Annotated in this window: 54 protein-coding genes and 1 pseudogene (1 of these 55 running past the window's edge); 28 read left to right on the top strand and 27 right to left on the bottom strand. The window is 56.8% G+C overall.

What is annotated here, in order from left to right; translation table 11 throughout:
- The 7 genes from PMI30_RS06025 to PMI30_RS06055 all read left to right on the top strand — a co-directional run.
- Nucleotides 1-84: the 3' end of a glycosyltransferase gene (locus PMI30_RS06025; RefSeq protein ID WP_008013118.1), read on the top strand. It extends 1,053 nt beyond the left edge of the window; 84 of the gene's 1,137 nt are visible here — the last part of the coding sequence; its start codon lies off the left edge, out of view; the stop codon is at nt 82-84.
- Nucleotides 85-96: 12 nt separating this feature from the next.
- Nucleotides 97-1,098: a polysaccharide deacetylase family protein gene (locus PMI30_RS06030; protein WP_008013117.1), complete on the top strand. Its 1,002-nt coding sequence runs from the start codon at nt 97-99 to the stop codon at nt 1,096-1,098.
- Complete coding sequence (locus PMI30_RS06035) at nt 1,095-2,399, top strand: lipopolysaccharide biosynthesis protein (protein WP_008013115.1); 1,305 nt, start codon at nt 1,095-1,097, stop codon at nt 2,397-2,399. The genes PMI30_RS06030 and PMI30_RS06035 overlap by 4 nt, the downstream gene beginning before the upstream one ends.
- Nucleotides 2,396-4,315 (top strand): hypothetical protein, encoded by a 1,920-nt coding sequence (locus PMI30_RS06040; protein ID WP_008013113.1) that lies wholly within the window; start codon nt 2,396-2,398, stop codon nt 4,313-4,315. The genes PMI30_RS06035 and PMI30_RS06040 overlap by 4 nt, the downstream gene beginning before the upstream one ends.
- A gap of 132 nt (nt 4,316-4,447) precedes the next feature.
- On the top strand, nt 4,448-5,668 hold the full coding sequence (locus PMI30_RS06045) for a GNAT family N-acetyltransferase (RefSeq protein WP_032836004.1): 1,221 nt from the start codon (nt 4,448-4,450) through the stop codon (nt 5,666-5,668).
- Nucleotides 5,640-6,452 (top strand): ChbG/HpnK family deacetylase, encoded by an 813-nt coding sequence (locus tag PMI30_RS06050; RefSeq protein ID WP_008013107.1) that lies wholly within the window; start codon nt 5,640-5,642, stop codon nt 6,450-6,452. The genes PMI30_RS06045 and PMI30_RS06050 overlap by 29 nt, the downstream gene beginning before the upstream one ends.
- 56 nt (nt 6,453-6,508) lie before the next feature.
- Nucleotides 6,509-7,198 carry a hypothetical protein gene (locus PMI30_RS06055; protein ID WP_008013106.1) on the top strand — a complete coding sequence of 230 codons (690 nt, stop codon included), beginning with the start codon at nt 6,509-6,511 and terminating at the stop codon, nt 7,196-7,198.
- A gap of 194 nt (nt 7,199-7,392) precedes the next feature.
- On the opposite strand, the gene PMI30_RS06060 is transcribed toward PMI30_RS06055, so the two are convergent.
- The gene (locus tag PMI30_RS06060; protein ID WP_008013104.1) at nt 7,393-8,199 is read right to left on the bottom strand and encodes a class I SAM-dependent methyltransferase; all 807 of its coding nucleotides are present in this window, start codon (nt 8,197-8,199) and stop codon (nt 7,393-7,395) included.
- 250 nt (nt 8,200-8,449) lie between these two features.
- Nucleotides 8,450-10,261, bottom strand: coding sequence for an ABC transporter ATP-binding protein (locus PMI30_RS06065; protein WP_008013101.1), 1,812 nt, complete (start codon nt 10,259-10,261; stop codon nt 8,450-8,452).
- 242 nt (nt 10,262-10,503) lie between these two features.
- Here PMI30_RS06065 and PMI30_RS06070 point away from each other — a divergent pair, with 242 nt between their 5' ends.
- From PMI30_RS06070 to PMI30_RS06095, 6 genes are all read left to right on the top strand, one after another.
- Nucleotides 10,504-10,917 carry a VOC family protein gene (locus tag PMI30_RS06070; protein ID WP_008013100.1) on the top strand — a complete coding sequence of 138 codons (414 nt, stop codon included), beginning with the start codon at nt 10,504-10,506 and terminating at the stop codon, nt 10,915-10,917.
- A 596-nt stretch (nt 10,918-11,513) separates the two neighbouring features.
- Nucleotides 11,514-12,245 carry a winged helix-turn-helix domain-containing protein gene (locus tag PMI30_RS06075; RefSeq protein ID WP_008013099.1) on the top strand — a complete coding sequence of 244 codons (732 nt, stop codon included), beginning with the start codon at nt 11,514-11,516 and terminating at the stop codon, nt 12,243-12,245.
- Nucleotides 12,246-12,256: 11 nt separating this feature from the next.
- Nucleotides 12,257-13,009 carry an EAL domain-containing protein gene (locus PMI30_RS06080; protein ID WP_008013098.1) on the top strand — a complete coding sequence of 251 codons (753 nt, stop codon included), beginning with the start codon at nt 12,257-12,259 and terminating at the stop codon, nt 13,007-13,009.
- Between the two features lie 38 nt (nt 13,010-13,047).
- Nucleotides 13,048-13,716, top strand: coding sequence for a winged helix-turn-helix domain-containing protein (locus PMI30_RS06085; protein WP_007900813.1), 669 nt, complete (start codon nt 13,048-13,050; stop codon nt 13,714-13,716).
- 491 nt (nt 13,717-14,207) lie between these two features.
- Complete coding sequence (locus PMI30_RS06090) at nt 14,208-15,602, top strand: undecaprenyl-phosphate glucose phosphotransferase (protein ID WP_008013097.1); 1,395 nt, start codon at nt 14,208-14,210, stop codon at nt 15,600-15,602.
- A 146-nt stretch (nt 15,603-15,748) separates the two neighbouring features.
- Nucleotides 15,749-17,200: a hypothetical protein gene (locus tag PMI30_RS06095; protein ID WP_008013096.1), complete on the top strand. Its 1,452-nt coding sequence runs from the start codon at nt 15,749-15,751 to the stop codon at nt 17,198-17,200.
- Between the two features lie 25 nt (nt 17,201-17,225).
- Here PMI30_RS06095 and PMI30_RS06100 read toward each other — a convergent pair whose 3' ends face one another.
- From PMI30_RS06100 to PMI30_RS06180, 17 genes are all read right to left on the bottom strand, one after another.
- Nucleotides 17,226-17,585, bottom strand: a complete 360-nt coding sequence (locus PMI30_RS06100; protein WP_008013095.1) for a VanZ family protein — start codon at nt 17,583-17,585, stop codon at nt 17,226-17,228.
- Complete coding sequence (locus tag PMI30_RS06105; protein WP_032836001.1) at nt 17,582-19,672, bottom strand: YjbH domain-containing protein; 2,091 nt, start codon at nt 19,670-19,672, stop codon at nt 17,582-17,584. The genes PMI30_RS06100 and PMI30_RS06105 overlap by 4 nt, the downstream gene beginning before the upstream one ends.
- 8 nt (nt 19,673-19,680) lie before the next feature.
- The gene (locus PMI30_RS06110) at nt 19,681-20,448 is read right to left on the bottom strand and encodes a capsule biosynthesis GfcC family protein (protein ID WP_008013093.1); all 768 of its coding nucleotides are present in this window, start codon (nt 20,446-20,448) and stop codon (nt 19,681-19,683) included.
- A complete protein-coding gene (locus tag PMI30_RS06115) occupies nt 20,445-21,104 on the bottom strand; it encodes a YjbF family lipoprotein (RefSeq protein WP_008013092.1) in 660 nt (219 codons plus the stop codon). The genes PMI30_RS06110 and PMI30_RS06115 overlap by 4 nt, the downstream gene beginning before the upstream one ends.
- Before the next feature lie 14 nt (nt 21,105-21,118).
- The gene (locus tag PMI30_RS06120; RefSeq protein ID WP_157173040.1) at nt 21,119-22,231 is read right to left on the bottom strand and encodes a polysaccharide export protein; all 1,113 of its coding nucleotides are present in this window, start codon (nt 22,229-22,231) and stop codon (nt 21,119-21,121) included.
- An 87-nt stretch (nt 22,232-22,318) separates the two neighbouring features.
- A complete protein-coding gene (locus PMI30_RS06125) occupies nt 22,319-22,573 on the bottom strand; it encodes a hypothetical protein (protein WP_008013090.1) in 255 nt (84 codons plus the stop codon).
- Nucleotides 22,574-23,244: 671 nt separating this feature from the next.
- Nucleotides 23,245-23,784: a dTDP-4-dehydrorhamnose 3,5-epimerase gene (gene rfbC, locus PMI30_RS06130; RefSeq protein WP_008013088.1), complete on the bottom strand. Its 540-nt coding sequence runs from the start codon at nt 23,782-23,784 to the stop codon at nt 23,245-23,247.
- Nucleotides 23,781-24,659 carry a glucose-1-phosphate thymidylyltransferase RfbA gene (rfbA, locus tag PMI30_RS06135; protein WP_008013087.1) on the bottom strand — a complete coding sequence of 293 codons (879 nt, stop codon included), beginning with the start codon at nt 24,657-24,659 and terminating at the stop codon, nt 23,781-23,783. The genes rfbC and rfbA overlap by 4 nt, the downstream gene beginning before the upstream one ends.
- A 45-nt stretch (nt 24,660-24,704) precedes the next feature.
- Complete coding sequence (rfbB, locus tag PMI30_RS06140; protein WP_008013086.1) at nt 24,705-25,775, bottom strand: dTDP-glucose 4,6-dehydratase; 1,071 nt, start codon at nt 25,773-25,775, stop codon at nt 24,705-24,707.
- 2 nt (nt 25,776-25,777) lie between these two features.
- Nucleotides 25,778-26,902 carry a DUF1972 domain-containing protein gene (locus PMI30_RS06145; protein WP_008013085.1) on the bottom strand — a complete coding sequence of 375 codons (1,125 nt, stop codon included), beginning with the start codon at nt 26,900-26,902 and terminating at the stop codon, nt 25,778-25,780.
- Entirely contained in the window at nt 26,892-27,986 is a 1,095-nt protein-coding gene (locus PMI30_RS06150) for a glycosyltransferase family 4 protein (protein WP_008013083.1), read from the bottom strand. Before PMI30_RS06150 ends, PMI30_RS06145 begins: the two co-directional genes overlap by 11 nt.
- 2 nt (nt 27,987-27,988) lie before the next feature.
- A complete protein-coding gene (locus PMI30_RS06155) occupies nt 27,989-29,275 on the bottom strand; it encodes an O-antigen ligase family protein (RefSeq protein WP_008013081.1) in 1,287 nt (428 codons plus the stop codon).
- Nucleotides 29,272-30,405, bottom strand: coding sequence for a polysaccharide pyruvyl transferase family protein (locus PMI30_RS06160; RefSeq protein ID WP_008013080.1), 1,134 nt, complete (start codon nt 30,403-30,405; stop codon nt 29,272-29,274). Before PMI30_RS06160 ends, PMI30_RS06155 begins: the two co-directional genes overlap by 4 nt.
- A 32-nt stretch (nt 30,406-30,437) precedes the next feature.
- Nucleotides 30,438-31,421 (bottom strand): nitroreductase family protein, encoded by a 984-nt coding sequence (locus PMI30_RS06165; protein ID WP_008013079.1) that lies wholly within the window; start codon nt 31,419-31,421, stop codon nt 30,438-30,440.
- 38 nt (nt 31,422-31,459) lie between these two features.
- Nucleotides 31,460-32,773, bottom strand: a complete 1,314-nt coding sequence (locus PMI30_RS06170; protein ID WP_008013078.1) for a flippase — start codon at nt 32,771-32,773, stop codon at nt 31,460-31,462.
- 197 nt (nt 32,774-32,970) lie between these two features.
- The gene (locus PMI30_RS06175) at nt 32,971-35,199 is read right to left on the bottom strand and encodes a polysaccharide biosynthesis tyrosine autokinase (protein ID WP_008013077.1); all 2,229 of its coding nucleotides are present in this window, start codon (nt 35,197-35,199) and stop codon (nt 32,971-32,973) included.
- 45 nt (nt 35,200-35,244) lie between these two features.
- Nucleotides 35,245-35,739, bottom strand: a complete 495-nt coding sequence (locus tag PMI30_RS06180; RefSeq protein ID WP_008013076.1) for a low molecular weight protein-tyrosine-phosphatase — start codon at nt 35,737-35,739, stop codon at nt 35,245-35,247.
- 603 nt (nt 35,740-36,342) lie between these two features.
- On the opposite strand from PMI30_RS06180, the gene galU reads away from it, so the two are divergent.
- From galU to rfaH, 3 genes are all read left to right on the top strand, one after another.
- Nucleotides 36,343-37,176 carry a UTP--glucose-1-phosphate uridylyltransferase GalU gene (galU, locus tag PMI30_RS06185; protein WP_007900875.1) on the top strand — a complete coding sequence of 278 codons (834 nt, stop codon included), beginning with the start codon at nt 36,343-36,345 and terminating at the stop codon, nt 37,174-37,176.
- Between the two features lie 76 nt (nt 37,177-37,252).
- The gene (locus PMI30_RS06190; RefSeq protein ID WP_008013074.1) at nt 37,253-37,684 is read left to right on the top strand and encodes a hypothetical protein; all 432 of its coding nucleotides are present in this window, start codon (nt 37,253-37,255) and stop codon (nt 37,682-37,684) included.
- Nucleotides 37,681-38,187 carry a transcription/translation regulatory transformer protein RfaH gene (gene rfaH, locus PMI30_RS06195; protein WP_008013073.1) on the top strand — a complete coding sequence of 169 codons (507 nt, stop codon included), beginning with the start codon at nt 37,681-37,683 and terminating at the stop codon, nt 38,185-38,187. Before PMI30_RS06190 ends, rfaH begins: the two co-directional genes overlap by 4 nt.
- 69 nt (nt 38,188-38,256) lie before the next feature.
- Here the strand turns inward: rfaH and PMI30_RS06200 are convergent, their stop codons facing one another.
- Nucleotides 38,257-39,093: an undecaprenyl-diphosphate phosphatase gene (locus tag PMI30_RS06200; RefSeq protein WP_008013072.1), complete on the bottom strand. Its 837-nt coding sequence runs from the start codon at nt 39,091-39,093 to the stop codon at nt 38,257-38,259.
- Nucleotides 39,094-39,405: 312 nt separating this feature from the next.
- On the opposite strand from PMI30_RS06200, the gene PMI30_RS06205 reads away from it, so the two are divergent.
- Nucleotides 39,406-39,822: a hypothetical protein gene (locus PMI30_RS06205; protein ID WP_008013071.1), complete on the top strand. Its 417-nt coding sequence runs from the start codon at nt 39,406-39,408 to the stop codon at nt 39,820-39,822.
- Here PMI30_RS06205 and PMI30_RS06210 read toward each other — a convergent pair.
- From PMI30_RS06210 to PMI30_RS06230, 5 genes are all read right to left on the bottom strand, one after another.
- A complete protein-coding gene (locus PMI30_RS06210; protein ID WP_008013070.1) occupies nt 39,816-40,718 on the bottom strand; it encodes a universal stress protein in 903 nt (300 codons plus the stop codon). The genes PMI30_RS06205 and PMI30_RS06210 overlap by 7 nt on opposite strands.
- Before the next feature lie 201 nt (nt 40,719-40,919).
- Nucleotides 40,920-41,519, bottom strand: a complete 600-nt coding sequence (locus PMI30_RS06215) for a serine protease (protein WP_008013069.1) — start codon at nt 41,517-41,519, stop codon at nt 40,920-40,922.
- A 339-nt stretch (nt 41,520-41,858) separates the two neighbouring features.
- Nucleotides 41,859-43,079 (bottom strand): organoarsenical effux MFS transporter ArsJ, encoded by a 1,221-nt coding sequence (gene arsJ, locus PMI30_RS06220; RefSeq protein WP_008013068.1) that lies wholly within the window; start codon nt 43,077-43,079, stop codon nt 41,859-41,861.
- Between the two features lie 9 nt (nt 43,080-43,088).
- Nucleotides 43,089-44,093, bottom strand: coding sequence for an ArsJ-associated glyceraldehyde-3-phosphate dehydrogenase (locus tag PMI30_RS06225; protein ID WP_032835998.1), 1,005 nt, complete (start codon nt 44,091-44,093; stop codon nt 43,089-43,091).
- A gap of 47 nt (nt 44,094-44,140) precedes the next feature.
- Nucleotides 44,141-44,503 (bottom strand): metalloregulator ArsR/SmtB family transcription factor, encoded by a 363-nt coding sequence (locus tag PMI30_RS06230; RefSeq protein ID WP_008013064.1) that lies wholly within the window; start codon nt 44,501-44,503, stop codon nt 44,141-44,143.
- A gap of 183 nt (nt 44,504-44,686) precedes the next feature.
- Between PMI30_RS06230 and PMI30_RS06235 the strand changes: the two genes are divergently transcribed.
- The 3 genes from PMI30_RS06235 to PMI30_RS06245 all read left to right on the top strand — a co-directional run bounded on the left by PMI30_RS06235 (nt 44,687) and on the right by PMI30_RS06245 (nt 47,796).
- On the top strand, nt 44,687-46,810 hold the full coding sequence (locus PMI30_RS06235) for a TonB-dependent receptor (RefSeq protein WP_032835995.1): 2,124 nt from the start codon (nt 44,687-44,689) through the stop codon (nt 46,808-46,810).
- Between the two features lie 187 nt (nt 46,811-46,997).
- Entirely contained in the window at nt 46,998-47,261 is a 264-nt protein-coding gene (locus PMI30_RS06240; protein WP_007900892.1) for a PepSY domain-containing protein, read from the top strand.
- 7 nt (nt 47,262-47,268) lie between these two features.
- The gene (locus PMI30_RS06245) at nt 47,269-47,796 is read left to right on the top strand and encodes a cytochrome b/b6 domain-containing protein (RefSeq protein ID WP_008013059.1); all 528 of its coding nucleotides are present in this window, start codon (nt 47,269-47,271) and stop codon (nt 47,794-47,796) included.
- Nucleotides 47,797-47,799: 3 nt separating this feature from the next.
- Here PMI30_RS06245 and PMI30_RS06250 read toward each other — a convergent pair whose 3' ends face one another.
- A complete protein-coding gene (locus PMI30_RS06250) occupies nt 47,800-48,555 on the bottom strand; it encodes an EAL domain-containing protein (protein ID WP_008013057.1) in 756 nt (251 codons plus the stop codon).
- A 250-nt stretch (nt 48,556-48,805) separates the two neighbouring features.
- On the opposite strand from PMI30_RS06250, the gene PMI30_RS06255 reads away from it, so the two are divergent.
- Entirely contained in the window at nt 48,806-49,807 is a 1,002-nt protein-coding gene (locus PMI30_RS06255; protein WP_008013055.1) for an AraC family transcriptional regulator, read from the top strand.
- Between the two features lie 45 nt (nt 49,808-49,852).
- On the opposite strand, the gene PMI30_RS06260 is transcribed toward PMI30_RS06255, so the two are convergent.
- Entirely contained in the window at nt 49,853-51,529 is a 1,677-nt protein-coding gene (locus tag PMI30_RS06260) for an MFS transporter (protein WP_008013053.1), read from the bottom strand.
- Between the two features lie 362 nt (nt 51,530-51,891).
- Between PMI30_RS06260 and PMI30_RS06265 the strand changes: the two genes are divergently transcribed.
- From PMI30_RS06265 to PMI30_RS32220, 7 genes and pseudogenes are all read left to right on the top strand, one after another.
- Nucleotides 51,892-52,563: a GntR family transcriptional regulator gene (locus PMI30_RS06265; RefSeq protein ID WP_008013052.1), complete on the top strand. Its 672-nt coding sequence runs from the start codon at nt 51,892-51,894 to the stop codon at nt 52,561-52,563.
- Nucleotides 52,564-52,676: 113 nt separating this feature from the next.
- Nucleotides 52,677-53,609: a 4-hydroxyproline epimerase gene (locus PMI30_RS06270; RefSeq protein ID WP_008013051.1), complete on the top strand. Its 933-nt coding sequence runs from the start codon at nt 52,677-52,679 to the stop codon at nt 53,607-53,609.
- Nucleotides 53,606-54,721: an NAD(P)/FAD-dependent oxidoreductase gene (locus tag PMI30_RS06275; RefSeq protein WP_008013050.1), complete on the top strand. Its 1,116-nt coding sequence runs from the start codon at nt 53,606-53,608 to the stop codon at nt 54,719-54,721. Before PMI30_RS06270 ends, PMI30_RS06275 begins: the two co-directional genes overlap by 4 nt.
- Nucleotides 54,714-54,950, top strand: coding sequence for a (2Fe-2S)-binding protein (locus PMI30_RS06280; protein WP_008013049.1), 237 nt, complete (start codon nt 54,714-54,716; stop codon nt 54,948-54,950). The genes PMI30_RS06275 and PMI30_RS06280 overlap by 8 nt, the downstream gene beginning before the upstream one ends.
- Nucleotides 54,947-56,203, top strand: a complete 1,257-nt coding sequence (locus PMI30_RS06285; RefSeq protein ID WP_032836010.1) for an NAD(P)/FAD-dependent oxidoreductase — start codon at nt 54,947-54,949, stop codon at nt 56,201-56,203. The genes PMI30_RS06280 and PMI30_RS06285 overlap by 4 nt, the downstream gene beginning before the upstream one ends.
- 71 nt (nt 56,204-56,274) lie before the next feature.
- Nucleotides 56,275-57,024, top strand: coding sequence for an AraC family transcriptional regulator (locus tag PMI30_RS06290; protein ID WP_032835989.1), 750 nt, complete (start codon nt 56,275-56,277; stop codon nt 57,022-57,024).
- A 508-nt stretch (nt 57,025-57,532) separates the two neighbouring features.
- Nucleotides 57,533-57,671 (top strand): annotated as a pseudogene (locus PMI30_RS32220) (DUF6124 family protein); the annotation flags it as partial.

Here is a 57,671-nt window from a genome sequence, read left to right as displayed (position 1 = left end):
ACCCTTGCCGGGATGAGTATCGGTCTTTGGCAGTTCTTGCGCGGCCAGCGGTACGCGCAATGGAACCCCGAGCAAAATCGTTGAAAGGACCGCGCCATGGCGATCAAACAATTATTAAAACGCACCAGTGGCTGGCTCTATCTCAACTCGCCGGTAGGCCGTCACCAATTGCACGGTGCCGGGGTGATCCTGATGTTGCACCGGGTGCTGGCCAATGACCGCGCCGCCGACCTGCCCCATCGCAATGAACTGTGCGTCGGGCCGAAGGCATTCGAACATCTGCTCGCCTGGTTGAAAAAGAACTTCGACTGCGTGCCTCTGATGGAGATCTTGCAACCGGGCGCCATCAGAACCGGACGACCAAAAATCACGCTGACCTTCGACGACGGCTGGCGCGACAACGCGCTGAATGCCTTCCCGTTGCTGAAAAGACATCAGGTGCCGGCAAGCATTTTTCTCTCCACCGATTTCATTGGCAGCCGGCAACGTTTCTGGTGGGAAAGCCTGGGGGAAACCCTCTGGCACAGCCACGGTGAAAAAGCCCGGACGCATTTGATTGAGTGCCTGCAACAGCTTGGGCGACCGTTACCGGTGCTGCTCGATGATCTGGATGTGCAGCGCCGTAGCCTGGCGCTTTTGCATTTTCTACAAAGTCTGAAAACCTTGCCTGCGGGCGAACTGAACCGGCTTACCGATCAATGCCCGGAGGAATCGTTACCCCAGGCTCTGGACTGGCATCAAGTACGCGCGCTGGAAGCCAGCGGGTTGATCCGCTTCGGCCCCCATGGCGCCAGCCACGCGATCCTCACCGGCCTTGACGATCAACGTCTGGATGAGGAACTGAGCCGTAGCCGCAATGCCCTGCTCAACGGTTGCAACCGGCCACTGCCGGTCTACTGCTACCCCAATGGCAACCATGATGCGCGGGTGCGCGAACACGTGGCGGATCATGATTTCCCGTTTGCCTTGGGCACCGCCGCCGGGATTTATCGTGGCATCAGCGATCCATTGGCCTTGCCGCGAATCGGCATCAGCCAGCGCACGGCGCGCAATCCGGAGTTGCTGTCCTGGCGCATCTATCGCGGAGCCCGGCCATGAGTCGCAGCCACTATCTCAAACACCTGGCCCTGAGCATGGGCACCAAACTGGCGATGATCGCCCTGCGGCTGCTGCGCAACGTATTGCTGGCGCGGATTCTGGGGCCCAGCGAGCGAGGTCTGTTTGCGTTGCTCAGTACCCTGCCCGATTTGATCAGCGCCGCCACCAGCGGCGGGCTGAATTCGGCGGTGGGGTATCAGGCCGCCAAGCAACGGCCCATGGGATTGTTGCTGAGCCAGGTGCTGGTGTTTGGTTGCCTGCTGGCGGGTTTGCTGACGTTGCTGGTGGTGGCACTGGTGCGAGAGTTCGGCAATGAACTGGACATCACCACGCAACTGGGATTGCTTGCCTGGCTGTTACTGCTGGCGGTGCCGCTGACCGTGCTCAAGAGCGGTCTGCTGACTTTGCACAATGCGTCGGGCGGCGTGGTGGCGTTCAACGCCTTGCGGCTGGTGGAATCCCTGGCACCATTGCTGCTGTTTCTGGCCTTGTTCTGGATGTGGAAAGACGCAGCCCTGGAAGCGGCGCTGATCAGTTGGCTGGCCGGCCTCAGCCTGGTGGTTCTGGCCGGGTGGTTCTGGCTCAAGCGCGCTCAGCCCCTGGCGTTGCAATGGGACCGCGCCAGCCAGAATGAACTGCTGCGCTACAGCGCTCGCAGCCATCCGGACCTGTTGTTCCAGCAAGTGATTCTGCGCTCTGATTTCCTGTTCATCGGCGCCCTGCTCGGCAGCACGGCGTTGGGCCATTACGCCATGGCCAGCGCCGCCGCCGAGTTGCTGCTGATCGTCCCGGAAGCGGTGACCACGCCGCTGATGAAACGCCTGCTGCAACAGGACGAAGGCATGGATCGCCTGACGCCGTTGGCGCTGCGCCTGACAGCCACGGTGATGCTCGGTGCCTGCCTGACCATGGCGGTGATCGGTGAATGGCTGATCGTCACGCTGTTCGGCGTTGCCTATCAGCCTGCCTACCCGGCGTTGCTGGCGCTGCTGCCGGGGCTGCTCGGTCTTTGTTATGCGAGCATCCTGCGCCTGGATTTGCTGGGCAAAAACCGCCCCGGCACGATTTCGCTGTTGATGGGCCTCGGCGCGTTGCTGAACCTGGCCCTGAACCTGTTGCTGATCCCGATTTACGGCATCGTCGGCGCTGCGACGGCATCGTCCATCGCCTACCTGGCGGTAACCCTCGCGCTGCTGGTGATGTATTGCCGGTTGAGTGGCGTACCGGCCTGGCAAACCCTGATCATCCTGCCCAGCGATGTGGCTCCGATGCTACAGATGCTGCAACGGAAATCGGCATGAAACGCCTTATGCTGCTGTTGAGCCTGGGCCTCGGTTTGAGCGCCCAGGCGGCGCCCATGCGCTGGGCCGATATTCGCGACGGCAGCCTGTACCTGCAAACGGATCGCCCCGACACGCTGACTATTCGCTGGGTCCCTGCCTGGCAGGCGGATGCCAACGAAGAACACCTGTACCTGCTCGATGGCAACGGCAACCTGAAGGGCGAGCGCCTGATCGCCGCCAGTGAAACCCGAGGCAAACAGAGCTGGCCGCTGGCACCGAGTGCCGCCAGTTATCGACTGGAAATTCCGGGCTACAGTTTCCGCCGCTACACGATCGAACACGACGAACACACCGTGGCGTTGTTCGCCCCGGCCAAGGTGCATTTCAGCGCCGAAACCCGTGGCGGCGATGAGCTGTATTTCAAGGTCGCACCGGGGGAACACGCCGTACTGGCCGGCAAGTTTCACGGTGGGATCAACGCCCTGCAGGCCCAGCGCGTGGGCGACAACAAACAGCTGTCCCTGGCACTGAAACCCTATCGCGCCTATTGGCAGTTCGATCAGGTGGCATTACCCGTCACTTCAGACGAACAGGTCTGGCGCCTGCGTCTGCAAGGCAGCGGCAAGGTCGCGTTCTGGCTCGATGGCACGGCGAATCTGTTTGCGCAGAACCCACAGCAACTCAAACCGCTGCGCGAGGACGATGGTCAGACCCGCTTGACCCTGCACAAAGAGATGCTCGGCCCCACCCCGAACCTGGGCATTTACTTGCCCTACGTGCTGCCCCCTCAATCCAGTTTCGCAGCGCTCGACGCCCTCAAGCCCCAGGCAGGCACCTACTACAGCTTCGTTGACGTCACCGCGCAAAATCCGCACCACGAAGATGCGTTCCGCCAGCTCTATCAGAACCGCTTCGGCATCACGCAGGACCTCACGCTGTTGGCCGGCAGCCAGCGTCAGGCCGATCTGCGCGCCGACACTCAAAGCAACGCCGGCCTCGACGCCTGGCTCGCCGCCACTCGCGCCCTCGGCGGCACCGGTACGCACTACATCGCGTTCGCCGACGAGCCGAACCTCAATTACCCGAGCTACGCCGACTACCAGGCGATCTTCAACAGCATGGCCCGGCAAGTGCGCAGCGATCCGGCCAACGCCAAGGCCGGTGTGCGCATCGCCATGCCCGCCACTTCGCGCTTCGTCAATGGCCCGTTCGCCGACAACGCCGTCGACAAGCGCGGTATCGATTGGGCGCGGCGCCTGCTGGCCGAATCCGGCGAGCAGATCGACGCCCTCGCCTGGCACGAATGGATGATTCGCGACCTGCTGGCGACTCGGGTCTATCGCGACAGCGTGCGCCGTGCCGCCGATCTGGTGGGCCTCGATGCCAAGGGCCGGCCACGCAAGGCCTTGCTGCTGGACCAGACCAACCTGTCCAGCGGCTCAAGCCTGAGCCCCTACGATCAGGAAACCCATTTCGCTTCGCTGTGGTGGACCTCGGTGGTCATCAACTCGGCCCAGGACGGGTTGCTGGAGATGCTCAACTGGTTCCAGGCCGCCGACGAACCGACTTACCCCAAAGGCATGGTGCGGGTGCTGGGCGGTGATCGTTTCGAACTCAAACCGGTGGGCCTGGCCCAGCAATTCATCCAGCAGCATTGGCTGAAAAACGTCATGCGCCTGGACAACGACGCCTTCGAAGTCGACGTGCTGGCCATGGCCACCGAACGCCAGCGAAGTTTACTGGGGGTCAACAAGGGAGTGCGCTTGCAGCGTGTCGACCTGGGCGGGGCGACGTGCCCGCTGGCCAAGGGAACGCTGGTGTATTTCGGTGCCGACAGCCGCAGCCGTAGCGCTCAATTCAACTGTCACGACGGTCGCGTCAGCTTCGACCTGCCGGGCGAAACCCTGTTCGCCTTGAGCTGGAGCGCCTCATGAATACCATCAATTTGCATCACCGCGACCGCGACCGGTCCCTGTCAGGAGGCACTGACATGAATGCCATGAGGAGACTTGGCCAGCTACACAAACCGTCCCGTTCACCTGTTCCTGAGGCGGTGGGCTGAACGTATGGTGGCACGATTCGAATGGCGCACGTCGTTGTGCGCCCCGGACTTTCCGACAGCCGCTTATGAGGGGTTGTGCGGGCGCGTGACGGACCATACGCCGTTCAACACCCTCGCCTGGCTGCGCGCAGCGGAACAGGCACTGACGGCCAAGGCACACTTGCACGTTCTGCTCGGCTGGCAAGGCGATGAATTAGCCTTGTGCCTGCCGCTGGTGGCGTCCGTGGAGCGTTTTGGAAAGCTGCCATTTCGGGTCCTGCGTCACCTCGGTTATCCCCTCACCGATCGCCTGGCCCTGCTCACCTGCCTCGATGCCGACAGCATGCGCAAGGCGCTGGTGATCATCCGCCGTCGCGTACCCCATGCGATGCTGCAACTCAATGAATTGTCCGAACCCATCGGCGAAGAAAGCGCGCTGACGGCCTGGATGACCCACAGCTCGACCGGCGAGCGTCGCCTCAGTTGCCGGGTGCCGGTGCATTTGATCAGCGACATCGACCGCCAGGAAGTCTCCGGCGACCCGCGCTACAAACTGCGCCGGGCGCGTAAACGCATGTTGGCCTATGGTGCCCAGGTCCGACGCGTAACCCCTGACGCGGCCACCATCGGGCCTTTATTGCAGGCCCTCAGCGCAGTCGAAGCGCAGAGCTGGAAAGGTGTCGAAGGCGTCGGGATTTTCACCAGCAACAGTAGCCGACAATGGATCAACCTGGCCTTCACCGCCCTCGCCGAACAGGGACTGCTGCGGGTGGTGCTGCTGGAAGTGGACGGGCGCTGCATCAGCTACCGGCTCGGCTTGCTGGAAGAGGGCCGGCTGTACGACTACAACCTGGCGTTCCTGCCCAAATACGCCGATCTGGGCAGCGGTCGTGTGCTGCTCGAAGAGTGGATTCGCTGGGGCCTGGACGACAACTGGCACTGGATCGACGCTTCGCGGGTCAGCCTGATGAACTCCAGCCATCAACTCCAGGAACGCATGACCGGGCAACTGGAGCACTGGCGCTGGAGCTTCTACTCCTGGCGCCCCAGCGGCCTCGCTCTGGGGTTGGCCATGCGGCTCTGGCACCGGCTAAAACCCTGGCTGAAAAAATGGCGCGACTGGCGTGCAGCGGCGCTGGTTGTTCCTGTTACCACTCCTACTCCCGCGCCCGCCGACAAAGGCCCTGCGCTCATTGAAAAAACCAAGGAGGGTGAACATGCCTCGCCAAGTCATAGTCAACGCTGACGATTTCGGCCTCAGCCTGAGCGAAAACGCGGTGATCCTCGGTGCCTTCCAGGCCGGAGTCATCAGCTCTGCAACCGCCATGGCCAACATGCCGGCCTTCGAGGAGGCCTGCGTCCTGGCCCAGCAGCCGTTGCTCCAGGGGCGAATCGGGTTGCACTTCAACCTCACCTATGGCCGGCCGTTGAGCCCGTCGATTCTCGCGCGTTCGACGTTCTGTGACAGCCAGGGCATGTTCGACCTCGACCTGCCCCGCCACAGTCTCTGGCTCAACCGCCTGGATCGCGAAGCGGTGCTGGAGGAACTCCAGGCTCAATGGCAACGCTGCCTGGATAACGGCCTTCTCCCAAGCCACATCGATTCCCATCAGCACGTGCACAACATCTGGCCCATCGGCGAAATCGTCGCGCGCTTTGCCGCCTACCAAGGGGTGCCCGTGCGACTGGCCCGCCACCTGGGAAATAACCTGAGTGTGCCCAAGCGGGTGTTCAAGACATTGCTCAATCACCGATTGAACCGCCTGGCCGGAGCGACTGCCCAGTACGTGTGCACCCCGGTAGACCTGCGCAACGTGGCGATGCCGATCGACGGCCTGTTGGAAATCGTCGTCCACCCGACCCATATCGGCGCCGATTTTGGCGATATCTATTTAAACCCCGGAGAGTCTCTGGCTCACATGCTGGAGCTGCGTCTTCCGGGCATTCCAAGAGTGTCCTATGCCGTTGTGCCAAAGGCGTTCAAAGAGGGACCGCAGTACTCGACTGATCTACACACCGTGCAACCTTGATTATCGCCATTTAAAACCTTACCCACCCAACCCTGGCTTCAGCCTCGGAGGACTTCATGAGCGCCATCGACAAGCTTCACGAACGCATCAAACAAAAAGGCCTGTTCCACACGCTCCAGACGCTCTGGAAGCGTTATGTGTTTTTCCATCGGGAGCTGCTATGGCTGGGGCGCGATCTGGTTACCCCGGTGGCACCGCACAATCTGCGGCCCTACACGGGCTTGCGTCTGGTGACCATCACCCCGGAAAACGCCACGGCTTTCACCAAGTATTACGGTAACCGCGTCAAGGCCATGGCCGAAATCGCCGCCGAGGGCCACACCGGGCACATGTACGTGGACGAGCAAGGTGATGCCATCGGATTTATCTGGGGCAGCGCCAGGGACTACTTTGACCGGCACTATTACGGCTGCTGGTTCCGGGTCAATCCCGGTGAATTCTTCGAGTTCGGCGGTGAAATGATCCCCCAATACTTTGGCACCAGCTTGTCAGTTGATGCCCAGTTCAAACTCTGGGATGCAATGCGGGCCAAAGGCTGCAACAAGATCGTGGACGTCTGCGATACCCGCAACATCCAGGCCATGAAAATGCACCTGCGCATGGACTACCAGGAGCAAGGGCGCATCACCCACATCTACGACCTGTTCGGCCGCTTTCGCTTCTTCCGCGAAACCCACTACAGCGGCTCGCGGCTGACTGCGTTGCGCAAACCGGAACAGCAGACAGTGACTGCGGCGCAGGCGTGATGGGTTTTGCGTCCGACTCAGACCAATGTGGGAGCGGGCTTGCTCGCGAAAGCGGTGTAACAGACAACATTAATATCGACTGACACGCCCTCTTCGCGAGCAAGCCCGCTCCCACATTTGACCGCATCTCCCTGTGGGAGCGGGCTTGCCCGCGATAGCGTCAGTCAGTGCAACTCATTTCTCAGATCCGACACTCAGCGCTTCACCGCCACCAACGTGTAACACAACGGCAACTGCGCCTTTTGCTGCTGATACCGATCATAGAGTTCTTCGCGGTTGGAATGCGGGTACTCCTTGAAATGGCGGATCTGCAACCCCGCCTCGACGGCACCGGTGAGAATGGCGCCCAGGGTGTGGACGAACCAGTAGGACGCTGAGGCCTGCTGTTCGACTTTGCCTTCGTAGACGATCGGCCGGTTCTGGACGAAAGGCTCGCTGCGAAAATACGAGCTGTCCGGGCGATAGGGATCGGCTGACTCGGGGTCGAACATTTCCAGGAACGGGTGGGTTTCGTACACCACCAGAGCACCGCCGGGCTTGAGGGTTTGCGCGGCATGGCGCAAGAATTCGGCGATGTCGGGCATCCAGTTCAAGACGCCGATGGTGATCAGCGCCACATCGAAGCGCTGGTGAAGATCAGTCGGCAGATGATGGATGTCCGCCTCGATGAATTCGGGCTCATGGGGCGAACGGGATGCCAGCTCCCGGGCCTGATCGAGAAAGGCCTCGGACTGGTCGACTCCCACCACACGGCGGGCTCCCAGCGCAAACAGCGAAAGACTTTCGCGTCCGTTGTTGCAGCCCAGTTGCACCACCTCCTTGCCGGCGACGCCGACCTGTTGAAGCAACCCGCTGAGGGTGTCATCCAGGCAGGAAAAATCGCCATGGCTCACGGCACTCAAACAGGCCCGCCACTCAGGGGCGTCTTTGTGGTGTTGGGCGGAGTCATTCCACGCATCGCGATTGCTGGCGATGGCTTTTTCTTTTGTCGGCATTTCCATTGCACGCTCCAGAATTCGGGCCTTTGATTGGCCGGCACGAGTCTGGATCAGCATCAGCAAAACTACCATTCGAGCTTTGTTGCGATCTTGTAATCACCGGTGGGGCGAAACCTGCCAGCCGGAGTAAGTCACTGTAGCGAGGGGCCGCCCCCTCGCCACATTAGTCCGTAGCACCAGGCACAAAAAACGGCCCGCTGGCTGGCACAAATCCCCTGTGGGAGCAAGCCCGCTCCCACAGGGGATTGAGGCGCTACCGGTAACCACGAGCCTGCACGTTGAACAACTGCGCATAGCGCCCGCCCGCCGCGACCAGGCTGTCGTGATCGCCTCGCTCAAGGATCGCCCCCTGGTCCAGCACGATGATGTGGTCGGCATTGCGCACGCTGGAAAAGCGGTGAGAAATCAGCAACGTCATGCGGCCTTCAGTGTGTTGACTGAAATGCTCGAACACTGCAGCTTCCGCCGCCGGATCCAGGGCCGAGGTCGGCTCATCCAGAATCAGGATATCGGCGTCGCGGCGCATGTAAGCGCGAGACAAAGCGATTTTTTGCCATTGCCCACCGGACAATTCCTGCCCACCGGCAAACCACCGGCCCAACTGCGTCGCGTAGCCGCGATCCAGGCGCTCGATGAAGGGCGCGGCCATGCCCTCGGCGGCCGCTTGCTGCCAACGCGTTTCATCGTTGAACGCCAAGGTATCGCCGACACCAATGTTCTCGCCCACGGAGAACTGGTAGCGAATGTAATCCTGGAAGATCACGCCAATGCGCCGTCTCAGCGCCACTTCGTCCCAGGACTGCAAATCGCTGCCATCCAGCAAAATACGGCCCTGATCGGGGCGATACAGCCGAGTCAACAACTTGATCAGCGTGGTTTTGCCTGAACCGTTTTCCCCTACCAGGGCGACGCTGCGGCCGGGCAACAGGTGCAGTTCGATGCCCTGCAAAGCGGCGTGGCTCGCTCCCGGATAACGGAAACCGACGTTCTCGAAACGCAAACCATCGCCGGGTATCGCGCCCACGGTAAGGTTTCCGCTATCGGCAATAACCGGTTCGGCCAAATACTCGTAGAGGCTCGACAGATAAAGGCCATCCTCGTAGAGACCGCTGATCGCGCTCAAGCTGCTGCTCACGGCGGCCTGCCCCTGCTTGAACAGCACCAGGTACATGGTCATTTGCCCGAGGCTGATACTGCCGTGAACGGTATCGACCACGACCCAGGCATAGGCCAGATAAAACGCAGCGGTGCCCAGCAGTCCCAATACAAAACCCCAGCCATCGCGGCGCAACGTCAGGCGCCGGTCTTCGGCATAGAGACGAGCAAACGTGTCCCGATAACGCTTCAACAGCAGCGGCGCGAAACCGAACAGTTTCACCTCTTTGATGTAGCCTTCATGGGAAAGCAGCGTCTCGATGTAATTCTGCTGCCGACTCTCCGGTGCCCGGCGCGTAAACAGCCGAAAGGCATCCCCGGAAAAATGCGCCTCGGCAAAGAACACCGGCAACGCCCCAACTACCAGCAACACCAGGGCCCAAGGCGAAAAATGCACCAGCAACACACCGAAGCTGATCAACACGATCAGGTTCTGGATCAGCCCTAGCGACTTCATTACCAGCGCCAGCGGCCGGGTCGATGCCTCGCGCCGCACCCGCACCAGCTTGTCGTAGAACTCCGAATTCTCGAACTGAACCAACGATAACGTCTGGGCCTTCTCCAGAATCATCGTGTTAACCTTCTGCCCCAACTGCACCCGCAACAGCGATTGCTGAACCGACAGTGCGCGCTGCGTCCCGGACAGCAACGCGAGCACGCCCGCTTCGAACAACACATACCGCACAACCGGCCATAACGGCGCACTGCCCTGCTGGGTGTGCAACTGCATGGCGGTGACTACGGCGTCGACAATCCGCTGCCCCAACCAGGCCGCCAGCGCCGGCAACACACCGGCAATCAGGGTCGCCAGTACCAGCCCCAGAAACAGCCCACGGGACGTTCCCCAGACCAGCAACAAAGCCCGTCTCGCCTGGTCGAGCAAAGAGGCAAAACGGGTCAGGACAGGCATAGGACGATGGACTCGGTGGCGGACGTCAGAGGAGCGCGGCAGGTTCTACAGTACGTGGAATGAGCCATCCACTCTACGGGACAGGACGCGATAAAGCTGGCCACGCCGATAGTAAAAACATCTAAAAAAACCCACCACTCGCTACGTTTTAGCGCTTTGCTATGTGGAGTCAATGCCCATCGAGAATAGAGGACAAACCTGAACATCCAGCCGATGTCTCCTCTCCATAACGGGAGCAAAACATGAAAATCAATCCGTACTTGATCTTCAACGGTGACTGCAAGGCCGCTTTCACGTTCTACGCCAAAAGCCTGCCAGGCCAGATAGAAGTAATGATGACCTTCGGCGAAACTCCGGCTCGCGACCATGTTCCAACGGACTGCCATAACCTGATCATTCACACGCGCCTGCTGGTCGCGGACCAGGCAATCATGGGATCGGACACCACACCTGATCGCCCCACCACAGGCATGAGCGGTTGTTCGGTTTCGTTGAATGTCGACAGTGTGGCGGAGGCAGAGCGGGTGTTTGCTGCATTGGCGGAAGGCGGCAATATTCAGATGCCGCTGGAGGCGACGTTCTGGGCGGCACGTTTCGGGATGCTGGTCGATCGGTTTGGCGTGGCGTGGATGGTTAATTGCGAAAAGGATCAGTGACCGGGCGCCCCCCGGTTAGTACATAAAGGTTACTGGCTCTTTAATATCAACCTTGGATTTTTTTTCAATAGCCAAACAGAATGACGTTCACAAATTCCGCCCCCTGACAAAAATATTACGAATATAATGCCAAAATACTCAATTAATATAGTCTTCCCTCTCATTCGCCCTAAAAAGAGGCGGTCGCTGTACTGATCGCCTCCCCAACGTGCACCTACATCACCCTAGAACACCGTGGAATATCCTTATAAATCAAATCCAATTTTCAAGAATGCGGGCATCCGCACAGTTCATACGCAAGACTCCTCAGTTGTGCTTCGTTCTGCAGCCAGATGGGCAATTAGCCATCGCATCTGTATTGCTTATAGAAAAGTCAACCTAAAGAGCCTAGTCCGACTGAAAGGGGCGTACCAACTAAGCCCGATATCACAAAAACAAATGGGCTTAAGCCTCGGCATTTGCCTATGTCATTGAATCAGCTAAAACTTCTGAGCATGGAGTGACGTGTGCTCACGACGGGAAATGTTATAAAAAGTCAGATAACGTCAGTATTTTGTGTATTAAGATTGCAACGCCAGCACATATGAGTAATTTACATGATGAGTACTGAGAGCAAAACCGAAAATAGCCAGAGGGGTATTCTCGCTATTGGGCGCACTTGGCGCTCAACAGAGAAACTTCGACAACTATTTGTACCAAACCTCACACATGTTTATACATTAGATTATCCAAACCCGCCAAGTCTGGATATCGAAACGCAAACACTCGATACCGTACTGATCGATATTGAAAGCCCCTCCATACTTAATGACTGCCTGGCGCTGATCAAGAAGTTACGTACGAATCCGACAGAACTGGCCATTATCGTTGCAATCAACTATCGCTCGCCGCACGCTAAAATCGAATGCTACCTGGCCGGAGCCGATCACTGTATCAATGTACCTAACGATCAGGATGAAAAAGCCAGGTTACTCTCAGAGTTACTCGAAACTCCTGAATGGCAGCCCAGTGTAAAGTTGACCCTGGACCAAACATGCCTGCACTTATACAACGATGAATACAAACTGGATCTGGCCTATCAGGAAATGAAAGCCCTGGATGCGCTTATTAACGCAGAAGGCAATATCCTGCACCATGACAGCATGGCCGAATCCATGGGCTTGAATATAAAACTCTACGACTCACGCGTCCTGGAGAAGTCCATAAGTCGGCTTCGAAATAAAATCAAAAAACACTTTGGCATTAACATCATTCACAGTGTTCGTGGTTATGGCTATCGACTGCTTCGAGGAGTCGTATCAGTCAATCAAACAAACTTTCACTCTTAAAGGACTAGGTAATGGAGCCCAGCAGGCAAGCTATAGTGCACGAAAACTTCGCACTGGTATTCTTCAGGCAATCGATTCTGAAACGAAACGATGAACTGTTCGGCAGCGAAATTTATGCCAAGGCAACCAAGCAGGAGACCCCCTTGAACAAGGGGTATCAACAACTGCATTCCGATCATCCACTGGCGACTTATTACGAAGTCCTCACTCGGATCCAATTGAATGCCCTCTCGCAGATTGAGGCCACGCCTTCCCATGCACCGGTGCCAAACAAACTGTTCGTGACCATGAATCAATCTGCTTTATTGGATAAAGCGCTTATCAAGGAAATGAACGATGCTCAAGCGATACTCAAAAAGCATGAGCAACAGCTTATTCCCAGCATTAACAGCAGTTCGTTTCTGTCGTTCAACCTGAAAGAAAAAAGAACCATTATCAATCACATTCACCTATTAAAAGACAATGGGATCGAGATCGCTTTCGATGGCTATGATTTAAGCGACGACAGCACCGAAAAACTGATCAGCCTGGCGTTGTTCGATTACATAAAAGTAGACCTGACCAAATCCAATTTCGACATCATGGTCGAAAACAGCCAGGACTTTTTCAACAGGTCTTACGACTGCCTGAGCGGCATGATCCATGACAGCAAGATCAAATTCGTGGCGGACCGCGTGGAGCACAAAGCACTACACACACTGGCTCGCAGCATGCCCTTCGACTTTTTCCAGGGGAGGTACTACTCACCCACCGAGCTTATTTAAGTTTTGAAAACTTCACCAGACTAGGAAGGAACCTTATTGTGAATACGCCGAATAACAGCTTTCTGATTTTCACCCGAGACCAACTGGCACGACAAGCGATAGAATCGCTTCTCGCACAACGCCTGTATTTATCTTTTGAAATCGAGTCAGGCAAACTCAGCAGCGAACGCATCCGAAAGAGTCGATTCACGCACATCCTGCTCGACCAGGCGGACATATCGCTAAGCGACGTCAGTTTCATCCGTAAAAATCAAAAAGATGCGGAAATCATCCTCATAACGCCAAACTCTGAACCTTCGGAACTCCATCACTTTTCGCACTTCGGTGTTGATGGCTTTCTGAAGAAACCAGTGGCCGACGAAGAGTTCATCTCGGCAGTCAGTCGGGTTAAAGAGTCTCAGGGCAACCCTGATATCTGGTGGTTCAATGCTGACGATCGAACATTGGTCAAAGAAGATATCACTATTCCATTGACCGGTACCGAATCGTTAATGCTCACACAACTGGTCCTCAGCGATCGGCGGGTACTCAGCAAAAACGATCTTATTCTACGCATCGATAAAGACCCGGAACAATATAGTGGCCTTGAAATGTGCCTGAGCCGACTGCAGAAAAAGTTCAAGACGGCAGCCAATGGAGAACGGCTGGTCCGCTCGGTCAGGAACCGGGGCTACTGCCTTGCACAAAGGATAAGAGTCGCTTACTGAGCGCGAAATCGCAAAAACAATAACAATAAACGCGATTCTCCGCCCCACTTGATATACCCACACCCATCACCTGCCTCCTTGCACTGCATATCCTGACTGTCGCCATAAACTCTTCTATGGCGCTCGCTCCGTTGCCCCCCTCGTCTACCCGACAAACGTTTATCGAATGCTGCAATTATATAGACGATTGAGCGATATCCTCCTAACAAAAGAGCACGACCTTTTATAACAAGGCCTCTGAAAGAGTGGTCGTTATAATTCGTCAGACACACACGAAGATTTAGGTACTAGTATAAAAACCTGACACTGAGACAACCGTATCAGCTGACTTTAAAACAACGCCAGGATGGCCAGCCATAAGCCCGCGTTATTCCCTTCTAATAATAAAAATAACTTCTGACTGAACCGCGTTCGCTCAGCCTTTGTGCGTGGCTGCCATTTATTAACCGTCGACTGATACACAACGTGGCGCAGGCCCGAGGGACACCGCGATGGTACATAATCGTATTAATCGAAACAGCATATCCAAAGGACTGACTTTCTGGGGGCAATGGATAATTGCCATCACATCAGTCAACACGCTGTTATTTGCTCTGGCGCTCTATCAGACAGGAGAAATAGAGGCCCATTATCGTGTGTTAGCGGTGCTTACTTTCCTGGGCTCGGTCCCCTCCTACTCGCTGCTGCTGGTTTATCACAAACAGCATGGTTACCTCACCGGCCTGGGTCGACTGCTACTGGGGTGGCTGCTGACGCTGACCGGACTGACCACCATCGGCTTTATCAGCAAAACCAGCGAATTGTTCTCCCGGGAGATCATCCTGGTCTGGGCGGTGGCCGGTTATTGCGTACAGGCCTTGCTGTACCTGCCTTTGCACAGTTTTTCCAGGCACTACCATCGGCAATTGCACAGCCAAAACAACACCCTGATTATCGGTACCGACCAACTGGCGGTGAATCTGGCAGACAAACTGGCCAAAACCGAATATCCGCCGCTAGTCGGCCTGATCAGCTCAAAACCCAACGAATTGTCTACCAACGTCAATGCCCACAGAATCGTGGGTCAGTTGCAGGAACTGCGCGAGCTGATCCGGGTGCACGATGTCCGGCGGTTGTACATCGCACTGCCCTTGAGCGAAGCCAAACAGGTCGAAGCGCTGTACATCGACCTTCTCGACTCGAATGTCGATGTGGTCTGGGTTCCCGACCTGGGCAGCATGACCTTGCTCAATCATTCCGTCAGCGAACTGGATGGCCTGCCCGCCATCCACCTCAATGAAAGCCCGCTGACCAGTTACCCGACAGCGGCGCTGAGCAAAACATTGCTGGACCGAAGCCTCGCCGCCCTGGCGCTGATCGGCTTCAGTCCGCTGCTTCTGATAATCGCTGTCGCGGTGAAGATCTCCTCCCCGGGTCCGATTATCTTCAAACAAGAGCGCCATGGCTGGAACGGCAAGATCATCAAGGTCTGGAAGTTCCGCTCCATGCGCCTGCACGACGATCATCAGGTCCGCCAGGCCGGTCGTGAAGACCCGCGCATTACTCCGGTCGGCCGATTCATACGACGCACCTCCATCGATGAACTGCCGCAGTTCTTCAACGTGCTGCAAGGTCATATGGCGCTCGTCGGGCCGCGGCCCCATGCGATCGCCCATAACGACTACTACACCGGCAAGATTCAGGCTTACATGGCCCGCCATCGAATCAAACCGGGCATCACCGGGCTGGCCCAGATCAGCGGCTGCCGTGGCGAAACCGAGACCCTCGACAAAATGCAAAAGCGTGTGGAGATCGACCTCAACTACATCAACAACTGGTCGTTGTGGCTCGACATCAAGATCCTGATCAAGACCCCCTTCACGCTCTTTTCCAAGGACATCTATTAACTGCTGAGATATTCGCGCTCATAACCTGTCTATTCTTCAGCTCATTGCAAACAGGGCTGCAGCCGGGCAGTCAGGCCTCTGACTGCCCGGAACACCCCGCCCCCACTGACTCATTTCATCCCATCTCATTTTTTCCAGGTTGAACCATGCGCCCGATTACCCGACGTCAGCTACTCGCCGCCACTGCCTGCGGGGCTGCCGGCCTGGCCAATGCCGCCGATCCGGATGTGGATCCGAACATGGTGGGGTTTCTGCAATCAGGAACGGGCACCGAATTGCGCACTGTCGGCGACAAACTCAAGGAACGTCACAGCCTGCTCGACTTCATGAGCCAAGCTCAGCGAGACGATGTGACCTCGGGAGCCGCGCTGCTCGACCACACAACCGCGATCAATCGAGCTTTTGCCTCGGGGTATGAAATCGAGCTACCGGACGGGGTGCTCAATGCCCAATACATCGACCTGGTCGACGGTACTCGCGCCATCGGCAAGGGGCATATCGCCGGCCGCATGGATACCAAGAACTGGAGCGGCACAGTGATCAGAGCCTTGCCCTCCAGCGAACGAAAATTCATCCGCATGCCCGCGGGCAAAATCAGGGGGGTTTTGCTGGAGGGGTTTACGCTGGCCGGTGACCATCTGCAAAACCCGTTGCAGGACGGCATCTGCCTGGAGGGAGTGGTGTCGGGCCGTGACGGCGGCTTGTGGGATTTCGAGCTGCGTCGGCTGTTCATCAAAGGGTTTGCCGGCGACGGTTTGCGGCTGGTAGGGGGCTATAAGGATTATCAGGCTCCCGTGCAGTTCGGCCATGTCGCTCATGTGCTCGTTGAACGACCCGTGGCCACGGCACGCAGCCTAGTGTTGCTGGGGCAGTGCGAACATATCGAATTCGACGAGTGCCGATTCGATGGCGTGTATGGCCTGGGACCTGTGGGCACGGGTTCTTTTATCGGCAGGTTCGATCCGTCCTACGACATCAGGCCCAACAACATCACTTTCACCAACCCCAGTTTTCAGCGCGCCGACATCGGCATCGAAATCGACCGTTGCGAAAACATCGTGATGATGGCCCCCTGGTTTGAAACGGTTAAAACCGCGATCGTGCAAAAAAACTCATCCGCCGGGCTGGAGTTGATCGCGCCACGCTTCGCCAATGTCGTCACTGGCCTGGATTGCGGCAAGAACTGCAGGGCATCGATTCGCTCCCCCATCGTCGCGGGGAGAATGTCAAACCTGGTAGTCGGTAGCGACCATGCCGGCGTACGGCTCGACTCCCCCTCCAAGGACGGCGTCGAGACTCGCGGTGTTCATTCCACTGTTTCGTTCAATGCCGGACGCCGGCTTGAGGTCAAAGCTCATGCCTTGGTCAACGTCGAGTTTGGCCCGGGGCTGACGATAGAAACGATCAACGGCTACCACATGCCCGGCGAAACCTTGACCCTGCTGGTCAGTTCCAACCCGGTAAGATTCGCCACGGGAGGCAACCTCGCACTCGGGAGTCAGGGGCCTTATAAAATATTGGCTCCTGGCAGCAGCATTACCTTCATTCGAACAGACGCCCCCGGCGTCGCGGCCTGGCAATGCATCGGGCTGGTGTGAGGTAGCAGATCCGGTCCGCTGACGTCTAGCGCAACCAGTACCTCGCAACCAGCAGGCCCATCAATACGCCGATAGTATTTGCCAGCATGTCGTAGGGCGAAGCCGTGCGCAGCGGCATCAAACCTTGCGCGGCTTCGATTAGCACGCCGGTGAGTAAACACCCCAAGGCTATCCAGCGGAATTTCACATTGGGAAAGGCCAGGCGGCAGCTGCACGCAAATACCAGAAAGCCGATCCAGTGATGGAGCTTGTCCTCTTCGGCGAACAGCTCCGGGATCGGCTGGGGGCGTAATCCTGCGAACAGCAGAATCACCGTCACCGTGGCAAAGACCAAGCCCCGGAGCCAGAATGGCAACTCGACCAGGCCTTTGAACCACGTGATCATTCGGTAATTTTCTCGAAGTTGTTGTAGAACAGGTCGCTGTTACGCCCGTCGGTCATGGTCTGCAGCGAGTAGGCGCGGCTCAGGCGTGCACCACCATCGCGGGTCAGTGGCGCCCAGACGATGTTGGCCCGACGCATGGTGGAGGTGCTCATCAACTCGTCGAACGGGATGGAAATATAGATCCCTTTGTCGAAGCTGCCCTCGCCATACTCCTCCTTCGACGCGCTGGTCAGAGTGACCCAGGCGCCAAATTTCACACCGTTCTTGAACTCCCGCGACAAGTCGACGGTGGTGCCCCAGTCCCGCGCCAGATAACGCCCGACACTGACCGCTGCAAGCATGTCATTGGGCAGTTCAGTATAGCTGGTGACATGGCCCGTCACGGTCTTGTAGTCACGCAGGCCGAAACCCTGATCATAGTCCCGCTGACGCACAAAGTTCAGCTCTGCGCCCACCGACCAGCGTTTCCCCGTGGGTCGATACAACACTTCGCTGCCGACGCCGGCGAACATGGATTCCAGATAGCCGCCGTAGGCCATGCCGTACCAATCCCGATCCAGCTGCACCGCATGGTTGAACTGGAACGTCGGCATCATCACATCGGAGGTGGTCATGTATTGGCGCAGATCAGTGCGCACTCGCGGCAACCCGCTCGGCGCGTCGTAGGTGAACTTGTCGTAGTTGTTCAGCAGGTTGGCACTGAGCAAGCCACTCCACCAGGTATTGCGGGTGAAACGGTACTCCGCGTCGGCATCGGCGGTGAACTGATAGATCAGTCCGTCGGGGCCGCCAATGTTCTGTTTGTAGCCCAGGCCGAAGCCGTAACTGAACGGTTCCAGCGCCTGGGTGTAGAGCGTGGTTTCGCGGTGCGCAGTCGCTGGATTGACCTCGGTCGTACGGTGCAGATCCTTAAGCGGCTGGTCATTGTTCACGACCGCGCGGAACGTTTCGCGCGGTACGCTGGTTTCCTCGATGGACATGTCATAGCGCTGGTTCACCAGGGTGAACCAGTCGATGTCCTGATTGACGCTGTTATCGAGAATCCGACTGGCTCGCCCGACGGACTTGGCCGAATAAAAATAGCGAGACTGCTCGCCATACACCATCAGCTCCGAACCGCGCTGGGCGATGCGTTTCACCTTGTAGCCGGCATTTTGCTGTAGCCGATCAGAGACATCGGCCCAGTTGACCTGGTCGGCCGGGGTCGACGGCTCCTGCACCGGCAACGGCTCGGCGGGAGGGTCGTACGTCTTGGCCGGTGCCTTGCGGCTGACAAAGTTGGTGTGCAGGGTGATGCCGAACATCGCCGTATTGCCACGCTCCCAGCCAGCACTCAAATCGACACTGTCGGCCAGCTTGTAGACCACGCCGATGTTGATCGGCAGGTCTTGCTTGATCGAGTTGTCGAGCGGCTCATTTTTGTAATCGTTGCCTTCGTACTCGATCTTCAGGCTCAGCGGTGCCCACGGCGTTTGGTAGGCAACCCCGCCAAACAACGAAGGATGGCCTCTGAAATACGCATTGGTGTTCACGTCCCCTGCCCTGGCGATAGCCGCCGTGCTCTCTGGCCGGTCGTTGAACTGGCTGCCGAAGACCGCGAGCGGGTTACTGAAATCCCCTCGATTACCCAGATACCCCCAAGCAATACCGAGACTGAAATCCAGGTCGCCATAGCGTTTGTTGGCGACGAAATACTCGCTGGAAAACAGTCCGGTACCGCCGATGTCCCGTGCACCGACGGCGACCTGCGGTGCCCAGTGACTTTCTTCCCAAAGCCGCGCCTTGATATCGATGGCTTTGTCTTTGAAGCTCTGATCGCCGCTCAACTCTTCGGTGCCGTACTTGCGGTTGGTGATCGCGGTGTAACGAAACGAGCCTTCCAGCCAATCGAGCGGCTGCAGGGAAAAACCATAGCGGGTGTAAGGATCGGTACGACTGGCCGTGGCGCTCAACTCCCCTGCGGGGGCCATGCGCGCGGTGGGGGTCTGTAACAGACCGACGCCACCAAAATCACTTTGGGTATAACGCGGTTCACCGTGAACCATTCCGCAGGGCAGGATCAATACAGCAGCAAAACGTAACGTCAACGGGCACTTCAAGGGGCCACCTCAGCCAAGGGTTGAGTGGCGAGAAACTCGGCCAGTTGTTGATTGAGCTCTGGGGTCGGCGTCTCGAGGTCGTCGTTCCTGATCGGCACCAGGATCTTGCTGCCAGGAGCAGCCACGATGCCATCCTCACGATTCCATGCCGCCACACCTACGCGCCTGACCTCGCCGTCGGGCTGGATCAGCCATAGGTAATCGCGCTCGGCGTCGTCGAGGATGGGGCAGTCCCGCACGTAGGCACGAACTTCCTGCAGGGCGCGGTAAGGCACATGACAGGGCTGCGCGACTGCCCCGAGGATTTCCACGGTGGACGGCCGCGCGGGATAAACAAGACGGTCACCATCATCCAGCAACGCGTTGCGGGCGAAGCCCACTTCCACGGCGATCGGGTCGAGCACTGCGACTTGGCGCCCAGTGATCGGCAGTCGCTCGATCTGCTCATACAGGCGCGCACTCAAATCTGCTCGCGTGCCCTTGCCATCCAGCAAGGCACCCCGTTGCAGCAGTTTCAGATCGAACAGGACGCCTGCCTTCAAACGCGCTTGCTTATCCTCCAATGAGCGGTGCAGCCACGCGGCACCCAGCCAGTAACTTTCGGCATTGGGTTGAGCGCCTCGAATGACGTCCAGCAAACGTGCACCGGGTTTGACGTCGATGGGACCGGGACTGCCCACATCACCGCTGACCGTCACGGCAGCCTGGCCCACACTCGGACCAATCAAGAGCAAGCCAAGCAATACAAGGTTCGAACACTTCACCGGGCAGCCCCCCGATCAGGGCGTACCTGCACGATTTTCAGGAACAGCTGCGGCGTCAGGTGCTGCTCACTGCGCAGGATGAAACCGTCCTGGGGGTCGACCCAGTAGCGGTTGGTGGCGCGGAAATTCAGGGTGGGTACATCCACCTGCTCGTCGATGCGCAGCAAGGCGTAATCCTTGTCCAGAATGCGAATGGTCTCGATGTCATGGGTGCTGAAACGGCTGTTGACAGCGATACCGATACGGTTGCCGTCGTAGATGTCGACCCAGCGCGTGCTGGTATAACCGTCGGGCAAATGCTGAAGGCCGCGCTTGAACGGCGACTCATCATTGAAGCGAGTGCCATCCAGAGAAACGCCCAGCCCGACGGTGCGTACCACCAGACCGTCGCGCATCATCAGTACTTGCTTGCCAGAAGCGACCCAGAACTGCAGGTCGCCCCGCCGGCGAGCCAAGGCCATCACCCCCTCGCTGGAGGTGGTGGTGACCAGGATCTGCGGATACGGCACGGCGTCGACCTGCGCGCGGGTCAAGTTGATGGAGGCAGGTCCTGCGACGGAGGATTCGAGAGTGTCCCAGGAGGCCCTCATCAACGGGTTACACCCGCACAGCAAGAGCGCCATCGTCAGACCGGCGCAGGTAGGCAAAATTTTCACGGAGGGATAGAGCCTTATCTGCTGTTGGCTTCGCTGAGGTCATTGAGGGAGCTGGCACCGGTCCCGAGGACAGTGGCGGTAGGCAGAAGCTGGCTGATCAGACGGTTCCAGCGCGTCACGCCGGCTGGGCCGACATAGACGATGTCTTGCGGCTGCAAGTCGAAACGGGTGGCCAACACCAACGCCGAAGGGGATTCGGCATCGAGCTGGTACACCTTGGCCGGTTCGGTTTCCAGGTGGTCCGCGCCGCGAATGACGTACACCGCGTTGCCATTTGAGGTGGTCTGGTTCAAACCGCCTACAGTACCCAGAGCATCAGTGAGGTTCATCGTTTTGCTCTTGAAGCTCAGCGCGCGCGGCTGGTTGACTTCACCCATGACGTAAATCCGCTTGAGATCGTTATAGGGCAAGTACAGCCGGTCGCCGCCCTTGAGGTAGACGCCCTGCAACTGCGAGTCCTGGCGATTGAGGGTGTCCAGATCCAGCCTGTACTCGCGCCCGTCCCGGGTCAGCGTCAGGCCTGACAGGTCTGCATTCGAGGGGTCCACACCGGCCGCGCCAATGGCCTCCACCACACTCAACGGGGTGGTGGTGATCGACTGTTGGCCGGCTCTTGCCACAGCGCCGGAAATCACTACGGTCTGGCTGGCGAAGCGCAATACGCTGACGTCGACCTGAGGGCTTTCGACGAATTGCGACAAGCGCTCGGCGATAAAGGCTCGCAACTCTTCGATGGTTTTACCGGCGGCCGGAATATTACCGATGTAGGGATAAAACAGCGTGCCGTCCGGGCGAACCAGACGACCGTTGGCATCGATTTGCTGTTGTGGCCCCGAAGGCGCCGTCAACTCGGGATGATCCCAGACCGTGATAAACAACAGGTCATTGGCGCCCACGCGATAACCGCCCGGAACATAGGACAACAACGCCGAGGGAACCGATTCGCGAACTTGCGTGGCGGCATCCATGGCAATCAATTTAGGGGTGATGGGAATAAGTTCCACCCGGCTACTCTCCGGAGAGCCGTCACTCACCATTTGACTGGTGTCCATGTGTTGACCAGGCGAAAACATACAGCCGGACAAGCTGATACTTGCCAGCATAACAACAGAAAACCTACGGATCATAATGGCACTACGCTAGTCGAGGGCAAGTCTAAAACAAGATCACCCAGAAAGTTCTGAGTGATCTTGTACAACACACTTCGCGGGGTATTAGTTGGTACCAGTTGTACCACCTGTACCGGTGGTGCCGCCCGTTCCAGAGGTACCGCCATTGGAACTGCCACCGGAGTTTGAAGCAGCCACTGCAGCGCCAGCGATAGCTGCGCCAATCACCACGGTTTCGGCGACTGTTACTCCTCCGACCAACGGGGTGTTCAAGCTCAGTGATTCGGTCAATGGTTCTTCCGCCGCCAACACTGCAGTGCTCATGACAGCCAGCAAGCCGGCCGTAAGTAGTATCTTCATATCAGACTCCTTCTCGACATCAACTCTCTATAAGATTTGATACTAAGGGACCAGGAATGGAACAGCAGGACGAATTAAACTGACCGATTGAACCAGCCAATTCATGCGCATTGCCTCCTTTGGAGCATGTCACTTATAGGTGTTGCACGCCATAGACCTCTCCTTCCCCACACCTTGGACAAAGCATTGGCGCTGAACGAGAGGTTGCAGACGTTTTCTACGACTTTCGCCGCATAACAAGGCATTTTCAACACAGATTTTCGAGCATGAATCATTCGCCGAACAGGCTTATTGTTATTATTAGTCAGGATTCTCCCAACCTTGGAGTCTTGGCGGCTTTATTGTGATTGGAAGTTCCAGCCAAAACGACCGCAGACAGTATTTCAATATTAAGTATAGACCACTAATAAATAAATACAGAGTAGCGGCATAAGTATCGGGGCCGCGAGGAGTCAGGCATCAGAGGCTACTTTATCCAGTTGTTTAAGCACCCGTTGCAACTCCTCTACCCAGCTTCGCGGCACCAATCCGTGAGCCTGCTCAAGGGTTTGCCCAGTCGCTGATATCCAGCTCCCTCGAGTTGTAGCCTATGACGTTAAACCCGTGCGGTGCCCTCTGCAGCAACTCACATCCGACCTGCCCTTGAGCCCCGGTCACTAGAACTCGCATGGTCATTCTCCATTCAACACCGCGCGCAAGCGCGGGTTGCGCAAGTCTTTTTCCGAAAGTTGAGGCGACTCCAAGGGCCAGGCAATGTCCAACTCTGGGTCATTCCAGAGCAGGCCACCCTCGTCTTCGGGGTAATAAAAATCGGTGCATTTGTATTGAAAATCGGCGGTATCACTGAGCACACAGAAGCCGTGGGCATAACCCGGCGGCACCCATAGCTGCAGATGGTTGTCAGCGGTCAACTTGACGCCCACATGTTCACCACAAGTGGGGGATTGGGGATTGATGTCCACTACCACGTCGTACACCGCACCTTGGGTGACCCGCACCAACTTGCCCTGCGGCCGGGTCCGCTGGAAGTGCAAACCACGCAACACGCCATACTGCGAGCGCGAGTGATTGTCCTGGACGAAAGGCAATTCGATGCCGGCGTCGCGATAACGCTCCTGGTGATAACTCTCGAGAAAGAACCCGCGGACATCGCCGAAGATTTTAGGCTCGATGATCAGTACACCAGGCAACCGGGTGTTGATGACATTCATTTCGCAGGCTCCGTTGTCAGCACCCGTGCCAGGTATTGACCGTAACCGGTTTTGTATAGCGCGGTGGCTTGTTGATCCAATTGCGCAGCCGACAACCAACCCTGGTGGTACGCCACCTCTTCCAGACAGGCCACTTTCAGGCCCTGCCGCGCTTCGATGGTCTGGACGAAGTGCCCCGCCTCCATCAATGAGTCATGGGTCCCGGTGTCCAGCCAGGCAAAACCACGCCCGAGCACGCTGACATGCAGGTCCCCGCGCTCCAGGTAGGCGTTGTTCACGTCAGTGATTTCAAGTTCGCCGCGTATCGAAGGTTTGACTTGCTTTGCAATGCGCACCACGTCTTTGTCATAGAAATACAAACCGGTGACGGCATAGTCGGATTTCGGATGTTTAGGCTTCTCTTCGATCGAGATCGCTTTGCCGTTACTGTCGAACTCGACAACGCCAAAACGCTCTGGATCGCTGACTCGATAACCAAAGACGGTGGCACCGGTCTGTCGTTGTGACGCTTCGCGCAACAAGGCGCTGAAGCCATAACCATAGAAGATGTTATCGCCCAGAATCAGCGCCACATTACTGTCGCCGATAAAATCCTCGCCGATCAGAAAGGCCTGGGCCAGACCATCGGGAGAAGGCTGTTCGGCATAACTGAGTTCAATGCCGAAAGAAGAGCCATCACCCAACAGGTTCTGGAAGTTAGGCAAGTCCTGCGGCGTGGAAATAATCAATATCTCGCGAATGCCCGCCAGCATTAATACCGACAGCGGATAATAAATCATCGGCTTGTCATAGACGGGCAGCAGTTGTTTGGATACACCGCGAGTAATGGGATGCAAGCGAGTGCCGGAGCCTCCCGCCAGAATGATGCCTTTCATATGAGGATTCCCTTCAAAGTTTAATAGAGGCAGGGTTTGAATGGTTCAACCGATATGGCCAAGACGCTCCGGGCGGTACTCACCGTTGAGGACTCGTTGCCACCATTCTTGATGGTCCAGATACCACTGAACCGTTTTGCGTATACCGCTCTCAAAGGTTTCCTCTGGTCGCCAACCGAGTTCGCGCTCGATCTTGCCCGCATCGATGGCGTAACGAAGATCATGCCCCGGCCGATCCTTGACGAAGGTAATCAACTCGCGATAACGATCGACACCCGCTGGCTTGTTGGGGGCCAACTCTTCGAGCAGATCACACAAGGTTTCCACGACCTCAAGATTGGTTTTCTCGTTATGGCCGCCGATGTTGTAGGTTTCGCCGACCTTGCCCCGACACACGACCTCGCATAAGGCGCGGGCATGATCTTCTACAAACAACCAGTCACGAATCTGTAAACCATCGCCGTAGACCGGCAAAGGCCGTCCGTGGATCGCATTCAGAATCACATGGGGAATCAGCTTCTCGGGGAAGTGATAAGGACCGTAATTATTCGAACAATTGGTCACCAGCACCGGTAGACCATAGGTGCGTTGCCAGGCTCGAACCAGGTGATCCGAACTGGCCTTGGACGCCGAATAGGGCGAACTTGGCGCATAAGGCGTGGTTTCGCTGAACAGACTATCGGTCCCTTCCAGGTCGCCATAAACCTCATCGGTAGAGATATGGTGAAAGCGAAACGCCCACTTCACTTCCGCAGACAGCCCGTTCCAATAACGCCGGGCCGCCTCGAGTAAGGTATAGGTCCCGACAATATTGGTCTGGATAAAGTCTGCCGGGCCGTCGATAGAACGATCGACATGCGATTCGGCGGCCAAGTGCATCACCGCATCCGGTTGAAACCTCGCGAATACTTGATCCAGCGCCTGGGCGTCACAGATATCGACGTTAAAAAAGTGATAGCGCGGTGACTCGGCAACGCCGGCCAAAGACTCCAGATTGCCGGCGTACGTTAACTTATCGAGGTTCGCCACTTCATATTGAGTATTTTCAATCAGGTGCCTGACGACGGCAGAACCGATAAAACCGGCTCCGCCGGTCAGCAGAATACGCATCGTCATCATTATCTCCCGACCGATTGATGGGGATACCACTTAGCCAATAACTCTTCGTACTGAAGCAAGATCTGATTCCATGTAAACCGCTGATGAAAGCGGGTACGACTAGCCGTTTCCATCTGCTGTTGCGTTGAATCGTCCGTCAGCAGTTGAGTAAACAAGGCGCTGCAAGAAGCTTCATCCTTGAAATAAGCGGCGCCACTTTCCGTGACCCAGCGATTGAATTGGTTGTCATGGGCAATGACTGCACAACCCGCGCCTAGCGCTTCGACTAACGATGGGTTGGTTCCGCCGACACGATGCCCGTGCAGGTAAAACCGGCAATAAAAACGCAGCGCCTGCACGACTGAAGTTTCATAGATCGCTCCGGGAAAGATGACCTCGGCGCTGGCCGCGTCCATGACCTGTTTATGGTACGGATTATTATTCGGTTGAAAGTTACCCAGAACGACAAGCGTGTGATTGCGCAGTGTGGAACTGAATGCGCGGACCATCTCCAGGAACGAGTTTTCGGGTTCGGGCCGGGCAATGATCACCGAGAACTGGCCCGGTTCCAGGGCATAAGTTGCCAGTAACGTCGGATCAGCGCCGGTGACCTCATCCCCGCCATAAGGGATCATCGTGATCCTGGCCGGGGAAACCCGTGTCGCCAAGTGATCTTTGATCTTCGGGTGATCGGCGACCAAATGATTGCCCATCCAGCAGCCGGCCCGTTCATTGAGCCAGAACCAGGTCTTGGCAATGGTTCCCCATTTGTCACGCCGCCACTCAATGCCATCCATGTTAATGATGTTGGTCTGGCCTTTAAGCCTTTGCAGCAAACTGAACACGGCGGTGTTGTAACCCAGAGTCAAAAACAACCCCTGTTGCGATGCCGCATGACACGTGGCTTTCCAGTCAAAAACAACTGTCCCCAACGCACCTGCCTGGGTCACAGGGATATGAATCCTGTTGACATCGTTCCAGGTGCTATAAGTGATTTCTCCGCGGCCCTCTTCCTGGCAGTAGACATACACTTGCCAGCCGTGCGCTGTTAAATAAAGCGATAGTTTCTCCGCGAAGGTTTCAAAACCGCCGTGTTCAGCCGGGACACCTCTTATGCCAAGGATATAAAGTTTTTTAGGTGTCATGTTGCATCTCGTTGAATAATGTTGAGAACTTGCTTTCGAACACTTCCAGGCTGAAGTCTCGAGTGCGGGATAACGCATTATCAGACAGCGTCTTATATTTCTTTGGATCCAGCGAGATCCTGCTCACTGCGCTGTAAAGTTCTTCTATGTCGTACGAAGAAATCAAATAACCTTCGATATCACTGCGTACCAACTCGGTGGGGCCACCTACAGGAGGAACGATCACCGGCAAGCCATGGGACATCCCTTCGAGAATGGTCAAACCGAATGTTTCTATCCAGCCATCCGTTCGGGAAAGATTCAGAAGCAAATCAGATCGCGAATAAAAGCCCGACAGGTTCGTTTGACGAGGATAAATTGCCACATTGTCTGGAATGTCGATGCTGGAAAAAAAACTATCGATTTCGCTCAGGCTGGCATTGAGTACCAGAGTGAAGCTCAGGTGCTTGTCATCCTTGCTGCGCTGCGCCAGCGCCAGAAACTCCATAACACCCTTGTAGGCTTTCAAGGAACAAATCATCAAAGAAGTGAAGCCGGCCTCTTCCTTCACTCGATACTGTTTCTCAACCTCGGAATCCAGCGCATTATGAATAATCACTTGGGGAAGTTTGCTAAAACCTTCCTCCTGCATTAGATAGTTGGAGACGAAAACTACCTTCGTACTGGTCTTCTCAATGACCAGCCTGAGAAATCGTTTCAGAATATTGGGTTTTATCGATGTTTCATGCACATGATAATAAACCGGTATTCTTAACAGCTTACCCGCCAGCGCTGCCCCAAAGGGCATCATGGTGTTGACATAAAACACCACATTCTGCCGTCTGTACTTCAGGCACTGAACAAACAACAAGCTTTGAGAGATCAGGTAGTAGCCAAGGGTCAGTAACTTATTCTCTGACCTTTTATAAAAAAGTTTGCTCTGCACATCGGCCACGCCGGACAAGAAGCCGTCGCCATGAGCGCTGGTGATCACCTCGGTGGCTATATTGTTATTAGCCGCCGCCTTCACCACTTGAGACAAGACTTTTGGGCTCCCACTTCTGTCGTTGAACAGATGAATGAAAACCAGCTTCTTTGAGTTCATGCTTAAGTTCTTTTAATGAGTGAGCGACTGAGAGTGGTGAACCGCTCGGTGAGCGCCAGGCACACCCAAAAAATGGCGATCGAATGCGCGGGAATAGTCTGACTCGAGAAGGTCATGGCCAGAAAAAAAGCGACCAGTGCGGCCCCGACTCTGACTTGATAGCGGTCGACACGCTGGTCTATCGCCAGTTTGCGGACAGCGGTCAAACTGCGCTTGATCACCAGAATTATGAATGCGAAGAAGACGATGAAACCGACGGCGCCCGTGTCATTGAGGATTGCCAAGGGCAAATTGGATATCCATGCACTGCGATGATTCTCTGAACCGACCAACTCCGGTGCAAAAGAATAGATTTCGCTGAAGCTGTAGATGCCATTTCCGAACAGGGGGTTTTCCAGGATGGAATTCGCCGCCAATGCCCACATGATGAAACGCGTCTTGACCGAGTGGGTCCTGCCGATCAGCTCATAATCGCCAAAGGAAGAAGCAATGAAATAGGACAATAGCGATATAATCGCCACCAACAGGGCTGCCCCTAACAAGTACTTCACCAAGTCCCTGTTCGTGTATTTCCTTGGGTAACTCAAGCCATGGTATAGCCAGACGGAGATGATGTAGGAAACCCACGGTGCCCTTGAGAACGAAAAAAGCAGGGCGGTGTGCAAGCCGATCACAAGCACCCACCACCATAATTTTCGGTAATAACCCAACGCCAGCACCGTCAGGGTAATAAGCGAAACAAACACCCCGAACAGATTGGCCTCATAAATCCCGCCACGGATGCGCGTCCCCCCACTCCCCTCCTGCAACCAATGAACGGCCAAATCAGGAAGCGGAAACTTCAACAGTGAGAGCACGTAGATCACAGACAAAACCGGGCCTGAAAACCACGCCAGCAACAGATAGGATCTGGACTTGAAAATCGAAAATGGATTGGCTTTTAACCAGATCACTACATAATAAAACGAAGCCGCCAGGAGTAAGCCAGCGTACATCTTCAGGGACCACGCCTCCACCGGGCCGGAAGCTGATGCGTAAAAAGCCAGCACAATCCAGACAGTCAGAATCATCCCTGTTTTGGGCAGCCGCAGCGCAATATTCGAGCTGACCAACAACAGCACAGCGATAAAGAAAATAGGGGCGGCCAGCAACCTTTCCAGTGTCAGGTTATTGCCACCCAACGACCATTCAATATTATTGAACACCACCGTGATGCCAATGATAACTGCCAGCACATAACGTGGATTGATACTTGAGGTTCTCAAGCTAGCGGCACGCTGGTTCATCATGAAAATTCAATTGGCTTTTTTACTATCTTGCTTGCAAGGGCTCCATCGAGATAATTCCAAGTCGCCTGCCTCAGTGTCTCCAGCTGCTGATGACTGCTCGTAAAATCGATGGGTTTTACGACGATCGAGTTGACGTCACTCAAGCGGGTTACCAGACGATCGGTCAAACCGACTTTATCCAGAAGCCCCTTGATTCTGTTCAATCCGCTTTCCGGCAATGCGGTAACAAACGGAATACCGAAGTTCAACGCAAAAGCGGTGCCATGGAATGAATTAGTGATCACGAAGGACGCATTGGCGAACAGCGAAACATAATCAACCGGACTGGCATCCATTATGTGCCGATCGCTTTTGTAGCCCAGGAACGGGTCTTGATCGATCGCCACAACTCGCAGCCCTAAAACGGTCCTTATTCTGTTGATGGTTTCCCGGACCAAAGTATCTTTCTTCAGGGTGTAAACAAGAATGTATTTATCAGTGTTGCCTGGCACTTGACTGGAAAGCTGCAGGCTCCGCATCCACTCTTGCTTGTTAAGCATCAAGGTAGGATCCAGGGTGTGATCGACCTTTTGGTTGCCCAGCAAGCTGCGCAGGTTTCGCGCCGTGTCCTCTTCCCGGACGGAAATGCTGTCAAAGGTCGACAATGCCTTTCTGACCTTTAGCTCCTCCTCGTCCGAGTAGCGGTAAGAGCCTGCACTTGAGGAGAACGAAATCTTCTTTTTCGCTCGGGAAAACGCCAGCATGTAGTTCAAATCCAGCTCACCCGTAATCATCGGGTTCCAAATCTGGTCGCTGCCACACACCACACAATCAAAGTCACTGGACAAAGTTTGAAGCGCTTGTAAATCCTGGCACGCGGGGGTCAGATTGTAATGAACTCGCATAAACTCTCTGAATTTCGCGATCAACCTTCTGCGAGGAATGATTCGAAAGAAGTCCTTACCGGCTCTGAAAATACTGCGCGGGTTACTGTCAACCCGAATCAGTTTTAACGTGTTTTCCAACTCTTTACTTTTGTAGTCAATAATGTTGACGTCGCCATATTTCGATAACACGTTCTGGCTGGCAAGTGCTTGTAGCGTTCCGCCATAACTGTTGGCGTGATGTATGGTGATCAATGCAATTTTCAAGGTGCTGAGTCCTTTGCGACCAAGGGTGAGACTTACTGACCGGACAGCTTGGTATACACTTCACTGATGGGGCGACGCGGAGAAGCACAGACTGTGTTCTGCTCGCTCGGATAACCTATCGCCAACATCATCATCACCGTGTGCTGCGGGCTTATCTTGATCACCTTGCGAAACTTGATGTCCGCCCTCCCCGATTGACTCCAGTTCAAGCAGCAGGAGGCAATACCTATTGAATGCAATGCCAGAATCAACGACATGGAAAACATCCCGCCGTCGATCCAGTGCTGGTAGCGTTCTCGTGGAGAAACGAAAGCCCGCAAGTCGGTGGTTATAATCAGCAACTCTTTTATTTTGTGACCAAAACCCCGATTGCCATCTTGAAAAGCAAGGGCTTGTTGCGCCAACTCGCCCTCCAAATGATAAACATGCCACGATTGTCTGTTACAGGCCGAAGGCGACTTCATGGCCATCTCCAGGGCTCGGCTTAACGCTTCAGCACTTATTTTTTCGTCGGAGAATTCCCGAAGCGAGTACCTGGACATGAAGAAATTTTCTGGAATTGCCAGTCGCCCTTTATCGAACGCTGTCTTGTCGTGGTTAATGGCGCCACTGTTGTCATAGAACGGAATGGATCGATTGCTCAGGCTCTCGACTTTAATCAGTCGTTTTATAAGCGCGGCGGTTTTTTCTGGCTGGTGGGCTATTTCCGCTTCAGCGAACTTCTTTAATACCGTGATCGCCACCAAGTCATGATAACCCGTGCCATTCAGCGTAAATGACTGCTCCAGTGCCTTAATAAGTGCATTGGCGCCCGCCCATCCAGACCCCGGTTTGCGGTTGGTAAAACTCAGGCTCTTTTCAAGAGTGTGGTACACCTTGACCATGTAATAGTTTCTGGTTTCTACCGAATTGAGTGAAGATCGCCATCCGGCGTACCTGATATACCGACCCAAGTCATATAAAAAGCCAAACCCAGCCAGTACTGTCCGAGCATAGATTTTTGCGGTATCAATCATGAGAACTCATCTCCCGACTGTCGGTGATCATAAATAATTTAAGCATGGGGAGCAGCACCTGCTATCGGAACTTTGTTCTTGAAAACTAACCGTTGAGCGCCATAAAAATATAACGACAACAGCAGTAAATTACTGACAACGGTCGCTACAGCGGCACCCCGCAGGTCAAAGCGAGGGATTAAGGTCAGATTGAGCAATACATTGATGACCGCCACTATCGCCATGTACTTAACTTTCACTTTCATGTGTTCCTGGGTCACCAATGTGGCGCCAGCACTGAACGCTAGAAAAATGATCGGTGCCGACAGGGAAAGAACCTTCAAGATCGACGAAGCGTCTCGATAAGCCTCACCAAACAGCAGCGGTACTGCCCAGTCCGCGCATACTAAAATCACTAGCATGGCCAGCGTTCCCAACAGCAGCATCAACCAGTTACCCTTTCGGTATATCTGATAAAACATGTCTCGATCATGGTTCGCCCAACGATGCATCTTGGGCAGCAGGAACCGCTGATAAATCACGCTTGGCAACAAATACACAGCGGTCATGATGGTGAACGCAACGCTGTAGATACCGGCGGCGCTATTACTTGATAGATGTTTTAGCAAGATAATGTTGCTTTGAAAGTAAATCAGGTGCGAGAACGCCGCGACGCCAAAGGGCCAACTGGCGCCGGCAACACTTAACATACTCGGCCTCACTGACAGGCTCATGAATTCAGCGGTCAGCTCGTGCCCCTTCAGAGTCAACTTCCCATTTGTCATATGCAATAACTGGGGGATAGCCAACAAAAAAAACACCACTGCAATGACCGAAAAAAAGGTGGCGTAATATTCCGCGGCTATCGGCGTGGCACTCATAATCGCCGTGACGAAGACCATCGAGCAACGAAAAAAATGCGGCAAAAATTGCCAAAGGGCCAAGTGCAAATATTTTTCTTCGAGCTGAAGTTTGCTGCTCACCAGTTCGACTGACAACTGCCCCAGTATGTACAGAGATAGAATCAACAACAGGTTCTGCGTTAACCGGTCATGGCTGGAATAAAGCGCCCACGCCACAATGCAGCAGATGAGAAACAGGCTACTTAAGGCGATGAACTGGAACGAAGGTTTCAACCAGCGTCTCGCTGCCCAGCCCTCCTGGCCAAAAGCCTTGAGCCAATACTGCGATATCCCGAAGCCCGCCAGTGGCGCGAGTAGCGTGATGGTGGTGAGTGCTGACGAAAAAGCACCAAAATCATTGCTGCCCAACTTTCTCGCCAGGAACACCTGAGTGAGAAAGGCGAACCCGGCTCCCGCGAGGGAACCGATCCAGAGGAGCGATATAGCCTTGAACGCTGTGGTTTTATTCATTGACCTGTGTCATTCGCAATCACGCTACCGCCCCAGGATTTTTCGTCATCTTCCTCAGGACGTGGTGTTTCCATTAAATATCGGTTTGATCATGCCTATTGGCTAATGACCCGGCGTAACAATAAACAGTAAACACTCAAGAACAACAGCAATACCGTCAAAAATCCGAACTTATGACGTAACGTATTTAATACCCATCAACTTTTGTCGGAGGCGTAGTCATAGTGGTAATAACCATAATCACTGTAACCATATTTATTGGAGGCCTTTTTCTCCACGCCGTTAAAAATCGCACCTTTAATGGCAACGCCATTCTGCGAGAACCGGCGGACCGTCAACTCGATTTCTTTCGCCGGGTTCAGTCCATAGCGCGTCACAATCAGGTTGGTCCCGGACAGGCGCCCGACGATTGCCGCGTCTGTCACCGCCAATAGTGGCGGCGTATCGAGAATCACCAAATCGTATAGCTCGCTCGCCTGCTCCAATAGCGCGCTGAAATTGGCGTGCATCAGTAACTCGGAAGGGTTGGGCGGGATTTGGCCTCGACTGACAAAATCGAAGTTGTCGATTTCGGTCTTATGGATAGCGGTGGTCACTTCGCAGCGTCGGGCCAGGATATCGGAGAGCCCATTGTCTGAAGAAACACCTAACACTTTGTGCAGATAGCCTTTGCGCATGTCGACGTCGATCAACAATACCCGCAACCCGGTTTGTGCTATCACCACCGCAAGGTTGACCGACACAAAGGTCTTACCCACCTGAGGGCTAGGCCCGGAGATCATCAGGCGGTTATTGTCTGCCTCATGCATGGCGAAGTGCAGACTGGTACGCAAACTGCGCAATGCCTCGACTGCCAGATCGGTGGGATGAGTGACGGCCAGTAATGTAGAACCTGCACCGGAACGCCCTCGTCCGCGGGAGACTTTGTCTTCTTCGGTTTTCTGCAGAATGCTGTAAGGAATCGAAGCGTAGACCGGCAGCCCAAGTTGCTCGATGGCTTCCGGACTTTCCAGCCCTCTGTTCAGCGCCTTGCGTACCAGCACCAGGGCCACCGCCAGGAAGCCGCCAAGAATGGTGGCGACCAATACAATCAAGGCCTTTTTCGGTTTGACCGGCTTGAGAAAGTTGACGTCCGCGGTGTCGATCAGACGCACGTTACCGACCGTCCCCGCGCGCATCACGTCCAGCTCCTGAGACTTGTTCAGCAGCTGAGTATAAATAGCCGTACCGACCTCTACATCCCGGGTAAGGCTCAGCAGTTCTTGCTGGGTGGAGGGAAGGCTTTCCACCTTGGACGCCAAACTTTTCTGCTTGCTACTCAACTCACCAATCTGGGTCAACAATGCGCGATAGGCGGGATGTTGGCGGGTGAATTTGCGGTCCATCTCGGCTTGCTGCAGCTTCAACTCGGAGATGCTGGTATCGAGCCCGACAATCTGATCGAGAATGGCTTTGGTTTCGAGCGTGATGTCCACAGACTTGCTGCGTGTCTGGTATTCATTCAAGGCATTCCCGGCTTTTTCCAGGTCTCTCTTGACCACCGGAAGTTGCTCTTTGAGAAACGCCAGACTCTGCGCTGCCTCAGCTGAAGTGCGCTCTACGTTTTGCCGCACATAAATAGCGGCAATTTCATTGAGTATTTTAATGGCTTGGTCCGGATCTGTACTTTCCAGCGCCAGACCGATCATGCCCGACTCTTTTCCTCGCTCGGCTACATCCAAAGCCTCTTGGTAGTCGAGGATGCTGGTCAGGCGAGAGTTGCGGATGATTCTGAAGCGGGTTCCAGGATTGGCGTGCATTTCTTCTATCTGAAACGCAACGCCATTTTGTTCGAAAAATTGTCCCGCCTGGCTGGCTGCCAATACGTTGTCGTCTTCGTCCACCAGGGTGTAATGACCATTTTCACCCGCGGTCAGGGTCAACTTCTTGCCCAGTTGCGAGTCGGGAAGATCCAGTTTGAATATCTTCAGCGACTCCCCTCCCCAGGCGAAACTGTTCAACCCCAACAAGGGCTCGGCTATTTCACCGGGATTATTATTCTGGAATCGACGCGCCAGGAACTCACCGACCACCGGGAAGTACTTCGGTTGTATGACAATATCAAGTTTCAAGGTGTCGACGGTTTTGCCAATCACGGAGCGGGACTGGATCAACTCGATCTCGGTGGCCGAAGGAGACTCCTTGCCCAGCATGCTGCCGATATCCGAGAAACCCAACAAATCGTTCTTTTTCGCTTCGACCTGCAACAGCGCATTCGCCTGGTATACCGGGGTCGCAAGCACCGCGTACGCAGCCCCAGCCACCATGAAGGCACCGGTAACCGCGGCAATCAGCCATTTATGGTCGATGAGTGTTCCAAACAAGCCGAGAAGATCAATCTCGTCATTGTCGTCGTCCCGCACGTTAACTACCGGTGCTTGCTGCATAAGTCGGATTCTTTGCCTGTATTACGATTCAAAAAGGAGTGGCCATCAGCGCGCCAGGCGCTGTGCCCATGCGAGTACGGCTTCTTCGATCAACGCATAAGCGTGCACAAATGCAGGTTTGCCTTGACGGTAGGGGTCGCTGATTTCGCGATCGTCTTGCCACTTGCCCAGTAGCAGCACTTTGCCTCGCGCTTCAGGGGCAATGTTGAGTACCCCGCTGACATGCCGTCGTTCCATCACCAGAATCAAGTCCGCCTCGCTGACGGCTTGAGACGTGAGTTGAACGGCCTCATGCCCATCGGGCAGATGACCATGCTCCTTGAGTACGGCGTGTGCCGTCGGCTCGATGGGTTTGCCCGCCAAGGCAGCGAGGCCTGCCGAGCTGACCTCGATATCGGAATGAACGAGTGCCCCGCGCAGCAAATGCTCCGCGGTGGGACTGCGGCAAATATTGCCGACGCAGACAATCAAAACCCTTTTAAGCAAGATAACATTCCCCGTCTTGTCAACATTGGCGGTGACATAGCACTTGCCGAACATAAGAGCTTTAAACTACGAATGAATCCGGGTATTTATAACCCCGGTAACTGCAGCTGAGACTTTCAAACCATCAGTGCGTATTTATTACCATGACGTTTGAACAGCCCCCAACTTTTTCTTCAGACAAAAAATAACATTTCACTCTTTGAACTCTGAAAATAACAGTTCGATAATTTATCCAGACAATTTCTAACAATTGCCGTTTTCCCGCGACCGTTCAATCTAAATTACACCGAAATAGCGAGTGGCTAATATATAGTCGCTCCGTTAGTGAATTGCCAGGGCGTCGGACATTCGGTTAGAAGTTGGGTAAGAGATGCCTTGGGCAATAACTTTATTTACAGCGGGTTGCGTCAGAAGCATGCGGTGGAATAACCAGGCATGCTCGCCGACCAAGCGACCACGCGATCTTTCTCTCTGCCTGCGCCTTGCGAGAAACATGGCGTACTGGCCTTTCGCTGCTCATGCAGCGTTGCCAACATTTTTCTCGAGTGAACGAGCCATTTAGAGCCCGCACTCTCCAGCGTTACCGGTTCCGACAACCCGTCGAACCTTTCCTACTGCCATTAGCCATTCCATCTGTCTACTTTCAAGGACGCTTCCATGATTCGTAAATGCCTATTCCCCGCTGCCGGCTATGGGACCCGCTTTTTGCCCGCCACCAAGGCCATGCCGAAGGAGATGCTGCCTATCGTCAATAAGCCGCTGATCCAGTACGCCGTCGAGGAAGCGCGCGACGCCGGCCTGCAACATATGGCCATCGTCACCGGCCGAGGCAAACGAGCGCTGGAGGATCATTTCGATGTCAGCTTCGAGCTCGAACACCAGATTCGCGGCACTGATAAGGAGCGATTCCTGGAAGGCACTCGTGAGCTGATCGATACCTGTACTTTTTCCTATACCCGCCAGGTGGAAATGAAGGGTCTGGGGCACGCCATTCTCAGTGGTCGTTCGTTGATTGGTGATGAGCCATTCGCCGTGGTGCTGGCCGACGACTTGTGTCTGAACCTGGAAGGCGACGGCGTACTGGCGCAAATGCTCAAGCTCTATGAGCAATTCCGCTGCTCGATCGTGGCGATCCAGGAAGTACCCCGTGAGCAAACCCAGAAGTACGGCGTGATTGCCGGCGAGCTGATTCGCGAGGGTATTTACCGGGTCAACAGCATGGTCGAAAAGCCCCGCCCGGAAGACGCCCCGTCCAACCTGGCCATTATCGGTCGGTACATTCTGACCCCCGATATCTTCGACCTGATCGCTGACACCGAGCCTGGCAAGGGCGGTGAAATCCAGATCACCGACGCATTGATGAAGCAGGCCCAGAACGGCTGCGTGCTGGCTTACCAATTCAAGGGACGACGCTTCGATTGCGGCGGCGCCGAAGGTTACATCGAAGCCACCAACTTCTGTTTCGAGAACCTGCATCAGAACACCTTGTGACGGCGCTGAACCCTGACAAACGTGTGCGTTATCGAATCGATTTTTCGGTCTTTATTACCCTATGGACGAAGCCTCTATGAAGACATTGAGCGGTTTCAAGGCAGATGACAGTCGCCGCCCGTATGGCGCTGACCTTAAAAACAACCTCGCGTACCTCATCGTGCGCGCCTATGCGTCGGAGCTGATTTTTCCCCGCGTGCAGAAACCATCGGTGCTGCTGGTGGAGCGTATCGGTGCCTTCCCCTCCTCCGGGGAGATCCGCCGTCACGTCAAGGATGGTCCGGCGTTGCTGGCGAGTATCAGGCAGCGTTACGCCGCCGACGCCCTCGACATCGACGAGAGCGATGGGCTGAACCTGGTCTTTACCGACTGGCGTCTCAGCTTGCGTCTGTTGGACGATGGCTGCATGACTTGCCTGACGGTGGAAAGTCGCGGCGACAACTCGCTCATGCAGCACAAGACCGCCGAACTGCTGGGGCACATCGATGCAGGGAGGGAATTCGAATGAACGCGATTGCAGAACACGCCGCCAAAGCCTGGTATCTGCTTCAGTGCAAACCCAAACAGGATGAGCGCGCCGAAGAACATTTACAGCGCCAGGGCTATGCCTGTTTTCGCTCGACCTACCGACGTGAGCGAGTTCTGCGCGGGCAGCGTCGAGTGATCAGCGAGTCGCTGTTTCCGGGCTATCTGTTTATTCAACTGAGCCTTCAGGACAGTTGGGGCCCGCTGCGTTCGACCCGCGGTGTTTCGCGAGTCGTCGGGTTCGGCGGTCAGCCGCTGCCGATCCGCGATACGCTGATCGACGAGCTCCAGGAACGGGACAGCCAAGCGATCGTGACAACGTTGTTGAGGCACGGGGATACGGTGCGCATCACTGAAGGCCCGTTCTCCGATCTCGAGGCGGTGTTCCTGGCCATGGATGGCGAGGAACGGGTGCTATTGATGATGAATTTCCTTCAGCGTGAACAGCACATCAGCCTGCCACTGGCAGGGGTTAACAAGATTTAGATCCGAGCCTTGAGCCAAAAAAACCTGTGGCGAGGGAGCTTGCTCGCTCGCCACAAAGCCCAGGAAAACCTACGCCCCTTCCGAGAGATGATTCCAGTCGATCCAGCCCAAAAACCATGTCGCCAGAATCAGCAGACCGAACGCGATCCGGTACCAGGCAAACACCGCATAACTATGATTGGCGATGAACTTGAGCAAGCCGCGCACGGCAATCATCGCAAAGAGGAATGCGGCAACAAACCCCAAGGCAAATACCGGCAAGTCTGCGGACTGGAACAGGTCGCGGTACTTATAGCCCGAGTACACCGCGGCCCCCACCATCGTCGGCATCGCCAGGAAGAATGAAAACTCGGTAGCCGTCTTGCGTGACAGGCCAAACAGCAACCCGCCGATAATCGTCGAACCCGAGCGCGAAGTGCCGGGGATCATCGCCAGGCATTGTGCGCAACCGACTTTCAAGGCATCGGTCCAGCGCATCTCGTCAACGTGATCGATAACCACCACATGCTCACGTTGCTCCGCCCACAACATGATGATTCCGCCTATCACCAGCGCCACGGCCACGGTGATCGGGTTGAAAAGATATTCATGGATTTTGTCGGCGAACATCACACCCAAAACAACCGCCGGCAAGAAACCGATCAACAAATTCAGCGTGAAACGTTGCGCATTACGCTGGGTTGGCAAACCGGTAGTGATCTCCAGAATCTTGTGACGAAACTCCCAGACGACCGCCAGAATAGCCCCCAACTGGATGATGATATTGAACGCCATGGCTCGCTCACCGCCGAAGTCGAGCAAGTCCGCGGCAATGATCTGGTGCCCCGTACTGGAGATGGGCAAAAACTCTGTGAGCCCTTCAACCAACCCTAGAATCGATACCTGCGTGGTGGTCCAGAAGTCCATTAATCCCCCGTTAAACCCTCTCGACTGAGAGGTCTGTTGATGATGCCGAGCAATTGATCGCTGATCGCGATTAACCCCATCGGACCAGCAGAGGATTAAAGCGCACTCTCTGCCCGCTTTAGCCAAACGTTATAAAACGTCCATGTCGCAGCACCTGCAAATGGCCTACGCCTGCGAATGAAATTGTTTTTCAGGACTGCTACTTGTGTATCGCGAATCCATGGACGCCACTCATCGTTGGATCGTTGACGTTTTGACTTTGGGCGCGCGCAATGTCCTACCCAAAAATGATCGCCCAAGAGAAAACTCCATATGGCAAAGATCATAGTGCTCGCCGGTGACTTTCCGCAGTGCGACGGGGAGTATCATCTGGGTACCATCACGCTCAAAACGGCCTTCAAACCACGGCTGGGGAAAAGTTTCTCCGTCGCGGAATTTAAAGATCTGACGGTCCAGAACACGGACTCCAATAAAAATATAAAGAGCGCCATTGGCCTGGGCATTGCCGGCGCGATGTTGTTGGGGCCAGTCGGTGCCATCGCAGGCTATCTGCTTGCTGGCAAGAGCACCGAGGTGACCTTCATGGCCACACTAAAGGACGGTGGTAAGCTTTTGGCTGCAACCGATTGCGATACCTACCGGGATATCTCGGCGCGCGCCCTCAAAAAATCCCGTCCCGATCGCCGACGCGCCCCTTCCGAGTCACTTGATAACGGATCCTTTCATTGATCCGCTTGCCCGGTGACAGCAAAAATGTTGCAGGGCACCCGATACAGAACATGCTCCGTGGTACTACCCACCCACTTGTCCAGTCCCTTGCGATGCGCATTTCCCATGACGATCACATCGGCCCGGTGATGCGCAGCAAAGTCGGCCAGCGCTTTACCAGGTGGCCCTGCAACGAAGTGTTGCCGTTCGGTGGGCACGCCGTAGTGATCGGCCAGCGCAATGAATGACTTGTGCAAAGACTTGCGCACATCGCTGTTGAAGCCAGGCATCGTCACGGCACCCGCGCCTGCATCAGAGATGTGCGTCTGCGATAGATCGTAGGCATACAGTAGATGCATTTCTGCATGGCATTGCGTTGCCAATTCGTTCGCGGCCTGAACGATCAGGTCGTTGATTCCAGTGATCTGAGTCTCTGGGTGCGACGGATCGACTGCCGCCACGATCACGCGCGGAAGTGGGCAACTGACTTCGCTGACCAGATGCACAGGCACCGGACATTCGCGCAGCAGATGCCAATCCAGAGGCGTGATGAAAACGCGCTTGAGCGCCGACTCATGCTGCACATCCTTGATCACCAGATCCGCCTGCGTTGTTGTCACGTGCTGAAGGATCTCTTGCAGCGCGTCGCGTGTGAAAAGCACCTCGGTACTCAGGTTAATCCCGCGCCCACGGATCAGCTCGGCTTCATCGTTGAGCCATTTTTCGTTCTCTTGCTGGCAAGCCTCACGAAACCGCGCACTGGCGTGGATCAAACCCAAGATGTTGAAATCTTCGATAAACACCGTGATATGCAGCGCTGCGCCCGTGGCCTCGGCAATGGCGACGGCCCGCTGCAGTGCCGGCGTGTGACGCATGGTGGGGCCGGCTATTAGAAAGAGTCGTTGATATTGGCTCATGTCACACCTCCAAACGTTCTGGGATATCTGCTAGCCCCCCAGCCTCTCGTCTGTCGCACCGCCAGCGATCTGCTATCGCCTCGATGATCTGGATCGACACAATCAATATACGCCTGGATTCAACTAACCCGCCAAGGTGTGTCTCATTGCAGCCAATACAATGAGACACATCCCGACGGTCAATTGATTGACGACGTAAAGTTACTTCTTCGCGTACTTCGCGCCGTGCGGATCGTTAAGCTTCACCTGCATCAACTCCCATTCACGTTGAATGATCGAGTAAGGGATAAAGATGCTGACTCTCTCAGCCCCCTTTAACCCAGGGTGAAAACTCACATCATTAAGGGTGGTGGAGAAAAAGCCGACATTGATACCGACAATACTCCCGTCATTGCCGATGACGGGACCACCCGACATCCCCTTGATCATCGGGGCATCATGGATCGCATAGCGTTCGCCGCTGCCTTCATCGCTATTGATGAAAGGCGCCGGGTACACTTTGCCTTGCCCGGTGACGGTCGTCATGTAGGGGCTCGCCCCCACGGCAGTGATGTGTTCACCCACACGCGGTGCACGCCATGACGGGTAGCGACCGTCGGCCTTGTGCTGAATGAAGACGAGGTCGCAGCCGGTGCTGCAGCTGTATTCCACGTGGCGGATGAGGGGGGTGTGGCGAGTGGTGACGGCATAGTCTTCGTTCCATTGCACGGCCGAGGCCATGTACAGATAGGGCAAGGGAAAGCCCGAGAAGACGGAAAAATATGAGTCATTGGCAGGCCCCGACAAGTCGGGTTTTACCATACCGTTGCATCCTGCAAGAACAGCTCCTGTTAAAAAGTAGGTCATGATTTTAATCATGATAATCACCGACTTATAAGGAGGTTTGATTTTTATTGTGGCGAATCTTTTAGTTGTCTGGTGCTTGTAGTTTCCCTCGCAGCCGGGTCTGGTGCATTTATTTAAGGCTGAAGTTGCAAAGAATGCGTATGAATAAATTGTGCTAAGACCAATTGCTTTTCGATCCATATAGCAAATTGCAAATATTTGACGCCTGAAAAATGACAGAACGACAAATAAAAACAGAAATTAAAATTGCACACTTCAACTAAAAACGAGTGAAACAGCCTTGATCAGAGCAATTTAACTCACTTCGGCATGCCTCGGTAACGCAATAGAAATCAATGCCGCGAAAATAACAAACGCGCTGGATATCCATAAACACGCTCCCAACCCGAAAGCCTGATAAACCCAGCCAGACAGCACGGTGCCGATCAGCCGTCCCATGGCGTTGGACATGTAGTAAAAACCCACGTCCAGCGACACGCCGTCTTCCTTGGCATAGGACACGATCAGGTAGCTGTGCAGCGAGGAGTTCACCGCGAACAGCGCACCAAAGACCATCAATCCGCCTAACAACACCGCCTGTTGCGACAACCCGGTGTTCAGCCCCAAAGCGATTGCCGCGGGCAGGCCTGCCAGAGCAAACGCCCACAGAAAGGCAGCGCGACCATCAGGAACATGCCCCCGTTTCTTGCCAGTGATTCGCGGCGCCAACGATTGCACGATGCCGTAGCCGATCACCCAGGCCGCGAGAAATCCACCGACCTTCCAGAAGTCCCAGCCAAAGACGCTGCTCAAGTACACCGGCAACGCCACGACAAACCAGACATCACGAGCACCGAACAAAAACATCCGGGCCGCTGACAGAATGTTGATGGCCTGGCTTTTGGACAGGATGTCGCGAAACCTGGGCTTGGCTTTGGCCTTGCCCAAATCCTTCTTCAACAGGATCAAGCTGCTGACCCAGATCAGCGCCAGCACACCCGCCATGGCCAGCAATGCCCCTTTGAACCCGATCAGGGCGAGCAATGCCCCGCCGAGAAAGAAACCAACACCCTTGAGTGCATTCTTCGAGCCGGTGAAGATGGCTATCCATTGGTAAAGCGTGCCCTGCTGCCCCTCGGGCACTAACAGCTTGATCGAGCTTTTGGCGCTCATCTTGTTCAGGTCTTTGGCGATCCCCGACAACGCCTGCGCGCCCATCACCCAAGGAATCGTCAGCCAGGCCACTGGCACCGTCAGCATCAACAGCGCCACAACCTGCATCCCCAACCCGATGTTCATGGTCCGGTTCAAGCCCAGTCGGGCGCCGAGATAACCGCCCAGCAGATTGGTGATCACACCAAACAGTTCGTAGAACAGAAACAACGCCGCGATTTGCAGCGGGCTGTAGCCCAACGCGTGAAAATGCAGCACCACCAACATGCGCAAAGCACCGTCGGTGAGGGTGAAGGCCCAGTAATTGCCCGTCACGAGCAAGTACTGCCGCACTGACGGAGCGAGGGCTGACAACGCTTTCATCAGCGCTCCTCAGACGGCCAGGCCGACCATCCTGGCCAGTTCGACAGTGCGGTTCGCATAAGCCCATTCATTGTCGTACCAGGCATAGAGTTTGACCTGGGTGCCGTTGATGACCATGGTCGACAGCGCATCGATGATCGATGAGCGCGGGTCGGTGCGGTAGTCGATGGACACCAGCGGACGCTCCTCGAAACCGAGGATGTCTTTCAGTTCGTTCTCGGACGCGTCCTTGAGGAACTGATTCACTTCTTCGACAGTGGTGACGCGCTCGACTTCAAAGACACAGTCGGTCAGCGAAGCGTTGGCCAACGGTACGCGCACGGCGTGGCCATTCAGACGCCCGCGCAGTTCCGGGAAGATCTCGGCAATCGCGGTGGCCGAGCCGGTGCTGGTCGGGATCAAACTCATGCCCGATGCACGGGCACGGCGCAAATCCTTGTGGGGTTGGTCGAGGATGCTTTGCGTGTTGGTCAGGTCGTGGATGGTGGTGATCGAGCCGTGGCGAATGCCCAGTTTCTCGTGGATCACCTTCACCACCGGCGCCAGACAATTAGTGGTGCACGACGCGGCGGTGACGATGTGATGTTTCGCCGGGTTGAACAGCTGATGGTTGACGCCCATGACGATGTTCAGCGCGCCCTCTTCTTTCACCGGAGCACTGACCACCACGCGCTTCACGCCTTGGTCGAGGTAAGCCTGAAGCACCGCAACGGTCTTCATCTTGCCGCTGGCTTCAATCACCAGATCGCAGCCCGACCAATCGGTGTCGGCAATCGCTTTGTTGGCGGTAACTTTGATTCGTTTGCCGTCGATGACGATGCAGTCACCCGTGGCGCTCGCCTGATCATTCCAACGGCCATGCACCGAGTCGAAGTTCAGCAGGTGCGCATGCGTTGCCGCGTCGCCTGCCGGATCGTTGATCTGCACGAACTCAAATTCTGGCCAGCGCCAGGCTGCGCGCAGAGCGAGGCGACCGATGCGGCCAAAACCATTGATGCCCACTTTGATAGTCATGTTGGTGTGCTCTGTTTCTGTTGTCAGGGGTGGCGCTTTGGGAATCATCAAGCCGGGCAGCAAGCCGCTGCCCGTTCAGGACGGTCACCCATTTCTTCAAGACGTCTGGCATCAGGGCTCAGCCAGTGCTGGTTGGCTTCGAGCACCACGGTCAGCACCTGATGCACCCAGCCCGGGAGATTGGGGTGCAGGCGGTAATAAACCCATTGGCCCTGCCGACGGTCCGAGAGCAATCCGCCTGTGCGCAATTGCGCCAGGTGCCTGGAGACTTTGGGCTGGCTCTCATTCAACGCACAGGTCAGCTCGCAGACGCACAGCTCACCCTCTCGTGCGATGAGCAGCATCATGCGGACCCGGTTGTCGTCAGCCAGGCATTTGAAAACAGTGGTCGGCGTCAGGTGGTCAGCCATTGGGTTTCTCTGCGTTGGGTGTACACGCGGTGCGAATGAATACAGGCATATGCGTTTTACCGAATATATGTTTTCCCGCATGTACGGGTCAACGGCAAATGTATCGACTCTGTGTGTGAATGATATTTATTTACTTACAAAAGGTAATCGTTATCATTAGCGCAATAACTAAAAAAGGAGCTCATGGTGGCTTTACCGCGCATTTACCCGGCCTCTCTCTCACTGCTGGGGCTTTTTGCAGTACCTGATTTGCAAGCAGAAACCCAATCGGCATTAGCCCTTCCTGCAACCGCTGTCACCAGTGATTACAGCGAGCAGAGCTACAGGCCAACCGACAGCCGCAGTGCGCTGAAGATCGATGCGCCGCTGCGGGATATTCCGCAAACGGTGAACGTGATCCCCCAGAGCGTGATCAAGGATCAGGGCGCACAGTCGATGGAAGACGTGCTAAAGAACGTCCCCGGCATCGGTCTTTCCAATGGCGATGGCCAGCGCGACCAAGTCACCATTCGCGGCTTCAGTGCCATCGGCGACATGTACGTCGACGGCGTTCGTGACGACGCGCTGTACTTCCGCGATCTGTCCAACGTCGAGCGCGTGGAAGTGATCAAGGGGCCGGCAGCGGTGCTCTATGGCCGTGGCTCATCCGGTGGCCTGATCAACAGCATCAGCAAGAAACCCAACTTCACCCCCAAGCAGGAAGTGGGTGTCAGCTTCGACAGCGAGGGTAAAAAGCGCACGCAGTTCGACGCCGGCTGGGCCGATCAGCAGCAAAACGACAAGGCCTTCCGGGTGACCGGCGCGCTGGAGAACAGCGACACCTTTCGCGATGACGGCTATATCGATCGCAAGGCCATTGCGCCTTCGGCCTACTTCAAGCTCTCCGACGATCTTGAGCTGAACCTGGGGGCGACTTACCTCTATGACAAACGCTTGATCGACTTCGGCATTCCCGCGCGGGGCGATCGCCCGGTCGATGTCGATCGGGACAAGCGCTTCGGTGCCGCCGACCCGGATGACGATTACACCCGCAGCGAAGTGTTCTCGTTCACGGCCGGCGTCGACTACCGCATCAACGACGACTTCACCCTGAGCAACACCAGCCGCTATTACCACTACGATCTGGATCGCAACAACACACTCGCCGATTCCAGCCCGACACGTTTCGTCACCGCCCCCAACGGCGAACTGCTGGTAAAACTCAATCGCGGCAACGTGCAGCGCAAGGAAGACGGCTGGTTCAACCAGACCGAACTGAAGCAACAGGCCACGCTCGCGGGGATGAACCACAACCTGCTTTATGGCGTGGAGCTGGGGCGTCAGGTCAAGGATCAATCTGTCTTCAGTCAGAACAACGTGGCGCGGGTTCCGGTGTACCGCGATGGTTTGGTCGACGTACCGTTCCAGGCCAACCGACAAACCGCCAAGGGCACCACTACCCAGGACACGGCCGGTTTCTACGTCCAGGATCTGATTGAACTGACCCCGCACTGGAAAGCTTTGCTGGGGGTGCGCTATGACGTGTTCGACCAGCAATATTCGGATGACCTGACGCGAGCCTCAATGTCCCGAACCGACAACACCTGGAGCCCGCGCGCAGGCCTGGTCTATCAGCCTGATCAGGTTCAGTCCTACTACATTTCGGTGAGTCGTTCTTATCAACCCTCCTCCGAAGTCTTCGCCCTGAGCACTAGCAACCAGGACCTTGAGCCGGAGCAAACCACCAACTTCGAGATCGGTGGCAAGTGGGACCTGCTCGACAATCGCCTGGCGTTGACGGCGGCGCTGTTCCGTCTGGAACGCACCAACATGAAAACGACCGATCCGGCGAACCCGACCAAGCTGGTCCTGTCTGGCGAGCAGCGCACCGACGGTCTCGAACTGACCGCCACCGGGCAGTTGAGTGACAAGTGGCAGGTCTATGCCGGCTATGCCTATCTGGACGCCGAGATTACCAAGTCCAACAGCCGAACCAACGGCGTTGCCAACGAAGGCCAGACACCAACCTTGACCCCGCGTCACAGTGCCAACCTCTGGCTGGTGCGTTCGCTGACCAATACCTGGCGCGTGGGCATGGGGGCGAACTATGTCGATGACCGTTACACCGCCCTGGACAACCAGGTGGTCATGCCCGCCTACACCACCGTGGACGCGGCGTTGCTCTACAACTTGCCGAAATGGGACATGGCGCTGCGCTTGCGCAACGTCTTCGACAAGGACTATTACGCCTCGGCCCATGGCTCGGTGGACCTGATCACTCCCGGAGCGCCACGGACTCTGGAGCTGAGCACCAACTACCGGTTCTGAGTGAAAACCTGGATCCAACACCGCAATGCCGGTCAGTTAAGCTCCTACAGCGGTTCAAACGCCTGTGCGTTTGTTCGCAGCCCGCAACATCGTGACAACGATTCAAAGCTCAACTAACCTTCAGCGCGCGGAGAGTGATGAGAATCTCTCGCGTTGTCAGACAACAACAATATGTCGAGGAAAACCCATGCGTAAACTTCTGTTGCTCTCCCTTCTTGCCGCCTCCCCCTTGGCTTTCGCCGGGACTCAATGCACCACAGCCGACAAGGCCCAATGGCAGGACCAGGCCAAGTTTCAGGAAGATCTCAAGGCCAAGGGCTACAACATCAAGAAGTTCAAAGTCACGAGCGGCAATTGCTACGAGATCTACGGCTGGGACAAAGACAAGCGCAAAGTCGAAATCTACTTTGACCCGGTCACCGGCAAGGTCGTGAAAGAAGAAATCGAATAGGCCCCCTGTGAAAGCTGAAACCCTGCGCCTCTGGGACCCTCTCGTACGCGTTTGTCATTGGTCCCTGGCGGTTGTCTTCATCAGCGACTACTTCCTCAATGAGGAAGGAGACGGCTGGCATCGCTGGCTCGGCTATTACGCCGTGGCTGTCGTGCTGGTGCGCGTGGTGTGGGGATTCATCGGCCCGCCAGCGGCGCGTTGGGCAGACTTCTGGCCGACCCCGACGCGGGTCGCCCAGCATGGCCGGGCGCTGTTTTCCGGCAAGGGCTATCACCGCATGGGGCACTCTCCCATCGGTGCACTGGTGATGGTCCTCATGCTGCTGTTGATGACCGGCCTGGGTATCAGCGGTTTTTTGATGGAAGAAGTGGACTATTTCTGGGGCGAGGACTGGCTACGTGATGTCCACGAGTTTATGGCCAATGCGCTGCTTGCGTTGGTTTGCGTGCATATCGTCGCCGCGCTGGTGGAAAGCGTCCGCTTGCGTGAAAACCTGCCGCTGTCGATGATCACTGGCCATCGTCGCAAGCGCTAGGTCTCAAGCACTCTTACCCATCGGTTGCAGCAGGCACCGCGCACCCAACGCATCAATCTGCGGGCGCCCGAATAAGTAACCTTGCCCCCACTCGCTGCCGCAGGCGGTGGCAAGCGCCCGGTCGGCTTCGGACTCAATCCCTTCAATGATCACGCACGGCGCCAGGGTCTTGCACAACTGCACCAAATGGCCAAGAGTCTGGGCGTTGTTGGTCTCCAGGCGTGCACGCTGGATGTAACCCTGGTCGATCTTGACGATGTCCGGCCGGGTCTGGCGAATGAATTCCAGGGTACCCAGCCCCGCGCCAAAGTCGTCGATGGCCACCCGGCAGCCCAGTTCGCGCAAGCACAGGACGAATTCAATTGCCGCCAAAGTGCTGGGCGGCGTGGCGCTTTCGGTGATTTCAATAACCAGTCGCGCGGCCACCGAAGGGGCGTCACGCAAATGCGCGATGATCTCCTGCCAGTAGTGGTCGACGATGGCGCTTTGCGCGGAGATGTTGCAGCCCAATCGCAGGTGTTCATCCAGCAGCAAGCTGTCGATCACGCTATGCACCACGCTGCGGTCAAGCTCGCGCATCAGTTGATGTTTCTCCAGCATCGCAAAGGGATAGACCCCTTTCCCCAGCGCATCGATATGCCGCAGCAACCCCTCCTGATACAGCACCCGACTGCTGTCGGGTAACCAAACCACCGGCTGGAACGCCAGGACCAATCGGCCGAGAGCCAACTCACTGTAAAAGTTTCTAACTCTGTGCATGACACATCCGTGGACAAAGCAGCGGCTTGTCGCCGGCTGAGTGTGACTACGCCGAACGGGCGCTCCTGCGACTGCAAGGGTTGACTGCCGGCCATAATCGCCCCGCCTTTCGCCGTCAGGAAGTGTTCCCGGATACCTTTCGTTTGTCCTTGGAAACGTGGTCGTCCCGTTAATCGACTGTGGTGATTTGTTTATTGCGATCATGCGCCGGCTCGCGCGATATCACTTAGCTACCACTTCAGGATGAACTATGCACAGAATGACCAGCGCCAGTTTTCGGGTGCTTGCCGATGTCTTGACCGACGGAGGTGCAAACGTGGAAGCCTTGCTCAAGCAGTTCGACAGCAGCGAGGAGGTCTTTGCAAACCCCAAAGGTGTCGGGCTGGAGCTGGTCTATAAGGTGATGGAAGAAGCGGTAAAGCGTACCGGCAATCCAGATATCGGCCTGCTGGCCTATACCCGGGCGCACCCGGCCAATCTGGAGGTGCTCGGTTATGCCGTGATGTCCTGCGCCACTCTGGGCACCGCTCTGCAACGCCTGGTGGACTATCACTCATTGATCAGCAACGGCTTCTGCATGTGCCTGGAACGCAAACCCCAGGCGCTGAGACTGATCGGCTTCGACATCAGCATGGAACCGTCACTGACGCCCCGCCCCTTCATCGATGCTGGTGCCGCGCAAACGCTGGGGCTGGTCCACTGGCTGCTGCCCAAGCACAAACCCCAACCCCAGGCGGCGAGCTTTACCTACCCCGAACCCGCGGACACCTCCCGGCTGGAACGTTTGCTGGGCAGCAATCTGTTGTTCGACGCACCGTACAACAGCCTGACGTTCAGCCTCGACGACTGCTCGATTGCATTGCCCACCGCCGATCCAGCATTGGATGTCCTGCATGTCGAATACGCTCGCACGCGCTTGAACCTGTTGCTCAATGACTCGATGACCGCGCGGGTCCGACGGGTGCTGTCCGAACGTCTGGCCCAAGGCGTGCCCAGCGACCTGGACAAAATCGCCCAGGTGGTCGGGGTTAGCGCGCGCAGCCTGCAACGACGCCTGAGCAATGAAGACATGCACTTCTCCGCGCTGCAGGATGAGGCGCGGCTGATGCTCGCACACAACTTCCTGCGCAACTCGGTGCGCAGCGTTAAGTACATTGGCGCGTTGCTGGGTTTTCGCGATCAGAGCAGCTTTCATAAAGCCTGCATGCGCTGGTTCGGCATGACCCCGGGGCGCTATCGCGAAGAGTCCTGATACCGCGCATTGCCCTCCCCCTTGCGGGAGAGGGCGGGACCAACCCTAGGTGTGATGTATTTCCCGATCCTTGGTTTCCGGCAGGAAGAACGTGCCAAGAATGGCCGTCATCACGGCGATGACGATCGGGTACCACAACCCGTAGTAGATATCCCCCGTGGCCGCGACCATGGCGAATGCCACCGTGGGCAGAAAGCCGCCAAACCAGCCGTTGCCGATGTGGTACGGCAGCGACATCGAGGTGTAGCGAATGCGCGCCGGGAAGAGTTCCACCAGCCAGGCGGCGATCGGGCCGTAGACCATGGTGACGTAGATCACCAGGATGGTCAGGAGCAGCAGCACCATCGGATAGTTGGTCTTGGCCGGGTCGGCCTTCTCGGGGTAACCGGCGTCCTTGAGGCCGGTGCCGAGGGTAGCGACGAAGGCATCGTTGCGAGCCTTGAAGTCGGCGGCCGGCATGCCGGTGCCCTCGAAGCTCTGGATCACCTTGTCGCCGATACGGACCTGCGCGATGGCGCCAGGCTCAGCCTTCTCGTTCTTGTAGGGTATGGCTTTCTTCGCCAGCACGGTCTTGGCAAGGTCGCAGGAGCTGGTGAATTTGGCCTTGCCCACCGGGTCGAACTGGAACGAGCACTTGCTCTGATCGGCGATCACCGTGACCGGGTTCTTCTCCTGCGCGGCGAACACGTCGGGGTTACCGTATTGGGTCAACGCATGGAAAATCGGGAAGTAGGTCAGCGCCGCGATAATGCAGCCGGCCATGATGATCCCTTTGCGGCCGATGCGGTCGGACAGGCTACCGAATACGATGAAGAACGGCGTGCCGATCAGCAGCGAGCCGGCAATCAGAAAGTTGGCGGTCTGCGGGTCGATCTTCAGCGTCTGCAGCAGGAAGAACAGCGCATAGAACTGCCCGGTGTACCAGACCACCGCCTGGCCGGCGGTACCGCCAAGCAACGCCATGATCACTATCTTGAGGTTTTCCCAGCGGGCGAAGGATTCGGTCAGCGGCGCCTTGGAGGACTTGCCTTCTTCCTTCATCTTCAAGAACACCGGTGACTCGCTGAGTTGCAAGCGGATGTACACCGAGACGATCAGCAGCAGGATCGACAGCAGGAACGGAATCCGCCAGCCCCAGGCCTCGAAGGCTTCGGTGCCGAGAATCGTGCGGCAGGCGAGGATCACCAGCAGCGAAAGGAACAGGCCAAGGGTCGCGGTGGTCTGGATCCACGAGGTGAAGTAGCCGCGCTTGCCTTTGGGTGCATGTTCGGCCACATAGGTCGCCGCGCCGCCGTACTCACCGCCCAGGGCCAGGCCTTGCAACAGGCGCAGGGTGATCAGGATGACCGGTGCCGCCACGCCGATGGTCGCATAGCCGGGCAGGAAGCCCACTACGGCGGTGGAGACACCCATGATGACAATGGTGATGAGGAACGTGTGTTTGCGCCCGATCATGTCGCCCAGTCGGCCGAACACAATGGCGCCGAAGGGCCGTACAGCGAAGCCGGCGGCGAACGCGAGCAGCGCGAAGATGAAGGACGTTGTCTCATTGACGCCGGCGAAGAAGTGCTTGGCGATGATCGCGGCGAGGGAGCCGTAAAGGTAGAAGTCGTACCACTCGAACACGGTGCCCAGGGACGAGGCGAAAATGACCTTGCGCTCCTCCTTGGTGATCCCGTGGTGGGGCGCGCTGCCCGTGGATGTGTTGTCGATTGCGGCCATGAGTCTTCTCCGTCTTGCTCTTGTTGTAGGCCGGAGTACCTCACTCTCTTTTTACCGCACCCAGGCCCTAGGGCTATGTCATCGGATTACGGATTGCGCAAAGCATGCAAACAGGCTGACGGCCTCGCATCGCTGCAAGGTTTCTTGAAGCATAATCGGCTTCGCGCAGATATCCACTCGGCCATCCCGCCCAGACTCGGGCCGACGCGCTGCCGAATGACAATTCAGGCCCGTGAAATCCCACGCAAAGCGTCTGGGTGGCGCCCGCTGATGCCTATTCTTCGGGGCGGCCATCGCCTGGAACTTCGCTGCGAAAGAATTTCGTATACCCTATCGCCATCTCACTCCAAACGACCGCTGCCGTGAACCTACCCAAACTCAACGCTCCCGACCTTGGCAATACACCATCGACCTCGGAAATCATCACCCGTCATCTGCGGGACGCGATCGTCGCCGGGCATTTCGCCGAAGATGAGCCGATTCGCCAGGACGACATTGCCCGCCAGTTCAACGTCAGCAAAATTCCGGTGCGCGAGGCCCTCAAGCGGCTGGAGGCCGAAGGGCTGGTGATGTTCCAGCGCAATCGCGGGGCGATGGTCACGCGGGTTTCCGATGCCGAACTGGCGCAGATGTTCGAAGTGCGGATGTTGCTGGAGGACAAAATACTGCGCCTGGCCATTCCCAACATGACCGAAGAAACCTTCGCCCGTGCCGAGCGTATCTGTCAGGAATTCATCGGCGAGGACGACGTGGGTCGCTGGGCCGAGCTCAATTGGGAGCTGCACGCCTGCCTTTACGAGCCGGCGCAACGGCCGTTTCTGGTCAGCCTGATTCGTTCGGTCAACGACAAGCTGGAGCGCTACCTGCGCATGCAGATGAGCCTGTCGGCCGGCAAGGAACGGGCTGATCACGAGCACCGTGAGATCATCAAAGCCTGTCGTGCCGGGGATGTGGATCTGGCGGTGAAGCTGCTGGACGAGCACATTGCCGGGGTCTGCAAGACCCTGTTCGAGCATCTGCCGCACACGCACTGACCACTAGAATGCTGTGCTGATTTCGTCATCGGCACAGGATAAATCCATCAAGCCGACACCCCGCTGCACAGGCCACTCTTTCGTTCACTCATCTGAACGGACGTGGCCCTCCCATGAAACGCATCACCGTGATCGACTCCCACACCGGCGGCGAACCGACCCGCCTGGTGACCGCAGGCTTCCCTGACCTGGGCACCGGCAGCATGGCCGAACGCCGCAAGCTGCTCGCCGAACATCACGATCAATGGCGCGCCGCTTGTGTGCTCGAACCCCGTGGCAGCGACGTGCTGGTGGGTGCCTTGCTCTGCACGCCTGTGGACCCGAGTGCCTGTGCCGGGGTGATTTTCTTCAACAACACCGGTTACCTGGGCATGTGCGGCCACGGCACTATCGGCCTGGTGGCGTCGTTGGCGCATCTGGGCAAGATCAGCCCCGGCGTGCATCGCATCGAGACGCCGGTGGGTACGGTGCAGGCGACCCTGCACGAAGATCATTCAGTGAGTGTGCGCAATGTGCCGGCCTACCGTTACCGCAAGGCGCTGGTGTTGCAGGTGCCAGATGTCGGTCAGGTGGTCGGCGATATAGCCTGGGGCGGCAACTGGTTTTTCCTGATCGCCGAGCATGGCCTGCGGGTGGCCGGCGATAACCTCGACGCGCTGACCGCTTACACCTACGCCGTGCAGCAGGCACTGGAGGCCCAGGGTATTCGTGGCGAAGACGGCGGGCTGATCGACCATGTCGAGCTGTTCAGCGATGACGATCACGCCGACAGCCGCAACTTTGTCCTCTGCCCCGGCAAGGCCTATGACCGCTCACCGTGCGGCACCGGCACCAGTGCCAAACTGGCGTGCCTGGCGGCAGACGACAAGTTGCAACCGGGGCAGATCTGGCGCCAGGCCAGTGTCATCGGCAGCGAGTTCGAAGGCTCTTACGAATGGCAGGGCGAGCGCGTTGTGCCGACCATTCGCGGCCGCGCTTTTATCAGCGCCGAAGCCAGTTTGATCATCGAACAGGATGACCCGTTCGCCTGGGGCATTCGTCCATGAACGAGGGCCTTGTGGCCGATGTGATCGTGATCGGCGCCGGCATCATCGGTGCAGCCTGCGCCCAGGCGCTGGCCCGTCGTGGTTTGCAAGTACTGGTGCTGGACGCCGGCCTGCACGGTGCGACGGCGGCGGGCATGGGCCACCTGCTGGTGCTCGACGACAACCCGGCCGAACTGGCCCTGAGTCAATATTCCCTGCAACGCTGGCGCGAGCTGGCACCGGACCTGCCCGACGGCTGCGCCTATCGCAACAACGGCACGCTGTGGCTGGCGGCCAACGCCGAGGAAATGGCGGTCGCCCATGGCAAATACCTGAACCTGCAAGCCCAGGGCGTGGCGTGCGAATTGATCAGCGCCAGTGCCTTGCGCCAGCGTGAACCGGAACTGCGCGAGGGTCTGGAAGGCGGTTTGTTGATCAATGGCGACGGCATTCTTTATGCGCCGGCGACAGCCAACTGGATGCTCGACACGCCGAACATTCGTCAACGCCGGGCGCGGGTCAGCGCAGTCGATGGCAACCGCGTATGCCTCGATGACGGCCACTGGTTGAGCGCCGAAGCGGTGGTGTTGGCCAACGGTATTCAGGCCAACGAACTGTGCCCGGAGTTACCCATCGAGCCGAAAAAAGGTCACCTGCTGATTACCGACCGCTACCCCCGCACCGTCACCCACACCTTGGTCGAACTGGGTTACGTCACCAGCGCCCACAACGCCACCGGGCCGTCGACCGCCTGCAACATTCAGCCGCGCCCCACCGGGCAATTGTTCATCGGTGCCTCGCGCCAATTCGGCACCACCGACCCGCAGGTCGAAGGCTGGATGCTGGCGAAAATGCTCAAGCGTGCAGCCGAGTACATGCCGGGGCTGGCCCGACTCAACGGCATCCGCGCCTGGACCGGCTTTCGCGCCGCCAGCCCCGACGGCCTGCCGCTGGTTGGCCAACACCCACAGCGCCAGGGTTTATGGCTGGCGGTCGGTCATGAAGGGTTGGGCGTCACCACGGCCCCCGCCACCGCCGACTTACTGGTCGCGCAACTGTTCGACGAAACCCCGCCACTGGCTGCACAACCCTATCTGCCCCAGCGTTTTCTCGGAGAACCTGCCTATGCCTGAATTGCTGCTGGACGGCCGCGCCTTGAAGGTGGCCGAGGGCACCAGCGTCGCCGCTGCCCTGGCGTTGGGTAGCGACGGCTGCACGCGCACGTCGGTCAGTGGTCAGCGCCGCGCTCCACTGTGCGGCATGGGCATCTGCCAGGAATGCCGGGTGACCATCGACGGCCGGCGACGCCTGGCCTGCCAGACTTTGTGCCGAGACGGCATGCAGGTGCAGACATGCTCATGAACGAATACGCCGATCTGCTGATCATCGGTGCCGGCCCCGCTGGCATGGCCGCCGCCCTCGCCGCTGCGCCCAGCGGCGCACGCATCGTCATGCTCGACGACAATCCGCTGCCGGGCGGACAAATCTGGCGTGACGGCCCTCAAGCCAACGTGCCCGATCAGGCCCATCGCCTGCGTGAGCGTTTGCAATCTTGCAGCAACATCCGCCATCACGCCGGCACCCGGGTGATCGCCAGTCCCGGTGCGAAACAACTGTTGGTCGAAGATGATGACGACGGCTGGTTGATCAGCTACGACAAACTGATTCTGTGCACCGGCGCCCGCGAGTTGCTGCTGCCCTTCCCCGGCTGGACATTGCCTGGCGTGACCGGGGCCGGTGGCTTGCAAGCGCTGGTCAAGGCGGGTGTGCCGGTGCAGGGTGAGCGCGTGGTGATCGCCGGTAGCGGCCCGCTATTACTGGCGAGTGCCGCCACCGCAAAAAAGCATGGCGCCCAGGTACAACGCATCGCCGAGCAAGCCTCGCGCATTGCCGTCGCCGGTTTCGCCGCGCAACTGCCCCGCTGGCCCGCCAAATGGTTGCAGTCGTTCAGCTTGTTCGACCGCCATTACCGCACCGCGACTCATGTGTTGGCCGCCCTTGGCACTGACCGATTGGAAGGCGTGCGCCTGCAACAGCAAGGCAAAATCGTCGAACTGGAATGTGATCGGCTGGCCTGTGGTTTCGGCTTGATCCCGAACATTCAATTGGGCCAGGCACTGGGTTATGCCATCGAAGGTCAGGCGTTGGCGGTGAACGCCTGGCAGGCCAGCAGCCGCGCCGATCATTATGCGGCAGGCGAATGCACCGGGTTTGGTGGCAGTGAACTGGCGTTGGTCGAAGGTGCAATTGCTGGCCACGCGGCGGTCGGTGACCTTGAAGCGGCCCGCCAATTGTGGCCACGCCGGGCACGCTGGCAGGGTTTCGCCAAGGCACTGAATCAGGCATTCGCCCTCGCCCCGTCACTCAAGTCCCTGGCCCAGCCCGACACCCTGGTCTGCCGCTGCGAAGACGTGCCTTACGCCGCATTGGCCGGGCACACTGACTGGCGCGAAGCCAAGCTGGCCAGTCGCTGCGGCATGGGTGCCTGTCAGGGCCGGGTGTGTGGCGGCGCGGTGCAGCATCTGTTTGGCTGGCAACCCGTGGCACCCCGCCCACCCTTCAGCCCGGCGCGAATCGAGACCTTGATGTGCCTGGACGACACCCCGCCAGCCTGAAACTCCCTCGGGGGTTTCGGCCACGCTGTCGAGCCTCTATGATCCCGGGGTCGCCATCAGACCCCAGCGCCATGTATCCCTCGCTCAGCACCTTCAAACCCTGCGACCTGCCAACGCTGCTCAACAGTCTGCAGCCGATCGCGCCGCTGCTCGATACCCTGTCGGACGTGGTGTTTTTCATCAAGGACAGCGAAGCCCGCTACGCCTTCGTCAACCAGACTTTGGCCCGGCGTTGCGGTTTCAAACATCGCGAGGAGCTGCTGGGGCTCACCGCCGAAATGGTCTTCCCGGAACGCTTCGGCCCGCTGTACACCGAACAGGATCGACGGGTATTGTCCAGCGGCCGCGAACTGGCCGACCAACTGGAGCTGCACCTGTATTACGGCAACCAGCCGATCTGGTGCCTGACCCACAAACTCGCCTTGCACGATGAACAGGGTCACATCGTTGGCCTGGCCGGGATCTCCCGCGACCTGCAATCACCCCAATCCAACCATCCCGCCTTCCAGAAACTCGCCGCCGTGGATGCGCACATCCGCAGCCACTTCGCCCGCGCCATCAGCCTCGCCGAACTGACCGCCATCGCCGGCTATTCCGTGGCGCAACTGGAGCGTCACTGCAAACGGGTGTTCCAGCTCACCCCACGGCAGATGATTCACAAGGCGCGCCTGGAAGAAGGTTCGCGGCTGTTACTGCACACCGACCTGCCAATCACCGAAATCGCCCTGCGCTGCGGCTACACCGACCACAGTGCCTTCAGCCGACAGTTTCGCGCGTTGACCAGCTTGTCACCGAGTCAGTATCGCGATAATCAGCGCTAAGGAATGTGGTGTTCTTTCTGGCCTCATCGCGAGCAGGCTCGCTCCCACAGGGGATTTGCAGTGAATCCATTTTCTGCGAACGCTGCAGATCCAATGTGGGAGCGAGCCTGCTCGCGATGAGGCCGGTACAGCCACCACAAGGCTCGGTGTCAGACCGCTAAACAAGCACTGTTTAAATGACACTTCCAGACACTCACCCAGGCTACACATCCTTGCGCCATTGCCTACGACTACGCCAGAATCCGCCGGCTTGTGCGCCAAAGGGCCGGGCTCTATCGTTTGCCTGTCGCTGAAAAACAGCGATCGGGTTTGGTAGCCCGGTTTGACTTGCGTGCATAGCGCACCTGATGCGGAGCCTTTTCGGCCTGCGTTTATGGTGGCCATGCGCAGGGCGCCTTCGGGCGCGCCGGTTTTCCAAGTCACCGGTCTACCAACCTTCGTATGGCCACCACCCCTTCGTTTGGTAGCGAGGGTGATGGCTCCTCTTTTCTGATTTGGAGTTTCATCTATGTTCAAACCTACACCCAACCCACCTGAAACCGACCCAACATCCCCCTACGAATCCCTCGATTCCAAAAAACTCAACGAAGCCGCCGACCGCGCCCTCGACCATTACCTCAAGCCCCCCATCCCCAAAGACACCAAGC

It is taken from the genome of Pseudomonas sp. GM50, assembly GCF_000282375.1.
In the GTDB taxonomy this organism is placed as follows: domain Bacteria; phylum Pseudomonadota; class Gammaproteobacteria; order Pseudomonadales; family Pseudomonadaceae; genus Aquipseudomonas.
The sequence above is the reverse complement of the archived record's forward strand: the minus strand, read 5'-3'. Positions and strand labels throughout refer to the sequence as shown.

Bases quoted from the DNA above. Each gene is read 5' to 3' on its own strand.
- PMI30_RS06260 (WP_008013053.1), bottom strand. From the start codon at position 51,529: ATGGCCGCAATCGACAACACATCCACGGGCAGCGCGCCCCACCACGGG.
- PMI30_RS06290 (WP_032835989.1), top strand. From the start codon at position 56,275: ATGTATCCCTCGCTCAGCACCTTCAAACCCTGCGACCTGCCAACGCTG.
- PMI30_RS06100 (WP_008013095.1), bottom strand. From the start codon at position 17,585: ATGATCACGTGGTTCAAAGGCCTGGTCGAGTTGCCATTCTGGCTCCGG.
- PMI30_RS06270 (WP_008013051.1), top strand. From the start codon at position 52,677: ATGAAACGCATCACCGTGATCGACTCCCACACCGGCGGCGAACCGACC.
- PMI30_RS06120 (WP_157173040.1), bottom strand. From the start codon at position 22,231: ATGATCCGTAGGTTTTCTGTTGTTATGCTGGCAAGTATCAGCTTGTCC.
- PMI30_RS06080 (WP_008013098.1), top strand. From the start codon at position 12,257: ATGGAGCCCAGCAGGCAAGCTATAGTGCACGAAAACTTCGCACTGGTA.
- galU (WP_007900875.1), top strand. From the start codon at position 36,343: ATGATTCGTAAATGCCTATTCCCCGCTGCCGGCTATGGGACCCGCTTT.
- PMI30_RS06205 (WP_008013071.1), top strand. From the start codon at position 39,406: ATGGCAAAGATCATAGTGCTCGCCGGTGACTTTCCGCAGTGCGACGGG.
- arsJ (WP_008013068.1), bottom strand. From the start codon at position 43,079: ATGAAAGCGTTGTCAGCCCTCGCTCCGTCAGTGCGGCAGTACTTGCTC.
- PMI30_RS06065 (WP_008013101.1), bottom strand. From the start codon at position 10,261: ATGCCTGTCCTGACCCGTTTTGCCTCTTTGCTCGACCAGGCGAGACGG.
- PMI30_RS06170 (WP_008013078.1), bottom strand. From the start codon at position 32,773: ATGAATAAAACCACAGCGTTCAAGGCTATATCGCTCCTCTGGATCGGT.
- PMI30_RS06090 (WP_008013097.1), top strand. From the start codon at position 14,208: ATGGTACATAATCGTATTAATCGAAACAGCATATCCAAAGGACTGACT.
- PMI30_RS06230 (WP_008013064.1), bottom strand. From the start codon at position 44,503: ATGGCTGACCACCTGACGCCGACCACTGTTTTCAAATGCCTGGCTGAC.
- PMI30_RS06275 (WP_008013050.1), top strand. From the start codon at position 53,606: ATGAACGAGGGCCTTGTGGCCGATGTGATCGTGATCGGCGCCGGCATC.
- PMI30_RS06125 (WP_008013090.1), bottom strand. From the start codon at position 22,573: ATGAAGATACTACTTACGGCCGGCTTGCTGGCTGTCATGAGCACTGCA.
- PMI30_RS06235 (WP_032835995.1), top strand. From the start codon at position 44,687: ATGGTGGCTTTACCGCGCATTTACCCGGCCTCTCTCTCACTGCTGGGG.
- rfbB (WP_008013086.1), bottom strand. From the start codon at position 25,775: ATGACGATGCGTATTCTGCTGACCGGCGGAGCCGGTTTTATCGGTTCT.
- PMI30_RS06240 (WP_007900892.1), top strand. From the start codon at position 46,998: ATGCGTAAACTTCTGTTGCTCTCCCTTCTTGCCGCCTCCCCCTTGGCT.
- PMI30_RS06215 (WP_008013069.1), bottom strand. From the start codon at position 41,519: ATGGTAAAACCCGACTTGTCGGGGCCTGCCAATGACTCATATTTTTCC.
- PMI30_RS06210 (WP_008013070.1), bottom strand. From the start codon at position 40,718: ATGAGCCAATATCAACGACTCTTTCTAATAGCCGGCCCCACCATGCGT.
- rfaH (WP_008013073.1), top strand. From the start codon at position 37,681: ATGAACGCGATTGCAGAACACGCCGCCAAAGCCTGGTATCTGCTTCAG.
- PMI30_RS06155 (WP_008013081.1), bottom strand. From the start codon at position 29,275: ATGATGAACCAGCGTGCCGCTAGCTTGAGAACCTCAAGTATCAATCCA.
- PMI30_RS06055 (WP_008013106.1), top strand. From the start codon at position 6,509: ATGAGCGCCATCGACAAGCTTCACGAACGCATCAAACAAAAAGGCCTG.
- PMI30_RS06145 (WP_008013085.1), bottom strand. From the start codon at position 26,902: ATGACACCTAAAAAACTTTATATCCTTGGCATAAGAGGTGTCCCGGCT.
- PMI30_RS06180 (WP_008013076.1), bottom strand. From the start codon at position 35,739: ATGTTCGGCAAGTGCTATGTCACCGCCAATGTTGACAAGACGGGGAAT.
- PMI30_RS06040 (WP_008013113.1), top strand. From the start codon at position 2,396: ATGAAACGCCTTATGCTGCTGTTGAGCCTGGGCCTCGGTTTGAGCGCC.
- PMI30_RS06255 (WP_008013055.1), top strand. From the start codon at position 48,806: ATGCACAGAATGACCAGCGCCAGTTTTCGGGTGCTTGCCGATGTCTTG.
- PMI30_RS06095 (WP_008013096.1), top strand. From the start codon at position 15,749: ATGCGCCCGATTACCCGACGTCAGCTACTCGCCGCCACTGCCTGCGGG.
- PMI30_RS06030 (WP_008013117.1), top strand. From the start codon at position 97: ATGGCGATCAAACAATTATTAAAACGCACCAGTGGCTGGCTCTATCTC.
- rfbC (WP_008013088.1), bottom strand. From the start codon at position 23,784: ATGAATGTCATCAACACCCGGTTGCCTGGTGTACTGATCATCGAGCCT.
- PMI30_RS06070 (WP_008013100.1), top strand. From the start codon at position 10,504: ATGAAAATCAATCCGTACTTGATCTTCAACGGTGACTGCAAGGCCGCT.
- PMI30_RS06280 (WP_008013049.1), top strand. From the start codon at position 54,714: ATGCCTGAATTGCTGCTGGACGGCCGCGCCTTGAAGGTGGCCGAGGGC.
- PMI30_RS06250 (WP_008013057.1), bottom strand. From the start codon at position 48,555: ATGCACAGAGTTAGAAACTTTTACAGTGAGTTGGCTCTCGGCCGATTG.
- PMI30_RS06225 (WP_032835998.1), bottom strand. From the start codon at position 44,093: ATGACTATCAAAGTGGGCATCAATGGTTTTGGCCGCATCGGTCGCCTC.
- PMI30_RS06060 (WP_008013104.1), bottom strand. From the start codon at position 8,199: ATGGAAATGCCGACAAAAGAAAAAGCCATCGCCAGCAATCGCGATGCG.
- PMI30_RS06190 (WP_008013074.1), top strand. From the start codon at position 37,253: ATGAAGACATTGAGCGGTTTCAAGGCAGATGACAGTCGCCGCCCGTAT.
- PMI30_RS06150 (WP_008013083.1), bottom strand. From the start codon at position 27,986: ATGAACTCAAAGAAGCTGGTTTTCATTCATCTGTTCAACGACAGAAGT.
- PMI30_RS06285 (WP_032836010.1), top strand. From the start codon at position 54,947: ATGAACGAATACGCCGATCTGCTGATCATCGGTGCCGGCCCCGCTGGC.
- PMI30_RS06200 (WP_008013072.1), bottom strand. From the start codon at position 39,093: ATGGACTTCTGGACCACCACGCAGGTATCGATTCTAGGGTTGGTTGAA.
- PMI30_RS06050 (WP_008013107.1), top strand. From the start codon at position 5,640: ATGCCTCGCCAAGTCATAGTCAACGCTGACGATTTCGGCCTCAGCCTG.
- rfbA (WP_008013087.1), bottom strand. From the start codon at position 24,659: ATGAAAGGCATCATTCTGGCGGGAGGCTCCGGCACTCGCTTGCATCCC.
- PMI30_RS06035 (WP_008013115.1), top strand. From the start codon at position 1,095: ATGAGTCGCAGCCACTATCTCAAACACCTGGCCCTGAGCATGGGCACC.
- PMI30_RS06165 (WP_008013079.1), bottom strand. From the start codon at position 31,421: ATGATTGATACCGCAAAAATCTATGCTCGGACAGTACTGGCTGGGTTT.
- PMI30_RS06075 (WP_008013099.1), top strand. From the start codon at position 11,514: ATGATGAGTACTGAGAGCAAAACCGAAAATAGCCAGAGGGGTATTCTC.
- PMI30_RS06045 (WP_032836004.1), top strand. From the start codon at position 4,448: ATGGTGGCACGATTCGAATGGCGCACGTCGTTGTGCGCCCCGGACTTT.
- PMI30_RS06175 (WP_008013077.1), bottom strand. From the start codon at position 35,199: ATGCAGCAAGCACCGGTAGTTAACGTGCGGGACGACGACAATGACGAG.